Source organism: Streptococcus mitis (assembly GCF_002860865.1).
Classification (GTDB): domain Bacteria; phylum Bacillota; class Bacilli; order Lactobacillales; family Streptococcaceae; genus Streptococcus; species Streptococcus mitis_AT.
In genome coordinates, this window is record NZ_PKIE01000002.1 from 115,344 (window position 1) to 173,014 (window position 57,671).

51 protein-coding genes and 1 riboswitch (2 of these 52 cut by a window edge) are annotated in these 57,671 nt (G+C 40.7%); of the genes, 7 read left to right on the top strand and 44 right to left on the bottom strand.

The annotated features are described in order from the left end of the window. The 5 genes from CYK18_RS04930 to CYK18_RS04955 all read right to left on the bottom strand — a co-directional run. A protein-coding gene (locus CYK18_RS04930; RefSeq protein ID WP_101785435.1) for a DEAD/DEAH box helicase crosses the window boundary here: on the bottom strand, positions 1–47 show its 5' end (the start). The gene continues 4,642 nt to the left of window position 1, outside the view; the window shows 47 of its 4,689 coding nt (coding positions 1–47); the start codon lies at positions 45–47; its stop codon lies beyond the left edge, outside the window. Positions 48–409: 362 nt separating this feature from the next. Further along, positions 410–604 carry a hypothetical protein gene (locus tag CYK18_RS04935; RefSeq protein ID WP_000469565.1) on the bottom strand — a complete coding sequence of 65 codons (195 nt, stop codon included), beginning with the start codon at positions 602–604 and terminating at the stop codon, positions 410–412. Further along, positions 585–917, bottom strand: a complete 333-nt coding sequence (locus CYK18_RS04940; protein WP_001220782.1) for a hypothetical protein — start codon at positions 915–917, stop codon at positions 585–587. The genes CYK18_RS04935 and CYK18_RS04940 overlap by 20 nt, the downstream gene beginning before the upstream one ends. Positions 918–1,276: 359 nt before the next feature. After that, positions 1,277–2,116, bottom strand: coding sequence for a phage replisome organizer N-terminal domain-containing protein (locus CYK18_RS04950; RefSeq protein WP_001014727.1), 840 nt, complete (start codon positions 2,114–2,116; stop codon positions 1,277–1,279). A gap of 8 nt (positions 2,117–2,124) precedes the next feature. After that, positions 2,125–2,406 carry a hypothetical protein gene (locus CYK18_RS04955; protein WP_000005472.1) on the bottom strand — a complete coding sequence of 94 codons (282 nt, stop codon included), beginning with the start codon at positions 2,404–2,406 and terminating at the stop codon, positions 2,125–2,127. Positions 2,407–2,553: 147 nt separating this feature from the next. Here CYK18_RS04955 and CYK18_RS04960 point away from each other — a divergent pair, with 147 nt between their 5' ends. Both CYK18_RS04960 and CYK18_RS04965 read left to right on the top strand, forming a co-directional pair. Next, the gene (locus CYK18_RS04960) at positions 2,554–3,072 is read left to right on the top strand and encodes a helix-turn-helix domain-containing protein (RefSeq protein ID WP_000181350.1); all 519 of its coding nucleotides are present in this window, start codon (positions 2,554–2,556) and stop codon (positions 3,070–3,072) included. Positions 3,073–3,123: 51 nt separating this feature from the next. Next, on the top strand, positions 3,124–4,278 hold the full coding sequence (locus tag CYK18_RS04965; RefSeq protein WP_101785437.1) for a site-specific integrase: 1,155 nt from the start codon (positions 3,124–3,126) through the stop codon (positions 4,276–4,278). Positions 4,279–4,409: 131 nt separating this feature from the next. Here the strand turns inward: CYK18_RS04965 and rpsI are convergent, their stop codons facing one another. The 17 genes from rpsI to CYK18_RS05050 all read right to left on the bottom strand — a co-directional run bounded on the left by rpsI (position 4,410) and on the right by CYK18_RS05050 (position 25,480). Then, positions 4,410–4,802 carry a 30S ribosomal protein S9 gene (gene rpsI, locus CYK18_RS04970; RefSeq protein WP_004257208.1) on the bottom strand — a complete coding sequence of 131 codons (393 nt, stop codon included), beginning with the start codon at positions 4,800–4,802 and terminating at the stop codon, positions 4,410–4,412. An 18-nt stretch (positions 4,803–4,820) separates the two neighbouring features. Next, on the bottom strand, positions 4,821–5,267 hold the full coding sequence (rplM, locus tag CYK18_RS04975) for a 50S ribosomal protein L13 (protein WP_001044624.1): 447 nt from the start codon (positions 5,265–5,267) through the stop codon (positions 4,821–4,823). A 215-nt stretch (positions 5,268–5,482) separates the two neighbouring features. Further along, positions 5,483–6,682: an ABC transporter permease gene (locus tag CYK18_RS04980; protein ID WP_101785439.1), complete on the bottom strand. Its 1,200-nt coding sequence runs from the start codon at positions 6,680–6,682 to the stop codon at positions 5,483–5,485. Next, positions 6,679–7,572: an ABC transporter ATP-binding protein gene (locus tag CYK18_RS04985; protein WP_084925866.1), complete on the bottom strand. Its 894-nt coding sequence runs from the start codon at positions 7,570–7,572 to the stop codon at positions 6,679–6,681. Before CYK18_RS04985 ends, CYK18_RS04980 begins: the two co-directional genes overlap by 4 nt. Before the next feature lie 610 nt (positions 7,573–8,182). Next, complete coding sequence (locus CYK18_RS04990) at positions 8,183–13,444, bottom strand: SasC/FmtB family protein (protein WP_101785441.1); 5,262 nt, start codon at positions 13,442–13,444, stop codon at positions 8,183–8,185. A 420-nt stretch (positions 13,445–13,864) separates the two neighbouring features. Then, positions 13,865–16,270: a phenylalanine--tRNA ligase subunit beta gene (pheT, locus tag CYK18_RS04995; protein ID WP_101785443.1), complete on the bottom strand. Its 2,406-nt coding sequence runs from the start codon at positions 16,268–16,270 to the stop codon at positions 13,865–13,867. Between the two features lie 76 nt (positions 16,271–16,346). Next, the gene (locus CYK18_RS05000) at positions 16,347–16,856 is read right to left on the bottom strand and encodes a GNAT family N-acetyltransferase (protein WP_101785445.1); all 510 of its coding nucleotides are present in this window, start codon (positions 16,854–16,856) and stop codon (positions 16,347–16,349) included. Further along, positions 16,856–17,902 carry a phenylalanine--tRNA ligase subunit alpha gene (gene pheS, locus CYK18_RS05005; protein ID WP_031237702.1) on the bottom strand — a complete coding sequence of 349 codons (1,047 nt, stop codon included), beginning with the start codon at positions 17,900–17,902 and terminating at the stop codon, positions 16,856–16,858. Before pheS ends, CYK18_RS05000 begins: the two co-directional genes overlap by 1 nt. A 270-nt stretch (positions 17,903–18,172) precedes the next feature. Further along, positions 18,173–18,652 (bottom strand): GNAT family N-acetyltransferase, encoded by a 480-nt coding sequence (locus CYK18_RS05010; RefSeq protein WP_101785447.1) that lies wholly within the window; start codon positions 18,650–18,652, stop codon positions 18,173–18,175. After that, positions 18,627–19,046: a chromosome partitioning protein ParB gene (locus CYK18_RS05015; protein WP_101785449.1), complete on the bottom strand. Its 420-nt coding sequence runs from the start codon at positions 19,044–19,046 to the stop codon at positions 18,627–18,629. The genes CYK18_RS05010 and CYK18_RS05015 overlap by 26 nt, the downstream gene beginning before the upstream one ends. Positions 19,047–19,073: 27 nt before the next feature. Next, on the bottom strand, positions 19,074–19,724 hold the full coding sequence (locus CYK18_RS05020; protein WP_101785451.1) for a phosphatase PAP2 family protein: 651 nt from the start codon (positions 19,722–19,724) through the stop codon (positions 19,074–19,076). Further along, positions 19,714–20,277 carry an ECF transporter S component gene (locus CYK18_RS05025; protein WP_000185834.1) on the bottom strand — a complete coding sequence of 188 codons (564 nt, stop codon included), beginning with the start codon at positions 20,275–20,277 and terminating at the stop codon, positions 19,714–19,716. The genes CYK18_RS05020 and CYK18_RS05025 overlap by 11 nt, the downstream gene beginning before the upstream one ends. A gap of 153 nt (positions 20,278–20,430) precedes the next feature. Continuing rightward, a riboswitch (FMN riboswitch) is annotated at positions 20,431–20,649 on the bottom strand. Positions 20,650–20,702: 53 nt separating this feature from the next. Continuing rightward, a complete protein-coding gene (locus CYK18_RS05030) occupies positions 20,703–21,206 on the bottom strand; it encodes a tRNA (cytidine(34)-2'-O)-methyltransferase (protein WP_000181389.1) in 504 nt (167 codons plus the stop codon). A 192-nt stretch (positions 21,207–21,398) separates the two neighbouring features. Then, positions 21,399–22,229, bottom strand: a complete 831-nt coding sequence (locus CYK18_RS05035) for an energy-coupling factor transporter transmembrane component T family protein (protein ID WP_084953523.1) — start codon at positions 22,227–22,229, stop codon at positions 21,399–21,401. Next, on the bottom strand, positions 22,214–23,896 hold the full coding sequence (locus CYK18_RS05040; RefSeq protein WP_101785453.1) for an ABC transporter ATP-binding protein: 1,683 nt from the start codon (positions 23,894–23,896) through the stop codon (positions 22,214–22,216). Before CYK18_RS05040 ends, CYK18_RS05035 begins: the two co-directional genes overlap by 16 nt. A 168-nt stretch (positions 23,897–24,064) precedes the next feature. Continuing rightward, a complete protein-coding gene (locus CYK18_RS05045) occupies positions 24,065–24,613 on the bottom strand; it encodes an ECF-type riboflavin transporter substrate-binding protein (RefSeq protein WP_101785455.1) in 549 nt (182 codons plus the stop codon). A gap of 18 nt (positions 24,614–24,631) precedes the next feature. Further along, positions 24,632–25,480, bottom strand: a complete 849-nt coding sequence (locus CYK18_RS05050; protein ID WP_101785457.1) for an SAM hydrolase/SAM-dependent halogenase family protein — start codon at positions 25,478–25,480, stop codon at positions 24,632–24,634. 188 nt (positions 25,481–25,668) lie between these two features. On the opposite strand from CYK18_RS05050, the gene trkA reads away from it, so the two are divergent. Then, a complete protein-coding gene (gene trkA / locus CYK18_RS05055; RefSeq protein WP_101785459.1) occupies positions 25,669–27,018 on the top strand; it encodes a Trk system potassium transporter TrkA in 1,350 nt (449 codons plus the stop codon). A gap of 3 nt (positions 27,019–27,021) precedes the next feature. Beyond that, entirely contained in the window at positions 27,022–28,461 is a 1,440-nt protein-coding gene (locus CYK18_RS05060) for a TrkH family potassium uptake protein (protein ID WP_101785461.1), read from the top strand. A gap of 274 nt (positions 28,462–28,735) precedes the next feature. On the opposite strand, the gene pflB is transcribed toward CYK18_RS05060, so the two are convergent. Beyond that, a complete protein-coding gene (gene pflB / locus CYK18_RS05065) occupies positions 28,736–31,060 on the bottom strand; it encodes a formate C-acetyltransferase (protein WP_000260630.1) in 2,325 nt (774 codons plus the stop codon). A gap of 237 nt (positions 31,061–31,297) precedes the next feature. On the opposite strand from pflB, the gene dinB reads away from it, so the two are divergent. Continuing rightward, positions 31,298–32,359: a DNA polymerase IV gene (dinB, locus tag CYK18_RS05070; RefSeq protein ID WP_101785463.1), complete on the top strand. Its 1,062-nt coding sequence runs from the start codon at positions 31,298–31,300 to the stop codon at positions 32,357–32,359. A gap of 32 nt (positions 32,360–32,391) precedes the next feature. On the opposite strand, the gene CYK18_RS05075 is transcribed toward dinB, so the two are convergent. Together CYK18_RS05075 and CYK18_RS05080 are read right to left on the bottom strand one after the other, a co-directional pair. Then, positions 32,392–33,237, bottom strand: a complete 846-nt coding sequence (locus tag CYK18_RS05075; RefSeq protein WP_024057838.1) for an undecaprenyl-diphosphate phosphatase — start codon at positions 33,235–33,237, stop codon at positions 32,392–32,394. 60 nt (positions 33,238–33,297) lie between these two features. After that, the gene (locus CYK18_RS05080; RefSeq protein WP_101785465.1) at positions 33,298–35,187 is read right to left on the bottom strand and encodes a DUF2207 domain-containing protein; all 1,890 of its coding nucleotides are present in this window, start codon (positions 35,185–35,187) and stop codon (positions 33,298–33,300) included. Between the two features lie 138 nt (positions 35,188–35,325). Between CYK18_RS05080 and CYK18_RS05085 the strand changes: the two genes are divergently transcribed. Beyond that, positions 35,326–36,891 (top strand): ABC transporter substrate-binding protein/permease, encoded by a 1,566-nt coding sequence (locus CYK18_RS05085; protein ID WP_101785466.1) that lies wholly within the window; start codon positions 35,326–35,328, stop codon positions 36,889–36,891. After that, positions 36,891–37,631: an amino acid ABC transporter ATP-binding protein gene (locus CYK18_RS05090; protein WP_000189477.1), complete on the top strand. Its 741-nt coding sequence runs from the start codon at positions 36,891–36,893 to the stop codon at positions 37,629–37,631. The genes CYK18_RS05085 and CYK18_RS05090 overlap by 1 nt, the downstream gene beginning before the upstream one ends. A 204-nt stretch (positions 37,632–37,835) precedes the next feature. Here CYK18_RS05090 and CYK18_RS05095 read toward each other — a convergent pair whose 3' ends face one another. From CYK18_RS05095 to lytR, 19 genes are all read right to left on the bottom strand, one after another. Continuing rightward, on the bottom strand, positions 37,836–38,051 hold the full coding sequence (locus CYK18_RS05095; RefSeq protein WP_001130036.1) for a capsule biosynthesis transcriptional regulator: 216 nt from the start codon (positions 38,049–38,051) through the stop codon (positions 37,836–37,838). 836 nt (positions 38,052–38,887) lie between these two features. Then, the gene (gene ilvA / locus CYK18_RS05100; protein WP_101785467.1) at positions 38,888–40,138 is read right to left on the bottom strand and encodes a threonine ammonia-lyase IlvA; all 1,251 of its coding nucleotides are present in this window, start codon (positions 40,136–40,138) and stop codon (positions 38,888–38,890) included. A 113-nt stretch (positions 40,139–40,251) separates the two neighbouring features. Continuing rightward, the gene (gene ilvC / locus CYK18_RS05105) at positions 40,252–41,274 is read right to left on the bottom strand and encodes a ketol-acid reductoisomerase (RefSeq protein WP_000290683.1); all 1,023 of its coding nucleotides are present in this window, start codon (positions 41,272–41,274) and stop codon (positions 40,252–40,254) included. Positions 41,275–41,340: 66 nt separating this feature from the next. Further along, positions 41,341–41,817, bottom strand: coding sequence for an acetolactate synthase small subunit (gene ilvN, locus CYK18_RS05110; RefSeq protein WP_061088445.1), 477 nt, complete (start codon positions 41,815–41,817; stop codon positions 41,341–41,343). After that, the gene (locus CYK18_RS05115; protein ID WP_101785469.1) at positions 41,810–43,510 is read right to left on the bottom strand and encodes an acetolactate synthase large subunit; all 1,701 of its coding nucleotides are present in this window, start codon (positions 43,508–43,510) and stop codon (positions 41,810–41,812) included. Before CYK18_RS05115 ends, ilvN begins: the two co-directional genes overlap by 8 nt. 200 nt (positions 43,511–43,710) lie before the next feature. Further along, positions 43,711–45,378, bottom strand: a complete 1,668-nt coding sequence (locus CYK18_RS05120) for a DAK2 domain-containing protein (protein WP_101785471.1) — start codon at positions 45,376–45,378, stop codon at positions 43,711–43,713. Positions 45,379–45,380: 2 nt separating this feature from the next. Beyond that, complete coding sequence (locus CYK18_RS05125) at positions 45,381–45,746, bottom strand: Asp23/Gls24 family envelope stress response protein (RefSeq protein WP_000216442.1); 366 nt, start codon at positions 45,744–45,746, stop codon at positions 45,381–45,383. A gap of 157 nt (positions 45,747–45,903) precedes the next feature. After that, entirely contained in the window at positions 45,904–46,092 is a 189-nt protein-coding gene (rpmB, locus tag CYK18_RS05130; protein WP_001140948.1) for a 50S ribosomal protein L28, read from the bottom strand. A 105-nt stretch (positions 46,093–46,197) separates the two neighbouring features. Further along, on the bottom strand, positions 46,198–46,872 hold the full coding sequence (locus CYK18_RS05135) for a LiaF transmembrane domain-containing protein (RefSeq protein WP_060805184.1): 675 nt from the start codon (positions 46,870–46,872) through the stop codon (positions 46,198–46,200). 4 nt (positions 46,873–46,876) lie between these two features. Beyond that, positions 46,877–47,323 (bottom strand): LytTR family DNA-binding domain-containing protein, encoded by a 447-nt coding sequence (locus CYK18_RS05140; RefSeq protein WP_060805185.1) that lies wholly within the window; start codon positions 47,321–47,323, stop codon positions 46,877–46,879. A 113-nt stretch (positions 47,324–47,436) separates the two neighbouring features. Then, complete coding sequence (locus CYK18_RS05145) at positions 47,437–47,940, bottom strand: phosphatase PAP2 family protein (RefSeq protein WP_060805186.1); 504 nt, start codon at positions 47,938–47,940, stop codon at positions 47,437–47,439. Positions 47,941–48,035: 95 nt separating this feature from the next. Continuing rightward, on the bottom strand, positions 48,036–49,796 hold the full coding sequence (locus tag CYK18_RS05150; protein WP_101785473.1) for an ABC transporter ATP-binding protein: 1,761 nt from the start codon (positions 49,794–49,796) through the stop codon (positions 48,036–48,038). After that, positions 49,786–51,555: an ABC transporter ATP-binding protein gene (locus tag CYK18_RS05155; protein WP_101785475.1), complete on the bottom strand. Its 1,770-nt coding sequence runs from the start codon at positions 51,553–51,555 to the stop codon at positions 49,786–49,788. The genes CYK18_RS05150 and CYK18_RS05155 overlap by 11 nt, the downstream gene beginning before the upstream one ends. After that, positions 51,530–52,000, bottom strand: a complete 471-nt coding sequence (locus tag CYK18_RS05160; RefSeq protein ID WP_101785477.1) for a MarR family winged helix-turn-helix transcriptional regulator — start codon at positions 51,998–52,000, stop codon at positions 51,530–51,532. Before CYK18_RS05160 ends, CYK18_RS05155 begins: the two co-directional genes overlap by 26 nt. Before the next feature lie 176 nt (positions 52,001–52,176). Then, a complete protein-coding gene (locus CYK18_RS05165) occupies positions 52,177–52,893 on the bottom strand; it encodes a YebC/PmpR family DNA-binding transcriptional regulator (protein WP_049524687.1) in 717 nt (238 codons plus the stop codon). A gap of 96 nt (positions 52,894–52,989) precedes the next feature. Then, positions 52,990–54,360 carry an MATE family efflux transporter gene (locus CYK18_RS05170; RefSeq protein ID WP_101785479.1) on the bottom strand — a complete coding sequence of 457 codons (1,371 nt, stop codon included), beginning with the start codon at positions 54,358–54,360 and terminating at the stop codon, positions 52,990–52,992. A 114-nt stretch (positions 54,361–54,474) separates the two neighbouring features. After that, the gene (gene recA, locus CYK18_RS05175) at positions 54,475–55,629 is read right to left on the bottom strand and encodes a recombinase RecA (protein ID WP_101781714.1); all 1,155 of its coding nucleotides are present in this window, start codon (positions 55,627–55,629) and stop codon (positions 54,475–54,477) included. A 54-nt stretch (positions 55,630–55,683) separates the two neighbouring features. Continuing rightward, positions 55,684–56,940: a competence/damage-inducible protein A gene (locus CYK18_RS05180; protein ID WP_101785481.1), complete on the bottom strand. Its 1,257-nt coding sequence runs from the start codon at positions 56,938–56,940 to the stop codon at positions 55,684–55,686. 86 nt (positions 56,941–57,026) lie between these two features. After that, positions 57,027–57,671: the 3' portion of a glycopolymer--peptidoglycan transferase LytR gene (gene lytR / locus CYK18_RS05185; protein WP_101785483.1), read on the bottom strand. It continues 372 nt past the right edge of the window; only the last 645 of its 1,017 coding nucleotides appear in the window; its start codon lies beyond the right edge, outside the window; the stop codon is at positions 57,027–57,029.

Here is a 57,671-nt window from a genome sequence, read left to right on the forward strand (position 1 = left end):
GTTTCAGCAAGTTCATTAATCTTATGTACTAAATTATCAAAAGTCATTTTATTCCCTTCTTTTCAAAATTAAAATTTAGATATAATTCATTTATTTGAACAGAACATATTACAGTTACTATCGTATGTTTATTATACCACTTTCTTTCCCTATCTCGTATAATTCCATCAGGGGTTTGGGGATTCCCCAAAATTCAAATCATCCCAAAAAGTACATACACTTTGTGTATACAAATTTTGGGATGATTTTGGGAGTGTGTGTATACAGACTCTGAGCTCGCAAAGTCATAATATGAGAAATCTCTCCCCTTCGATAAAATGATCAAAAAAATCACTTTAGCTGTACTTTGTGTGTACAATTTTTTTAAGAAGATATATAAGAAAACGCTGTTAAATTTAACAGCGCTTTCTTATTTTAAAATTCTCATATGGCTTTCTTTTTTATGGTTAGCATCGTAGTATTCCAGCATCGCATGATACAAACGAGCCTTCGTTTTATCTTGTTGTTTAATCCCATGAAGAAATAATTCTGCTCGCTTTAATTTCAATATGTATTCGCATATCTGATCAAAATCCTTATCCATATTACTTTTGAAAATAAACATCTTTTTCCTCCATCACATCAACTATTTTTTGCATCAAAATAGACATATCCATTTTGTTTTCATAGCTTATTCTCCCAACTACAGTTGCAAGACGGGCTATAGAATTGATATTCTTTCCGACTTGTTCCAACTCTTCTGTTAAAGGAACTAAACCTTCAAAAGAGACTTTTTGGATGTTCAAATCTGTTCGTATTAATTTTTGTCTAGCAAACTCAGAAAAATTACGAATATTTTCCTTCCTCATACAATCATTTAATTTTTTATTTTCTTCTTCCGTCAAAAACACCTGTTTCAACACAGATTTTATTCTCATGGTCCTATCACCTCGTTTTCTTATTTAGTCGTTTTACAAGTTCTTTCACTTGTTTACTTGTCTTCTTTTCATATTCTATCATCAGCTCAACGCAGTAGTGAAATATCCTTACATTATCCAAATCCTCACTTTGTTCTGCTATTCTTTCTAACTGACGTAAGTTATTGATAATTCTTCTAACTTGAAATATAAAGTCATGATAAGATTCAAAATCAAATTGAAGATAAATAGGCGAGCTCTTAAATAACATTTTTCTGGCATAAGAGGAAAAACTTAGATGATTTGTCATTTCAATCAAGTTATTCACTATTTCATTTTGCTCCTCAGTGATGTAACATTTCTTTAGAACAGTCCTATATCTACTCATTTATCATATACTTCTTTCGGGCATTTTCATGGGCAATAGCTTTGCACTCCAGCATACGTTCCTGCTTTAAATTCTCCATAGACTTAAATAAATACGCCAAAGGAGACGTCGCATCCTCAGGAATCCGTTCAATCATGCTAATGACTTCATCACTAGTTACATACCCACTAGCCAAATACTCGCCTATCTTCATCTTCTGAGCATGTGTTAAAGTGTAATTGTTAGGATACAAAAATCTATCATTGTACTTATAAGAAATGGATTCTAACAAAGAATAATATTTGGGTGGAATATAAGTTTCAGGCTTTCTAGAACTATTATCCAGTATATTCTCAATCTCTTTCTTATTCTTACTCTTGTTCTTAATCTCTTGCGTTACATTATCATTTTCATCCGTTACTGTAACGTTACAGTCTAAAACGAGTTGTGGCTCGCCTGTAATTAGTGCTTTTTGTTTTTGTCTATGACGAGCAACACGTTCCCTAGTTTGTTTCCTAATCTTTTCTAGTCCATCTATATTCTGATGTTTCTCCCATTTTGGAATGGTAATAGCGCCATCTATTATTTCTATCATGCCAAATTCTTCAAACATGCTGAGAGCTAATTTTACAGATGTAGCCTTTCGCCTAAACACTGTTGAAAGCATCTCTTCTGTGTAATAAACCTTGTTCCCTAGACTTAATATGCCACTATTATTTTGCTTTCCTGCAAGCACCAGAATTTTAAACCATATTACAATAAGAGTATCTCCTTCTGGCATTGATTCTATTAGCTGAATTTTTTCATCATCAAATATATCTGTTGTTATCTTGATCCACTGAACACCATTCATACGAGTACCTATCTTTCATATTGCTTCAACCATCGTGTTACTGCTCTTTTATCGTATAAAGTCACTCCATCAATCACCATGGTTGGCATTCCTTCTTTCGTCCATTTTTGGATTGTTGTCGTAGATACATCTAACCACCTAGACAAACCTGACATACGAACCATAGGTTTATAAAGTTCTTTATCTTCAAATACTCTTGCTACAGCATTTGAAATCATCTCATCATAGTGAGCACGTAATTGCTTCTCTAATTCTTTAGGAAGCTGGACAACTAAAGTAGTTTCCGACATAAATTCACACCTCATTTCTAAATTAAATAAGCTCCGAAACCATTTAATTTGTTATTCATTTTGAATTATATATCCTTTTTGAATTTTTGTCAAGCTTTTTTATTCAAAAAGAATAAAATGTGTTATAATGATAAAAAGGAGGTTCTTATGACGAATCATATTACTAAACTGATAGAAAATAGCGGAAAAAAATTGACAGAAATTAGCGAAGCTACAAATATAGCCTATCCTACACTTTCTGGATACAATCAAGGAATCCGCAAACCTAAAAAAGATAATGCTGAAAAATTGGCAAAATACTTTAATGTTTCCGTCGCTTACATTATGGGACTTGATAGCAACCCACACGCTCCATCAAATCTTAAAATTGTTACAGATAGTTTCAAAACATCTAAAATTGGTTCTGTGACACCTTTTAAAAGCGATATGGAGAAGTTAAAGAAGAGCATCGAATTTGGCGAAAGGGCATTAACACTACCACTTGATGATAGTTTTTCAGATGAATTTCGTCATATATTCTCAGAATATCTAGCTGAGAAAAACAAACGTTTTATGTCTGAGTTTATAGATTATATGAATCACCAAAATAAAGATTCTAAAGTTTGGCAGAGCTGGATTAAAACAGACGAATACGCTATCCGCCAAGAAGATAGAAAAAATAGATAGACACTCATTTCTCAATTACATAAGCTCCGAAAACTTAGATACGGAGAAAAAATGTCTATACACAAATACAAAACAAAAAAAGGAATCCTATACTATGTCAGCTTTTACATTGGCTTAGATGCTTATGGAAAGAAAAAAAGGCACTTAAAGAGAGGGTTCAAAACCAAAAAAGAGGCAAAATTGTACGAAGCTCGTTTAGAAGCTGGTGTCGTTGCCCCCACAGTAAGTACCGACAAACCTAACCCCAAAGTCACTTATAAAGAACTTTATCAAGAATGGTTTAATGCCTATGTTGGTACCGTTGAAGAAACAACTTCTTCCCAAACTAAGAATATCTATCGAATACATATTCTACCAATATTTGGCGATAAATTTATTGACCAAATCAGTCCTTTAGACTGTCAAAACTTTATTACACAAAAATCTCAGACTTTCAAAAATATCAAACAGATAAAATCCTATACCTCAAAAATTTTTGATTTTGCAATCAACATGAACTACATTGATCGAAATCCAATGAAGAATGTTATCATGCCTAAAATCAAAAAAACTAGATCAGATAATTTTTGGTCACTGGAGGAATTACATCATTTCCTTGATATAGTGAAAGAAACCGAGCCATTTAAACATTTTGCTTTATTTAGACTGCTTGCATTTAGTGGACTACGAAAAGGGGAGTTATACGCTTTAAAATGGGCTGATATTAACTTTGACAGCAATCTATTGAACATAGATAAAAGTCTAAGAAGAATTGACGGTAAAGCGATTGAAAAGAGCACAAAGAATGAATCTTCAGTTCGTACAATCTATCTTGATGATGAGACAATCGATATTATTAAGCAATGGAGAAATTTCTATCTGAAAGAACAATCTCAGCTTCCTCTTACAAAGCTGAATATTAGTGATGAATATATGTTCTCTTACATATCAAGTAATGACAAAATTGAACCTTTGCATGCTGATTACATTAATAACGTACTGAATCGAATTATTAAAAAGCATAAATTAAAACCAATTAGCCCACATGGGTTTAGACATACACATGCAACACTTATGTCTGAAATTGGAATCGATCCTTCTAATACATCAAAACGTCTCGGTCATGCAAGCAGTCAGGTGACATTAGATGTCTATACTCACACCACAAAAACTGGTGAGAAAAACTCTATTGACAAATTTGCAGACTATCTCAATAAAGCAAAATAAATCATGATTTTAAAAATTTAGAAGAGGTTATCAGAAGGTTATCACAAAGCTATTTGAGCTCAAAAATCGACAAAAAAGCACTTTGCAAAATTTTTGCAAAGTGCTTTGAAACGTTGATATAATCGTATTGATTAACGTTTTGAGAATTGTGATGCTTTACGAGCTTTCTTAAGACCTGGTTTCTTACGTTCAACTTTACGTGAGTCACGTGTAAGAAGTCCTGCGCGTTTCAATGAATCGCGGAAGTCTGGGTCTACTTGAAGAAGGGCACGAGCGATACCGTGACGGATAGCTCCTGATTGACCAGCGTATCCACCACCTACAACGTTAACGAAAACGTCGTATGAACCTGTAGTTGAAGTAACTGCGAATGGTTGGTTGATTACAAGACGAAGGTCAGCGTGTGGGATGTACTCTTCAACATCTTTTTTGTTAACAGTGATTTTACCAGTTCCTGGAACAAGGCGAACGCGTGCAACAGCGTTTTTACGACGTCCAGTACCTGCATATTGTGCTTGTGACATACTTTATTGTTCCTTTCCTTAGATAAGTCCTGAAATGTCAAGAACTTCTGGTTGTTGTGCAGCGTGAGTGTGCTCAGCTCCAACAAATACTTTCAACTTCATACCTTGAGCGCGTCCAAGAGTATTGTGTGGAAGCATACCTTTAACTGATTTCTCGATCAAACGTACTGCATTTTTAGAACGAAGTTCACCTGCAGAGATTTGTTTCAATCCACCTGGGTGGTTTGAGTGAGTGTAGTAGATTTTATCAGTTGCTTTTTTACCAGTTAATTTAACTTTTTCAGCATTGATAACAATCACAAAGTCACCTGTATCAGTGTGTGGTGTAAATGTTGGTTTGTTTTTTCCGCGAAGTACGCTAGCAACTACTGCAGAAAGACGTCCAAGTGGTACATCAGTTGCGTCAACTACGTACCATTTACGTTCAACTTGGCCTGGTTTAGCCATAAATGTTGTTTTGTTCATGATTTCTCCTATATATAGTTCGATTTTTGTTTACGGTGATGGGTGTTCCTTCCCATCGAAAAGTATTTGGAAGGTTCCGGGGCCTTTCAAATGGGGTAAACAATACCGCCTACTATAATACCAAATTTCACCCCTAAAAGTCAATAGATATGAAAAATATTTTTCTAAATTCCACTCTTTTTGTCTCTAAAAAACCTCGCTTTCGCGAGGCTCTTCTATTTATAAGATAAGGCACGTCTAAAGGTTTTCCAAATCCCTAAATCATCCGTTTGAAGGACTAGGCTGGCATACATGCGTCCGATAAATCCTGTTGCTGTTACTGCAAAAGCAATCGTAATCGCAAGTGAAATCCATGCTTCTACTCCCCCTGCATAGCCATTAATGGTTCTAAATGGCATAAAGAAGGTCGAAATAAAGGGAATATAAGAACCAATCTTCAAGATGAGATTGTCACCAGCTGCACCTAGAGCTGTCACTCCAAAAAAACCACCCATAATCAAAATCATCAAAGGCGACAGGGCTTTCCCTGAGTCCTCAGGACGAGAAACCATAGAACCTAGGAAGGCTGCCAAAACGACGTACATAAAGAGACTGACTAAAATAAAGAACAAGGTATTCAGTGAGAAAGCATCTCCCAAGTGATCCAAAATACCAGACTGAGCCAAGAATGGCAAATCTTTAAAGAGCAGAATGGCTGCCAGACCACCTACAACATAAATCCCGATATGCGTTAAAATCACCAGAAACAGAGCCATCATCCGCGCATAGAAATAGTGACTAGCCCTTATGCTAGAAAAGACGACTTCCATAATTTTGGTGCCTTTCTCACTGGCAACTTCCTGAGCAGTTACACCCGCATAGGTAATCAGAATCATATAAAGAAAGAATCCTAAGGCGCCTGCTGCCATTGTTTGAACAAACTTTTTATTTTCCTTGGCTTCATCAATCTTTTCTGTGAATTGAACTGTCTGTGCTAAGCGTTTTTCCTGCTCTTGAGACAAGGAGGCCGTTGAACGATTAAGCTGATTTTGCAGTTCATTGAGTGTACCTGTAACTGCAAATTTAATTCCATTTTCAAGCGATGTTTCGCCATGATAAACTGCCTTTAGAACACTATCTTCTTGATCAATAGTCAGATAGCCTTTTAATTTTTCATCTTTAATCGCTTCTTTGGCACTTGCTTCGTCTTTATAGTCAAAGTTAACACCATTTACATTCTTCAGTCCTTCTGCTACAGACGGCACTGTTGTCACTACTGCCACTTTATCATTTTTAGCCATTGAAGAGCCTTGGAGATAGCCAATTCCTCCAGAGAGACCGATAAACAAGAATGGTGAAATCACCATAAAGAAGAAACTCCACGATTTGACATGTCGAAGATATGTTTCCTTGATTACAACCCACATATTTCTCATACTTCCACCCCTGATTCTAGTTTAAAGATTTCATCAATTGTTGGCGCTTGCTGGTCAAAGGTTGCGATATATTGCCCTTGAGTCAAGATTGGGAAAAGTTCCCTTCCAGCGCTCTCATCCTCCAAGATCAATTTCCAACTGCCTTGTTTGGTCAAGCTCACCTGTTTAACATGAGGAAGGTTTTCCAATTCTTCCTTGCTTCGTTCACTTGAAACAAAGAGACGCGTTTTCCCGTATTGATTGCGGACATCCTGAACTGGTCCATGCAAGACCACACGGCCATCTCGAATCATGAGAATATCGTCACAAAGCTCCTCGACGTTGGTCATGACATGGTCAGAAAAGATAATGGTTGCCCCACGTTCTTTTTCTTGAAAAATGACTTGCTTAAGCAATTCTGTATTGACTGGGTCCAATCCACTGAAAGGCTCATCCAAGATAATCAAGTCTGGCTCATGAATCAGAGTAATAATGAGCTGAATCTTCTGCTGATTTCCTTTTGACAGACTCTTAATTTTATCTGTCAGCTTCCCTTTCACTTCCAACCTCTTCATCCATTGAGGGAGTTTTTCTTTGATCTCCTTGGCATCCATACCTTTTAGAGTCGCCAAGTAACGAACTTGTTCAAGGACTGTCAATTTAGGCATGAGACTGCGTTCTTCAGGCAGATAGCCAATCCGAGCGTAGGTCTCTTGACGAATATCCTGACCATCTAGACTGATTTCTCCTTGATATTCTAAAAACTTCAAAATACTATGGAAAATCGTTGTCTTCCCAGCACCGTTTTTTCCGACTAGTCCTAAAATACGACCTGGTCGCGCTTGAAAGTCAATACCAAACAAAACTTGCTTGGATCCAAAACTTTTCTCTAGACTTCTTACTTCTAGCATCTTTCACCTCCGAAATGTCTTGCACTCATTATACTCCTTTTTGATAGCCTTTACAATGCTTTCCGTCCATTTTTATAAGACTAATGCTATGTAAAATATGGCCTGGAGCGTTTTTAGTGATAAATCCATTATACAGTAGTAAACTTCGATTTATCACCTCCGCTCCTCAACTGTCCATTTTTGATCCTGAATTGTTATTTGAGCAAGTCCTTTATTCCAAATAGCTTTTCCCTAAAAATCATTACATCATATGTTCTCGTTTGTCAAAAATAAAAATCTTATCTATTTAATTTGACATAAAACATCATCAAATAGCAACTACTATCCATTAAAACATTACTTAACAACTATCGTCCTCTATATGACTACCATCTTTGAAGAATTACCTATCTCTATATGAATAGTCATTCCTAGACCTAAAAATTTTGAAATCAAGTTGACCAAAACTCTCATTACCTCATGAAATTTAGGATTTAGATTCACTACTCAATTTACCTGTATCAAAAATCTCCTAGCAGGTTTTCCTGCTAGGAGATTTTCTTGTGAGAGGTACTTGTTTAAACTTTGAAAATCGGACTTATCATCTGATAATTATCAAATAATCTACCAATTAAGCTTCTTCGTCTTCTTTACGACGACGGCCTGCAAGACCGAGACCAAGTAATGCACTTGCAGCTGCTGCTACCATAGCTACAGTAGAATCTGCTGTACCTGTATTTGGCAATTCTTTAGCCGCTTTACGCGCATTTGATTGTGCTGATGTTGCTTGGCTAGCATTAGATGCTGCCTTAGCTTTGTCAGCGTCTGCCAAGTTGCTTGGATCTTTAACTGCTGTTGTTGATGGATCTTGAACGCCTTCTGAATCTTTAGCTTTCACTACTGCTTTATCAGCTGGAATTACTGCTGTTGAGCCATCTGGGAAGCTTACAGTTGTTGTTCCATCTTTACCTACTTTAACATCTGTTGCTGTTGGGTTAGATTGCTTAACTTCTTCTGCTACTTTAGCTTTTTCAGCGTCTGTCAAGTCGCTTGGATCCTTAACTGATGTCGCTGATGGAGCCTTAACGCCTTCTGAATCTTTAGACTTGTTGGCTGGTTTAACTGTTTGATCCTGCGCTACCGGTGTTACAATATTCGCACCTGTATTCCGTTTAACAACTTCTGGATTTACAGCTTTAACATCTGCTACACCTTTATCTTTAGCACCATCTACTGCTGTTTGAACTTCTGCTGCCTTCTCTGGTGTTGTTCCTGCATCTGGTTGAGAATCAATTGCAGCTGTTGCTTCCTTAGCTTTCGCTTGAGCAGCTTCCTTGGCTTTGGCTTTCTCTCCATCTGTGAGATCATTACGGCCATCAATTTCTGCTTCTTTGGCTTTCAATGCATCATCGATTGCTTGCTTAGCTGCTGCTTTTGCTACTGGTGTCACAGCTTCTACAGCTCCTTTACCAGCTTCTTTAGCTTTATCTACTTCTGCATCGTCTGTTGCTGCATCAATTGCTGCTTTAGCTTTATCTGCTGCATCTTTAGCTGCTTCTTTAGCTGCTTTCTTCTCGTCATCTGTCAAGTCTGTACGAGCGTCAATTGCTGATTTCTTAGCTTTAAGAGCGTCATCGATTGCTTTCTTAGCTTCTGGTTTAGCTTTGGCTTCTGGACTCACAGCTTTAACATCTGCTACACCTTTATCTTTAGCACCATCTACTGCTGTTTGAGCTTCTGCTGCTTTCTCTGGTGTTTCTGCGTTGCTTGGTTGAGCATCGATTGCATCTGTTGATTCCTTAGCTTTCGCTTGAGCTTCTTCTTTGGCTTTAGCTTTCTCTTCGTCTGTGAGGTCGTTACGGCCAGCGATTTCTGCTGCTTTCTTAGCTAATTCATCCGCTACTGCTTTCTTAGCTGCTTCTTTAGCTACTGGGTTAACTTTGGCGATTTCACCAGTTCCTGCTTCTTTAGCTTTATCCAATGCTGCATCGTCTGTTGCCGCATCAATTGCTGCTTTAGCTTTATCTGCTGCATCTTTAGCTGCTTCTTTAGCTGCTTTCTTCTCGTCATCTGTCAAGTCTGTACGAGCGTCAATTGCTGATTCCTTAGCTTTAAGAACGTCGTCGATTGCTTCCTTAGCTTCTGGTTTAGCTTTGGCTTCTGGATTGATTGCTTCAACTGCGCCAGTACCAGCTTCTTTAGCTTTATCTACTTCTGCATCGTCTGTTGCTGCATCAATTGCTGCTTTAGCTTTATCTGCTGCATCTTTAGCTGCTTCTTTAGCTGCTTTCTTCTCGTCATCTGTCAAGTCTGTACGAGCATCAATTGCTGATTCCTTAGCTTTAAGAACGTCGTCGATTGCTTTCTTAGCTTCTGGTTTAGCTTTGGCTTCTGGATTGATTGCTTCAACTGCGCCAGTACCAGCTTCTTTAGCTTTATCTACTTCTGCATCGTCTGTTGCTGCATCAATTGCTGCTTTAGCTTTATCTGCTGCATCTTTAGCTGCTTCTTTAGCTGCTTTCTTCTCGTCATCTGTCAAGTCTGTACGAGCGTCAATTGCTGATTCCTTAGCTTTAAGAGCGTCATCGATTGCTTTCTTAGCTTCTGGTTTAGCTTTGGCTTCTGGACTCACAGCTTTAACATCTGCTACACCTTTATCTTTAGCACCATCTACTGCTGTTTGAGCTTCTGCTGCTTTCTCTGGTGTTTCTGCGTTGCTTGGTTGAGCATCGATTGCATCTGTCGATTCCTTAGCTTTCGCTTGAGCTTCTTCTTTGGCTTTAGCTTTCTCTTCGTCTGTGAGGTCGTTACGGCCAGCGATTTCTGCTGCTTTCTTAGCTAATTCATCCGCTACTGCTTTCTTAGCTGCTTCTTTAGCTACTGGGTTAACTTTGGCGATTTCACCAGTTCCTGCTTCTTTAGCTTTATCCAATGCTGCATCGTCTGTTGCCGCATCAATTGCTGCTTTAGCTTTATCTGCTGCATCTTTAGCTGCTTCTTTAGCTGCTTTCTTCTCGTCATCTGTCAAGTCTGTACGAGCGTCAATTGCTGATTCCTTAGCTTTAAGAACGTCGTCGATTGCTTCCTTAGCTTCTGGTTTAGCTTTGGCTTCTGGATTGATTGCTTCAACTGCGCCAGTACCAGCTTCTTTAGCTTTATCTACTTCTGCATCCTCTGTTGCTGCATCAATTGCTGCTTTAGCTTTATCTGCTGCATCTTTAGCTGCTTCTTTAGCTGCTTTCTTCTCGTCATCTGTCAAGTCTGTACGAGCGTCAATTGCTGCTAATTTTTCTTCTAATTTTTTCGCTACTTCTGCTTTAGCCGCATCTTTAACTGCTACTGTTGGGTTGACAGCTTCTACTGCTGCTGTTCCTTCTGTTTGAGCTTTAGTTACTCCTGCATTGTCAGTTGCTGCATCAATTGCTTGATCTGCTTTTGTTGCTGCGTCTTGTGCTGCTTGTTTAGCCGCATCTTTTTCTTCTTTCGTTGCGTTTGGAGTTCCTTCAATTGCTGCTAATTTTTCTTCTAATTTTTTCGCTACTTCTGCTTTAGCCGCATCTTTAACTGCTACTGTTGGGTTGACAGCTTCTACTGCTGCTGTTCCTTCTGTTTGAGCTTTAGTTACTCCTGCATTGTCAGTTGCTGCATCAATTGCTTGATCTGCTTTTGTTGCTGCGTCTTGTGCTGCTTGTTTAGCCGCATCTTTTTCTTCTTTCGTTGCGTTTGGAGTTCCTTCAATTGCTGCTAATTTAATTTTCTTAGCCTTATCAATTTCTAATTTAGCTTGAGCTTTTTGAAGCAACAAAGTCTGTGCATTGATATCCGCTTGATTTTTGCGATTTGCTATTTCTACATTGTTTGTTTCTTCATTCAAAATCGCTTGAGCCTTAACCACTTCTGCTTGATAGGCAGCCCATGCTTCAGGTGTATAATCACTTTGATTTAAAGTTGCCGCTTTTGCTGCTTCCTCTTGTAGGTCAGCTTTATACATATTAATTTTAACTGTTTGTTGTGCAACTGTATCACTACCTGTTTTTTTAGTCCCGTTATCAATCAGATTTCCTGAAGTTTGATAAGAAACTGTCCCCTCTAATTGTTTTTCAATTGGTTTGGTAGTTGGCAAACTAAAAGTATACGTTAAAGTCTGTTCTCGTTTAGGGTCCAAATTGTTAAAATCAAGAGTCAAACTAGTTCCATTTAGTTGAGCAGAACTTGTACCTGTTGTTCCAACTAATTTTGCCCCCTCTGGCAACTCAACTCTATATTGATTATTTGTAGAAGTTGAGAATCCTTTATTAATAACTTTTACAGTCACAGTGGTATCCACAGTAGCAGAAGTAGCAGAAGTAGCTGTAGATTCATAAGTAGTGTTTACAACTTCGGATACAAGATATGAACCACTAGCAACACGAACATTACTTACAACTCCTCCTGCATTCTCATCAGATGATATAGCTGGTCTATTGTAACTATTATCACCAGTATGATTTTCTGTACTTCTATTAAGAGCTGTTTCAAATTGAAGTCTTAATTTTGTTAATCCTTTAGGAACGTTTACAAGCACAGACATTTCTCCCATCGGAGTACCAGAATAACCTCTTGCATACTGACCTAGTACTTCTCCTGTTTCTGGGTTTTTAACAACTAGTTTTGCTCCATTATTACCACCATTTATATTTACTGTTGATCCTCTCCAAGTTACCTTCACTTCTTGGCCACCAACTACATCAATATCTTGATAAATAGGACCAAACTCAGGTTTTGGATTACCACTACCCGATCCTCTCCCTGGATATACTGCTAAAACAGCTCCTATTCTAGAACCTTTATCACCCGGAAATCCATCAGCATATTGAGATGCTTTCGGAGTCCAAATAAGAGGAACTGTTGTTGTTGTTGAATTAACAGGTTTCCATCCTGTTAATTTACTGATATCGTTCTTAACAGTAATAGGATCTGATGTTGCAGTTGGAAGTACTGCTCCTTGGCTAGTATCATTAAAATTACCATTCACAATAGCTACATTTGTCGCATTCGTAGCTAAGGGATCTGTACTTGCTGACGTGCTAGGGGGTGCATCTGTTCGGAATGGATTGTTTGCATCTAGAGCTTGTCCATTACGTGAATCATGTTGTCCTGAATTTGCAATAGAGTTGCTTTCCGTAGCTTTCTCAGTATTGTTGGCTTTCTTACCGACAGTCGCTTTCCCTTCTGTGGTATCTAGTTTAGGACTTTCCACTTGCACTTTAGGCTTACTACGTAAACCGCTGTTCACTGTCATAAAGAGTCGTCTATAAGCTTTTGTCAACTCGTCTTGACTTTTGGCTGTTGTTAGGGCAAGTTTTGCTAATCCTAGATGTTCTTTAAGGGTTGCTACACTTTCATCTGTCTTAGTAGCATAGCTACCTGAGGCTAATTTAGCATCAATTTCTGCTACGTAATCTTCCAGCTGTTTTTTATCCAAGGCAGGCGTAGCTTTTTCTTCTACTTCTTCTGTTGTTGAAGCAGGAGCTGGAGTTACGGATGCTGCTTCAGCAACAGGAGTTGGAGCAGGTTTTTCGTCTTGAACTTTTGAAGCAGGAGCTGACTCCACTGATGTTGAGCTTGCATCAGCAGGTGTTGGAGTAGTTGTGTCTGCTTGAGGTTTAGGAGCAGTCGAGTCACTGGCACCCGAATTTTCATCCACCTGATTATTAGTTGGAGTAGCTGCTAGGGCAGAATCTGTTGCTGTTACGTTTGGTTCTGCTGCATACACTGCGCCATTTCCCAAAAACATGAAAAATGCTGCAACCGCTACACTAGCCGCACCAAAACTGACTTTTCGAACAGAGTAGCGAGTTACCTTCTCACGACGTGAGCGTTCTACTCGACTCATAGAATGATTATTTCCCATCTATAAAGACTCCTTTATATTATTAATTTTATGACATTAGTCTAAATGATAATCTTAACATGTAAAGACGCTGTACTATAAGTAAGTAAATACTCTACACCCAATCTTATCACTAAAAATGATATCATTATTATATAAATAAAGCAAACATTTCGACGTTAAACTTAATCATTTTCAAAAAACAAACCAGGAAACTAGCCACAGGTTGCTCAAAACACTGTTTTGAGGTTGTAGATAAGACTGACGAAGTCAGTCACATATATACGGAAAGGCGATGTTGACGCGGTTTGAAGAGATTTTCGAAGAGTATAGGATTCAAAAACAAAAAAAACGAACAAAATAGAATCCTGACTCTCCAGAAAACTAGTTTTATTCGTTTTTTATGTTTAAGTCTAAATTTTCATTTCAAATTCTAATAACTTAACGCACTTCTGCATTGACTTTTTCTTCGAGAGAGGCTTGGATTTTTTCCATGTAGCGTGCTACTTCTTCGTCCGTTAAGCTGTCTTCTGGATTTTGGAAGGTCAAGCTATAAGCCATTGACTTCATACCTAGTCCCAATTTCTCGCCTGAGAAGACGTCAAAGAGTTTGATATCTGTCAAACGTTTCACGCCGGCAGCTTGGATAGCGTCCACAACTTCTTGGTGGGTCACTTCTGCCTTGAGAAGAAGGGCAACGTCACGGCTGACTGCTGGGAATTTCGTGATTTCCACAAATGGAGCAGCTGGTTGAAGGGCGGCTTCGATGGCTGAAAGGTTGAGCTCAGCCACATAAGTTTCTGGAATATCGTAGTTCTTAGCAGTGACTGGATGCACTTGGCCAAGGAAACCAAGAACCTGATCACCAAGTGAAATCACAGCTGTACGTCCTGGGTGGAGGCTAGCGATTTCAGATGTTGCCGTATAGGTTACTTGGAGTCCCAAACGAGCAAAGAGGGCCTCAAGGATTCCCTTAGCATAGAAGAAATCAACTGGAACTGCTGCTGTTTGGAAATCTTTTTCAGCAACCAAGCCTGTCAAGGCAAAAGCAAAGCTGTTGATCTCATTTGGAAGTTCTTCTTTTGGATTGCCAGTTTGTTCAAAGACTTTTCCAATCTCGTAAAGGGCCAAGTTTTTGTTCTTACGAGCCACATTGTAAGCAACTGTATCTAGGATACCAGAAATCATATTTTGACGGAGGACAGAACGGTCCACTGTCATTGGCCACATGAGTTCAGTAAGGTTGCTTGGTTGAGCCGTAAACTCAACTGCTTTTTCAGGAGTTGTTAGAGCATAGGTGATGATTTCTGTCAAACCTGCTCCTTCAACAATCGTACGAACTTGACGGCGGAGTTTTTGTGTCGCAGTCAATTCACCAGCTGTCCCATCGTCTTTTGGTAGACTAGTTGGCAAGCGGTCATATCCATAGATACGAGCGATTTCTTCAAAGAGGTCTGCTTCGATGGTGATATCCCAACGACGACGTGGTACGCTGACTGTAAAGCTGTCTGCATTTCCAGAAAGACCAAAGCCAAGACGACGGAAGACGTCTTCTACATCAGCATAAGAAAGATCAGTTCCGAGGACACGGTTAACATCAGCAAGAGTTGAAGAAACTTCCACATCAGAGGTATCAAGCTCACCTGCTGAAACGATACCTTTACGTACCGTCGCACCTGCAAGCTCTGCAATCATGCTAGCTGCCGCATCAAGGGCTTCATTGACTGTTGCCACATTGATGCCTTTTTCAAAGCGAGAAGATGACTCAGAACGAAGGTTAAGACGACCGCTGGTCTTACGAATTGATTTGCCATTGAAAACAGCAGCTTCAAGAACAACACGAGTAGACTTTTCAGAGATTTCTGTTGCTTGACCACCCATAACACCTGCAAGGGCTACTGGCTTGTCTGCGACAGTGATGACTAGGTCATTTGTTTCCAAGTCACGTTCTTCACCATCCAAGGTCACTAATTTTTCACCAGCACGCGCTTCACGTACACGGATGTCACTCCCTTCAAAGGTATCCAAGTCAAAAGCATGCATTGGTTGACCAAAGTAGAGCAGGATGTAGTTTGTCACGTCCACTACGTTGTTGATTGGACGGATTCCTTCGTTCATGAGAAGGTTTTGCAACCATTGTGGACTTGGTGCGATAGTCACATTGTCCAAGATACGAGCGGCATAGTAAGGCGCCTTGTCTGTCTCAATGCCCACAGAAAGAGCATCTGCTGCAGCTTGGTCAGTTTCTGAAAGAGTAAATTCTTTAAAGTTGACTGCCTTATCGTAGATAGCTGCTACTTCGTGAGCTACCCCACGCATAGAAAGGGCATCTGCACGGTTGGGTGTGATAGAAAGTTCGATGATTTCATCATCCAAGTCTAGGTATGAGAAGACATCCTCACCTGGAACGGCATTTTCTGGCAAGATTTGGATGCCATCTGCGAATTCCTTAGGTACAACTGAGTCAGAAATTCCCAATTCACCAAGTGAACAGATCATCCCAAGTGACTCAAGACCGCGGATTTTCCCTTTTTTGATCTTGTAATTGTCAGCGATGCGAGCTCCCGGAAGTGCCACCATGACCTTGATGCCTGCACGCACATTCGGTGCACCACAGACGATTTGACGGGCTTCTTCTTCTCCAACGTTAACCTGACAAACATGGAGGTGAGTTTCTGACACATCTTCGCAAGACAAGACCTCACCGACGACAATTTTTGAGAGACCAGCAGCAGGTGATTCGACACCTTCTACCTCGATCCCTGTAGTTGACATTTTTTCAGCCAACTCTTGTGATGGCACATCAATGTCCACCAATTCTTTTAACCATTTATAAGATACAAGCATAATTTAGTTCTCCAGAATGACAGTTGCCACTCTGGTTCTTTTCCTTTCCTATCATTTCAATAGAAGAATCATCTTCTTACCTTAATTTCTTTCTCAGTAACCAATCCGTATCTACTTTTTGACCAACCATAAAATGATGTTGGCTAAATTTTTCAAAACCATATCGATTATAAAATGCTTGAGCTTTTGTATTATGCTCCCAAACACCTAACCAAGCCCAGGAAAAACTATTTTTTGTAGCAAGTTCAAGAGCAAATTCAAACAGTTGCTTACCGAATCCAAATCCTTGGAATTTTTGTAGCACATAGAGGCGTTGAATTTCAAAAGCATCCTCTAATTCTCTCTCAGTTTGAGCACTTCCCCAGTTGACTTTGAGAAAACCAGCTATCTCCTCTTCATGCATAATGAAATAGGTTTCGGATTCTGGATTTTCCAACTCAGTAGACAAAACTCTCAGACTATAAGCATCTTCAAAGTATTCCTGTAACTGCTCTTCCGTATTATCATGAACAAATGTTTCACGAAAGGTTTGTTTGGCAATTTTCGCCAACACCTCAACATCTGCCATTTCTACTTTTCTAATCATTATTTAAACTGTTCTGAGAAGCGGACATCTCCTTGGTAGAATCCACGGATATCGTTGATTCCGTAACGGAGCATAGCTACACGCTCTTGACCAAGACCAAAGGCAAATCCAGAGTAAACAGTCGCATCGATACCACTCATTTCAAGGACACGTGGGTGAACCATACCGGCACCCATAATTTCGATCCAACCTGTTTTCTTACATACGTTACAGCCTTCTCCACCACACTTGAAGCAAGAAACATCCACCTCAACAGATGGCTCTGTGAATGGGAAGTAGGATGGACGCAGACGGATTTGACGCTCTTCACCGAACATTTTTTGCACAATCAACTGAAGGGTTCCTTGAAGGTCTGCCATAGAGATATTTTTCCCAACAACCAAGCCTTCAATTTGGTGGAACTGGTGACTGTGGGTCGCATCGTCCGTATCACGACGGAACACACGCCCTGGTGAGATCATTTTCAAAGGACCTTTAGAGAAATCATGGGCATCCATAGCACGCGCCTGCACTGGAGACGTGTGGGTACGGAGCAAGATTTCTTCAGTGATATAGAAAGTATCCTGCATATCACGAGCTGGGTGGTCTTTGGGAAGGTTCATACGTTCAAAGTTATAGTAGTCTTGCTCCACTTCAAAACCATCCACGACTTGGTAACCCATCCCAATGAAAATATCTTCGATTTCTTCACTGGTTTGTGTCAAAACGTGACGGTGACCAGTCGCAACTGGACGACCTGGAAGCGTCACATCGATACTCTCGCTAGCAAGTTGAGCCGCGACTTTCTTTTCTTCCAAGAGCTTAGCTGTTTCTTCAAAGGCTGCTGTCAAGACATCACGAGCTTCATTGACGTGTTTCCCAATGATTGGACGCATCTCAGCAGAAACATCTTTCATCCCTTTGAGGATTTCAGTAAGCGAACCCTTTTTACCAAGGACAGAGACACGCAAATCTTGCATCTCTTTTTTATTTTCAGCAGTAATCTGCTTCAAGCTAGCCAGCGTTTCTTCACGAAGCGCTTTTAATTGTTCTTCAATAGTTGACATAATTCCTCCATCAGTCTCTCGTAGATAAAAAGAAAACCACATGCCAAAAACTCCACTCGGAGCGTTGACACGCGGTACCATCCGTTTTCATCTGACAAGTCAGACCTTCATTTCTAAATCCATGCACAAGTGAATTCACCCAGCTTTCATATAGAGAGCTTACAGTCACGGCTCTCCTCCCTGATATACTTCCCTTGAGTTACTAGTCTTGCAGATTTCTATTCAATTACTACTTAGTTTATCAGATTTTTAGTTAAAAAACAAGTTAGATTAGACTAATTTCAGTATAAAACTCGTTCCTTTTTCTGTTGCTCCATTTTCCACAAATCCAAGCGACTTGAAACAGCGCCTAGATACATGATTGTAAGTGTAGATTTCCTTGACTCTCAATTCTTTCCATCCTTTTACTCGAGCCAATTCAATCAAAGTACTTAGAATCTTTTTTCCAAGTCCTCGATGTTGGTAAGCGGAATTCCCAATCACAATGGGGAGATTATCCTGAGATAGTGTAACATCCCCAATTGGAAACCATTCTCCCTTCTCCTTGACTTCAATCCAAAAAAGTTCACCGTGCTGATCCAAATAGGAATACATGGCTTCCAAAGTTTCTTGACTGTAAGGAAGCTTTACCCCATCTACGAGGTAAACCAAGTTCACATCCTGATACCAAGCAAAAGCTTCCTCACAATGATTGACCTTACAATAAGGAACGAGACGTAGTGCATTATCTATTTGTAAAATCTGTTTCATCAGCTTTCCTTTTCAATAAGAGAGTTGTTGCTTGATTAAAACCATCACACCAGTTATACCATTTTGCTTCATACTCATCTTGAGCTAAGATATGATTTTTTAAATCCAGAACAGAGTAAATCTTTCTTTCCTCACAAGCTTGCGCATAGAGGTGATATAGTTCATCACCACCATCTCTATCCCACTCAGCAGAAATCGTATCCCGACCTGCCAATAAAGCCTGATAAGCCCTGTGATGCCCATCTGTAATCAACAAGCAATCTCCAAAGGCAAGAATACTGATTGGAACAACATTGATTGTTTCTGCCGACTTGTAAAGCCTCTGAATACCTTGTAACTTCTTCTCTGATAGGTAGAGTTGAGTTGGATGAAGATCTTTTATGTTGACTTTCATTTCTTTCTCCTCAAGGGAATTTGATACTCACTTCTGCTTGCCTTTAAATCGCCATTGGAAGCGGAGCTTATCATAAAAGGGAAACTCGATAAACAAGACTCCCAAGCCGACACAGAGACTGGCAAGTACATCTGATGGGTAATGAACTCCCAGATAGACCCTTGATACCAGCACACTGACTAGGTAGAGACCTAGCACAATTTGCACGATTTTTCTCCAGACTGGATTTTTAATCCGTTGACTGAGAATGACAATCAGAGAGCCGACCATCAAGGTTACAGCCAGAGAATGGCCACTTGGAAAAGAAAATCCCTTCTCCTCAACCAAGTGTAAAATAGCTGGCCGTGGGCGCTGGTAGATATTTTTAAAGGTCACGATTAAAAGACCTGCCAAAGCCAGATTTCCCAGCATGAAGAAACTTTCTATCTTCCATCGCTTACGATAAAAGATAAAGGCTACGATGACAACCCAAGTGATAATCACCGGAATATCAATCAAGCGTGTGATGGCCCTAAAAAGAATAGTCAAATAATCTGGTAAGTCTCCTCGAACGGCAGTCTGAATCGGTTGGTCAAAACCGACCAGCGTTTCAGGGTAAAATTTGACAATATAGCCAAGAATAACGAAAAGTAAAAGGGCAAAACTGCCCTTCATTAAAAATGTTTGTTTATCTTTCATAATGTTTTAAGGTTGGTTTCAAGAGAACATACAACAACCAGAATGAAACGGAAAAGATTACACCCTCAATCAAGTTAAAAGGCAATACCATAGTCATTAGGTAGTTGGACAGTCCCAAAATTTTTCCAATATCAAAGTTAGCAAACTTAGCGTACAAAGGAACAGCGTAAACATAGTTGAGAACCAACATAGCTACGGTCAAACCAATAGTTCCAGCTAGAGAGCCTAGTAGGAAACGAAGGGTTGTCCGTTCCTTTTTCCAAATCAAAGCAAATACGATGACAAAAACTCCCAAAGCCACGATATTCATCGGCAAACCAATGTAAGTATTCACTCCCTGACTGTTAAGAAGCAGTTTCAAGAGTGAGCGAAGCAAGAGAACTCCTAAAGCAGCAGGCAAATCCATGACCACCAAACCCACAAGGACTGGCAAGATACTAAATTCGATCTTGAGGAAGGATGCCGCTGGCAAGAGCGGAAAGTCAAAGTACATCAGCACAAATGAGATGGCTGATAGAATTGCAATGGTCGAAAGTCGACGTGTGTTTGTCATAACAGGTTCCTCCAATTTTCTATAAAATCAGAAGAAGTTGGAAAGGATTCCTCTATCTATTCTCACTTTTTATATCCCAAAAGTTCCCTCTAACTCCGTTGAGCAAGCGGTTACAGTTTGGCTATAAATCTATCAGAACAGACAAAGCTATTCTTTCGTCTTCTCCCATCCAGACTATACTGTCGGTTGTGGAATCTCACCACATCAGCTTGCGCTCGCGGACTTATTTGGCTAAGATATTTTAGATTTATCTAGGCGTCGCAGTCGAAGATAATACTTAAAGTATATCGAGACAAGACAACGACGAGAAAGCTAAAATAGCTAGTCAAATTTACCGCCGGTCGGGAATCACACCCTGCCCTGAAGACTCTTTTATCATAACAAAAAACGCTTGCAAGCGCAAGCATTTTGTTCATTTTCATTTTTTATTTCAATTTATCCACTTCATAGGTATGAACAAGCTCAAGACCTGCAAAGTTCTGCTGTCGAAGGGCTTCGTAGACAATCATACAGACGGTATTAGAGACATTGAGACTGCGGACGTGTTCATCATTCATAGGAATACGGAGAGCCTTCTCAGGATGTTCGCGCATAAAGTCCTCAGGTAAACCCTTGTCTTCACGTCCAAAAAGAAAATAATGGTCTTCGTTAGTCGATAAATCCACCTCAGAATAGACTTTCTCAGCGAATTTCGAAATCAGATAGAGTTTGCCCTTCATCTGAGACATGAAATCCTCCAAACTCTCGTAAAAATAAATCTCTAGTTTATCCCAATAATCCAATCCAGCTCGCTTCATCTTGCGGTCGTCAATAGGAAAGCCCATTGGCTTGATGATGTGGAGGGGAGAATTAGTCGCAGCGCAAGTACGCGCAATATTGCCTGTATTTTGTGGAATTTGTGGTTCAAATAATACAATGTGATTTGTCATGACTTGCTTCCTTTCACCATTGCAAAAAAATAGCCACACTGCCCGGAGTCAAGCTCAGCAAACAGCGTGGTTAAGGCATCGTTAACTTACCTCACAACAGGTTTGAAGTAAATCAGCGAAACTACTTTCTTAGTATAACACTTTCAGAATCATTGTCAATAGAAACGACTTGACTTTTTCAATTTTTTCAAGCTATTTCCAAGGGTTGTAAAATCGTCCCTGATTCTGCAAGATAAGTAGTAAACTAGCTACTAAAAACAAGGCTGCCAAGAGCAAGGTAAGATAGTCTCCTTTTTTCAAGGCCTGATAACTATACCAAGTGCGTTTTTTCTCTTTCCCAAAGCGTCGAAGCTCCATGGCGGTCGCGATGGTATCAATCCGTTCTAACGAGCTAAAAATCAAGGGAGTGATAATGCGCAGATTGCCTTTGATTCGTTGCATAAGAGAAGCTTTCTTGGATAATTCCATCCCACGCGCTTCCTGAGACATCTTGATAGTAAAGAATTCTTCCTGCAAATCTGGAATATAGCGCAAGGTTAGACTGACAGAATAGGCAATCTTATAGGACACACCAATTTGATTTAAACTGGAAGCAAACTGACTAGGGTGGGTTGTCATCAAAAAGATAATAGCTAGAGGAATGGTGCAAAGGTACTTAATAGCCAGATTTAGCAGATAAAAAAGCTCTTGACTAGTCAGAGTGTAGTCACCGATTCCCTGCCAAATCACACTTCTCTCTCCGTAAAGTCCAACCCCATACTCGGGAGAAAAGAGATAGACCATCAAAACGTTTAAAATGGCAAATACCGTCGCAAAAACGGCCACAAAGGAAACATCTTTAAAACGAATTTCTGACAAATAGAGAAGAAAGACCGAAAAAATAGCAATCAGAACAAGCAATCTGGTATCATAGCTAATCATGGCCGCCAATGACACGAGAATGAAAAAGAGGAGTTTCCCAGCTCCTGACAAGCGATGAATCACAGTATCTCTATGCTGGTAACCGATTAATTTAGCTTGCATCCTTCTCTCCTTTCTTTGTAAAATGCCGTTAAAGCAAGTGGATCCACGTCGAGTTTCTTGGCCAAGTTAAAGATTGAAGTTTCTTTTAGGTTGGCTTTTACTAACAACTCAGGATTACTCAAAAGACTAGCTGGATCAGTATCGGCAATCAATTCCCCATCCACCATGACAAGAGCTCGGTCTGAATAATCCAGCATCAATTGCATATCATGCGTAATCATGACAATGGTATGACCTTTTTGATGCAACTCTTCGAGAAATTCCATAATCTCAGTATAATTCTTCTGGTCTTGACCTGCTGTCGGTTCATCTAAGAGGATAATTTCAGCCCCTAAGACCAAAATCGATGCAATAGTGACACGTTTTTTCTGTCCAAATGACAGGGCAGAAATGGGCCAATTACGGAATTCATAGAGACCACAGATTTTCAAAGTTTCATAGACTCTTGTTTTAATTTCCTGCTCGTCCACACCTCGCAAACGTAGTCCCAGAGCCACCTCATCAAAAATCATATTGGTTGAAATCATTTGATTAGGATTTTGTAGCACATAGCCTACTCGTTCCGCCCGCTCTGCAACAGAATCTCCTTTTATATCCTGTCCTTCCCAAAGATAGCGACCTTCCGTCTGGATAAAGCTACTTAAGGCCTTGGCTAGAGTTGACTTCCCTGCTCCATTTTTTCCGACAATGGCAATTTTTTCACCCTTTTTAATATCTAAATGTAGGGATTTTAAAATCAGTCTATCATCATAAGAAAAGGACACGTCCTCTAATTTAAAGAGTGACTGCAATTCTACGGTTTCTTTTACCAATTCAGTCTGCAACTGAACCTGGCCTTTTGAGATAGACAAGTTGTCCAAATTTGCTAACTGTTCTTCCTTGTCTAAATCCACACCTAATTGACGGAGAGTGGTTAGATAAAGGGGTTCCCGAATTCCATTTTGTGTCAATAAATCAGTCGCCAGTAGTTGGTCAGGGATACCATTAAAGAGAATACGACCATCATTGATCAAGACAATACGATCGACAGGGCGATGCAGAACATCCTCCAAACGGTGCTCGATAATAAGAGTCGTCGTTCCTTCTTCCTTATGAATCTGGTCAATCAATTCGATAATGTCCTGACCTGACTTGGGATCCAGATTGGCGAGTGGCTCATCAAACAAGAGAATCGGACTCTCATCAATCAAGACACCAGCCAGACTGACCCGCTGCTTTTGTCCACCAGACAAATCATGGGGACGCTGAGACAGTAAAGAAAGAAGGTCCAGCTTTTCAGCCCATTTATGAACACGGCTTTTCATCTCTTCTAGACTTGTTACATCATTTTCTAGAGCAAAAGCCAAGTCCTCTGCCACGGACAAGCCGATAAACTGCCCATCAGTATCCTGCAAAACTGTACTGACCAGATGAGATTTATCGTAGATGCTCATATCAAAGGCTGCTTGCCCCTTGATCAAAAATTCTCCAGACATCTGACCCTTGTAAATATTGGGAATAATCCCATTCAAACATTGACCCAAGGTAGACTTACCTGACCCAGATGGCCCAACAATTAAGACTTTCTCTCCCTTATAAATAGTCAAATCCACCCCTTGCAAGGTCGGTTCTTGTTGTGTTTCATACCGGAAAGAGAAATCCTTCCACTCAATTATAGCTTCTTTCATCTTACTCTCTTCATTCGCTTCTTAGACTTCTATTTTATCATAAATCTACCCCTTCTTGCAGTCTCTTCTCTTAAAATCTTAGCGCCCAAAAGATTCCTATCCTAGCTTACTTGCCTAACTAATATATAAACATCGAAAAAGACTGGTTGCCCAGCCTTCCCCATCATTTTAGTCCTTTTTCAAACTTCCTGCACGAGTTTGAGTTCCTGCATAGGCAAGCAAGAGAAGAGTTCCTGCAATAGCTACAGATACACCATTAGCAATTCCCGCAACAATTCCTTGGGCAAATACTTTTTCTGCAGCTTCTTGATAAATCACAACATCTCCAAGTGGTGCCAAGACACCCCAAACAAGGGCATTTGCAAGTAGTTGAATGAGGTTAAAAATAAGAATATCTTTCCAGTCAAAGACACCATTGATCACGCGAACGTACTTTCTAAATAGCCCCACAGCTAGACCAAAGAGCCCACTAGCGATAATCCAAGTCCACCACAGACCGTAACCAGCAAGAGAGTCCTTGATTGCATGACCAATCACCCCGACAAGCAAACCGATAATCGGTCCAAAAATGATAGAAAGTAGCGCTTGTACCGCATACTGAAGTTGAATGCTTGTATTTGGAACAGGGGTCGGAATATTGATCATCCCGATGACGACAAAGAGGGCAGCGCCAATTCCGACAGCAACAACTTGTTTAATTGTAAATTTGATTTCCATACTATTTATTCTCCTATTTTATCCTTCTATTTTCTTTATTTCAATGGTCCAAGATGAACCGACACCTACATTATAAGCCTTGGCAAAGGAACCTTGGTTGATAGCCAGACCTAAACGATAGAGAGAGTTGATGTAAAGGATGGGTTGCCCAATTCTCACATCTGCAAATGATTTGCCATAGACAACCTGATTTTGATAGACCAGCATATCTGCATGATAGATAGTCACTTCAAAACGATCACCAAATTCTGGTCCCAGCTTGTAAAATTCTTCTCGCGTGATAGAGGTCCAAAGCGAACCAAAACGCACATCCAGAATATCAATAGCTCCCTTCACCAGATGATCTTCTATGATGGTCTCTACGACTGGAAGTTCCACAATCTGATCCACACTGAGCTCTGGTCCCACTTCCTCAAAAGTAATGTGACCGCTGGCTAGTTTAGCACCAGTATAAGCATAAACATCACGACCGTGGAAGGTATAAGAATGCTCTGTGTTTTGACGCCTATTAGCTACCTCAGAAATCTCACGAATAGCTACAATGCCAACGTGTTTCTTGATAAAAGAAAGCGTCCCATTGTCTGGCGTGACAATGTATTGATTTTTTGCAGTCTTGGCAACCACACTCTTACGTTTCGAGCCGACACCTGGATCGACCACCGATACAAATGTCGTTCCCTCAGGCCAGTAATCCACCGTCTGAAAGAGACGGTAACTCCCCTCAAAAATATTATAAGGCGTGATATCGTGCGTCAAATGATGAATTTTTAAGGTTGGAGACTCTTCTAAAGCCACTCCAATCATAGCCGATACCGCACCATCAACCAGACCAAAGTCTGATTGTAATACCAGTAAATTATTATTCATTTTATCTCCTTGTATATCCTTTATCATACCATATTTCAGAGAAAGGTGCTAATAGCTATTTCAATTGATTAGGGTATAGTTTTACCTTATAGCAAATTTCCTGCTAAAAACTCTGGTGATTAGCTAGTAGGTGCATTTTTTCTTGAAAAAAGGTATGATAGTTACATAATGAAGAAGTAGGTTTTATTATGAAAATTATCCTTGTCGGAGGGGGAAAAGTTGGTTTTGCCCTCTGTCGCTCCTTGGTTGCAGAAAAGCATGATGTTTTACTGATTGAACAAAACGAAGCTGTCCTCAATCATATTGTCAATCGCTTTGATATCATGGGTATCCTTGGTAACGGGGCCGATTTTACCATCCTTGAGCAAGCCAGTGTCCAGGATTGTGATATCTTTATCGCCCTGACTGAATACGATGAAGTGAACATGATTGCAGCCGTTCTAGCAAAAAAAATGGGAGCTAAAGAGACCATCGTTCGGGTGCGGAACCCTGAATATTCTAACTCTTATTTCAAGGAAAAGAATATCCTCGGTTTTTCTCTTATCGTTAATCCTGAGCTCCTGGCTGCCCGTGCTATTGCCAATATCATTGACTTCCCCAACGCCCTGTCTGTCGAACGCTTTGCTGGTGGACGGGTCAGCTTGATGGAATTCACTGTTAAATCCTCCAGTGGTCTTTGCCAAATGCCCATTTCTGATTTTCGGAAAAAATTCGGCAATGTCATTGTCTGTGCGATAGAGAGGGATCATCAAATTATCATTCCAAGTGGCGACATGACTGTACAGGATAAAGATAGAATCTTTGTCACTGGTAACCGTGTTGACATGATGCTCTTCCATAATTATTTCAAGTCTCGTGCCGTGAAAAGTCTTCTTATTGTTGGAGCTGGTAGAATTGCCTATTATCTACTAGGTATCCTCCAAGACAGTCGTATCGATACCAAGGTTATTGAAATCAATCCTGAAATCGCCAGCTTCTTTAGCGAGAAATTCCCAAATCTCTATATCGTTCAAGGAGATGGTACCGCAAAAGATATCCTGCTGGAAGAAAGTGCTCAAAACTATGATGCCGTTGCGACTCTAACAGGAGTCGATGAGGAAAATCTGATTACCTCTATGTTCCTTGACAGGGTAGGTGTACAAAAAAATATCACCAAGGTCAATCGTACCAGTCTCCTCGAGATTATCAATGCGCCTGATTTTTCAAGTATCATCACACCTAAAAGCATCGCTGTAGATACAATCATGCACTTTATTCGTGGTCGGGTTAATGCCCAGTATTCAGACCTTCAAGCCATGCACCATCTAGCCAATGGCCAAATCGAAACCCTGCAATTCCATATCAAGGAAGCTAATAAGATGACTGCCAAACCTCTTTCTCAACTCAAACTGAAAAAAGGGGTTCTTATTGCGGCCATCATTCGAAAGGGCAAGACTATTTTCCCAACTGGAGAGGATATGTTGGAAGTTGGAGACAAGCTCCTAGTAACAACTTTGTTGCCAAACATCACCAAGATTTATGACTTGATCGCGAGGTAAGAGATGAATAAAAGTATGATTCGTTACCTCCTTTCAAAGTTACTTTTGATTGAAGCTGTTCTCCTCTTGGTTCCTGTGGCTATCGCTGTCTATTACCACGAATCGAGCCAAGTCTTTACAGCTCTCTTTACAACAATTGGAATTCTCGTATTACTAGGCGGTTCAGGAATTTTACAAAAACCAAAAAATCAACGGATTTATGCCAAGGAGGGAGTCTTGATTGTTGCCCTCTGTTGGATCCTTTGGTCTTTCTTTGGCGGTCTCCCCTTTGTCTTTGCTAGACAAATTCCCAGCGTTATCGATGCCTTTTTTGAAATCAGTTCTGGCTTTACAACTACTGGAGCAACTATTCTGAACGACGTTTCGGTTCTCAGTCGTTCCCTCCTCTTCTGGCGCAGTTTTACCCACTTGATTGGAGGGATGGGGGTGCTTGTTTTTGCACTTGCTATTATGGACAATGCCAAGAATAGTCACCTAGAAGTGATGAAGGCTGAGGTTCCTGGCCCTGTTTTTGGTAAAGTAGTATCCAAACTAAAAAACACTGCCCAGATTCTCTATCTCCTTTATCTAGCTCTCTTCTCCCTCTTTGTCATCATCTATTATCTAGCTGGCATGCCCCTATTTGATAGTTTTGTCATTGCCATGGGGACAGCAGGTACAGGAGGCTTTACCGTCTATAACGATGGAATCGCCCACTATGGTAGCTCACTGATTACCTATCTGGTTAGTATAGGAGTTTTGGTTTTTGGGGTAAATTTCAATCTCTACTACTACCTTATGCTCCGTCGCGTCAAGGCCTTCTTTGGAGATGAAGAACTTCGGGCTTACTTGGTCATCGTGATGGTTTCTACAGGCTTGATTAGCCTCAATACCCTCTATCTCTACCCAGGATTTTCCAAGAGCTTTGAAATGGCCTTCTTCCAGGTTTCCAATATCATTACAACGACTGGTTTTGGTTACGGAGACATTACCAACTGGCCCCTCTTCTCCCAGTTTATCCTCCTCTTCCTCATGGGAATCGGTGGTTCTGCTGGTTCAACCGCAGGTGGACTCAAGGTTATTCGAGGCCTCATCCTTTCAAAAATTGCTAAAAATCAGATTTTGTCAATCCTATCTCCCCACCGTGTTTTGACCCTCCATGTTAATAAAACGGTGATTGACAAAGATACCCAGCATAAGATTCTCAAGTACTTTGTCATCTATTCTATGATTTTGCTAGCGCTTATCTTTATTGTCAGCCTAGATAGCAATGATTTTCTGGTTGTAACCAGTGCTGTCTTTAGCTGTTTCAATAATATAGGACCTATTCTAGGAACCACTTCTAGCTTTGCAATCTTTAGTCCTATCTCAAAAATTCTCCTCTCCTTTGCAATGATTGCAGGGCGCTTGGAGATTTATCCAATCCTACTTCTCTTTATGAAGAGAACTTGGTCTAAGAGATAAAATACAACCACACCTTGTATCTAACAAAGTGTGGTGTTTTTATTTTCATACTCTTCGAAAATCTCTTCAAACCACGTCAGCTTCGCCTTGCCGTAGAAATATGTAACTGACTTCGTCAGTCTTATCTACAACCTCAAAGCAGTGCTTTGAGGTTGCAGATAAAGCTGACGTGGTTTGAAGAGATTTTCGAAGAGTATTAAGGAATTTAAGATCCCAAAAAACAACCCTCAGTCGACTGACCGAGGGTTCCTTATTTCATTATTCAAGAACTTGATTAGCTCAACGCATCCAAGGCATCATCCATTGAAAGAACTTCGTGGAAGACACGTTGTGTCAATTCAGTTTTTTGTTCTGGAGTGAGGTATTTAGTGTTTACACAGTATCCAGAGATACGTACGATAACGTCTTCACCTGACATGATCTTTTCGTAAACATCGTTCAAGTCCATAACGTTCAAGTTAACGTGTTGTCCACCGTTTTCAAAGTAACCATCAAGGATTGTTACCAAGTTATCAACTTGTTCGTCACGAGTCTTACCAAGAGCGCGAGGTGAAACTTGAGTAGTCAATGAGATACCATCAGCTGCATAGCTAAAGTCAAGGCTAGAAAGTGAGTTTAAGTTTTGCAACCATCCACCTTTAGCTTTATTTGATGGGTTAGCACCTGGTGAGAAGAATTCAAGTTTAGACAAGTTCACAGAACCATCTTCGTTGAGGTATACACCTTTGTGGACTGGTGAGTTACCAGTTTGTTTAGAGTAAGCAACGTTAGATGTGATTGTCAATAGTGATACAGTAGCTTCTGCGTCTTTGTAAAGTTTGTGGCTACGTAGACGAGTTGTGTAAGCTTCGATCAACCATTCTGCCAATTCATTTGAACGTGGGTCATCTTCACCCCAACGTGGGTATTCTCCGATTGTTTCGTAATCGTAGATGTAGCCATTTTCATCACGGATTGGTTTAACTGTAGCGTATTTGATAGCTGCCAATGTATCAACAGTGTTGGCAAATCCACAGATACCAAATCCCATGTTAGCACGTTGTTTAGTTGGCAAGAAGGCCATTTGAACAGCTTCGTAGTTGTACTTATCAGTCATGTAGTGGATGATGTTCAAAGCATCTACGTAAGTGTCAGTCAACCAGTCAAGAGATTTTTCAAAGTTAGCTTTAACTGATTCAAATTCAAGAACTTCGTCACGGATTGGTTCGATGTCAAATACTTTGTAGTCTTTGTGAACATCGTCGTAACCACCGTTAAGTCCAGTAAGAAGGGCTTTCAATACGTTTACACGCGCACCGAAGTACTGGATGTTGTGGCGTTGTTCTTCATTTTCTGGGTCAAGTGGAGACACACAGCATGAGATACAGCTCATTTCACCATATCCGTCTTTAGCCATTGTTGTTACACCTTCGTATTGGATAGAAGAGTGTTTGTGGCTCATGTGCATACAGTAGCGACGGAAGTTGTATGGCAATTTATCAGTCCAAAGAACTGTCAAGTTTGGTTCTGGAGAGTTACCGATGTTGTCAAGAGTGTTCAAGAAACGGTAGTCCATCTTAGTAACACGGTGACGACCGTCGTTACCCATACCAGCCATAGAAGTTGTGATGAAAGTTGGGTCACCTGAGTACAATTGGTCGTAAGCTTTTGTACGAGCAAATTTAACTGTACGAAGTTTCATAACGAAATCATCAACGAATTCTTGGATTTCTGATTCAGTAAATGTACCACGAGCAAGGTCACGTTCTGCAAAGATGTCCAAAACGATTGGCACACGACCTAGAGATGTAGCAGCACCGTTGATAACACGGCAGACAGACATGAAGGCGATGTTAACCCATTGGATAGCTTCTTTAACGTTCATCGCTGGTTTGCGAACGTCAACTCCGTAAAGGTCACCCAAACGAACAACTTGTTGCAATGCTTGGTATTGAAGGTTGATTTCTTCACGAAGACGGATTGTTTCTTCATCGATTTCTTCGATTGCGTTCCAGTCGTTTACTTTTTCTTGCATCAAGTAGTCTGCACCGTAAAGAGCAAGACGTGCGTAAACACCGATGATACGTCCGCGTGAGTATGCATCTGGAAGACCAGTTACAGTGTGTGCGTGACGTGCGCGACGAATGTTTGAAGTGTAGGCACGGAAGATACCGTCGTTAACTGTTGTTACGTATTTAGTGAAGATTTCGTGAACAGCTGGGTCTGGTTCGTATCCATTTTCTTTCAAAGTAGTTTCAGCCATACGGATACCACCTTTTGGCATGAAGTTCAATTTGAAAAGTTCATCGTTTTGGATACCGAAGATAACTTCGTTTTCTTTGTCGATAAATCCAGCAGGGATATCAGCGATAGATGTTGGACGAGTGTCCATTGGGAAACGAGTTTCTTCGTAGTGAGCCTTAGTTTCTTCTACAATTTTTTTGATGTGAAGTGAACGTTCTGTTGGTCCTGCAAGGAAGCTTTCGTCTCCATCGTAAGGTGTGTAGTTAGCTTGTACAAAGCGTGATACACTTGCTTTTTCTTTCCAATCTACTCCTTTGAAGCCTTCCCAAGCTTTATCAAAAATATCTTGTGCTTCAACAACTGTCTTAACAACCATGTTAATGTCCTCTTTTTTCTTTCTAGTAACAACCATCTGTTACATTCATGAGACAAGTATACCATACAGTAATCGTTTTCAACAAGCGGAATATCCCTATTTTTACACTTTCTTTTCTAAAACAGTCTGTATTTCGTTCCAAACTGTATTATATTTTTGAAAAAAATAAAGCCTTTTTTCCTTTTTTCAGAAAAAAGGGTATAATAAAAGAAAATAAGCAGTAAAAAGGTGCTAGGCATGTTGATTTTTCCTTTGTTAAATGATCTGTCAAGAAAAATCATCCACATTGACATGGATGCCTTTTTTGCTGCGGTGGAAATCAGAGATAATCCTAAACTCAGAGGAAAACCTGTCATTATCGGAAGCGACCCTCGGCAAACAGGTGGACGGGGAGTCGTTTCTACCTGTAGCTATGAGGCACGAGCTTTTGGTGTCCATTCTGCCATGAGTTCCAAGGAAGCCTATGAACGCTGTCCCCAGGCCGTCTTCATCTCAGGAAATTATGAAAAATACAAAGCTGTGGGACTACAGATTCGAGCTATTTTTAAGCGCTATACAGATTTAATAGAACCTATGAGCATTGACGAAGCCTATTTGGATGTAACAGAAAATAAACTCGGTATCAAATCAGCGGTCAAAATCGCTCGCCTCATTCAAGAGGATATCTGGCAAGAACTCCATCTAACTGCTTCTGCTGGCGTTTCCTACAACAAATTCTTAGCTAAAATGGCTAGTGATTATCAAAAACCACATGGTCTGACAGTGATTCTACCTGACCAGGCTGAGGACTTTCTAAAACAAATGGATATTTCCAAGTTTCATGGAGTAGGAAAAAAGACAGTGGAAAGACTTCATCAAATGGGTGTTTTTACCGGCGCTGATCTACTTAAAGTTCCTGAAATGACCCTAATAGACCGTTTTGGAAGACTGGGCTATGACCTTTATCGAAAGGCTCGTGGCATTCACAACTCTCCAGTCAAATCCAATCGTATTCGTAAATCAATCGGCAAGGAAAAAACCTATGGAAAGATTCTCCGTGCCGAAGAAGACATCAAAAAAGAGCTGACTCTCCTATCAGAAAGAGTCGCTCTCAATCTCAGTCAACAAGAAAAAGCTGGAAAAATTGTCATTTTGAAAATTCGCTACGAGGACTTTTCAACTCTCACTAAACGAAAAAGTCTAGCTCAAAAAACACAGGATGCTAGTCAGATAAGCCAAATAGCCCTACAACTCTATGAAGAATTAAGCGAGAAAGAAAGAGGTGTCCGCCTGCTAGGGATTACCGTGACTGGATTTTAAAACCTTGAAGAGCTGTCCCTTCAAGGTTTTTCTTATACAAATAAACGGACAAAACTGTAAAGTAGCAAAACACTACCAAGCACGATGCGGTATTTACCAAAAAGGGTAAAATCGTGTTTTTTCACATAGCTGGTCAAAAAGCGAATAGCCACCATACTAACTGCAAAAGCTACTCCCATCGCAACCAAGAGCAAGAACAATTGCCCAAAACTCAAGAGCTGTCCTGCTTTCACAAATTTGAAAATCTTTAAGGCACTAGCTCCAAACATAACAGGAATTCCAAGATAGAAGGTAAATTCTGTCACAACTGAACGACTGGTTCCATTCAACAAACCACCGACAATCGTTGCACCAGAACGACTGGTTCCTGGTAAAAGGGCAAGAACTTGGAAGAGTCCGATATAGAAAGCTGTCGTATAAGGAAGCTTGTCCAACTCTGTTACACTTGGTTCAATAGCACGAGCTTTATTGCGCTTTTCCAAATAGATAAAGGCAATCCCATAAATAATCAACATGAGAGCAACTGAAACCATGTTATGGAAGTGGGTATCAAACCAATCATCAAATTTAAAGACGGCAAGCAAAGGTAAAGTGGCAACCAAGACCTTCAACCACAGTCTCCAAGTCTTACGAACTTCCTGCTTGTCCTTTGTCGATTTAAAAGGATTGAGCTTATTAAAGTAAATGACCATGACTGCTAAAATAGCACCAAGCTGAATCACAACATTAAACATAGACATAAAGGCTTCATTCTGATTTTGGTATTGGATAAACTCCTCTGCTAAAATCAAGTGACCTGTACTGGAAATCGGCAACCATTCCGTAATTCCTTCAACAATACCGAAGAAGATAGATTTTAAAATTTCAATAAGATACATAGATTACTCCTTTTTCTATCTTCCATTATAGCATATTTTTTCAGCCAGTGATAGCTCTCTTTAAAAGGCGCCGATACTGCCGCCACCTCCGCCTCCAGAGAAGCCACCGCCAGAACTTCCACTTCCAGAAGATACGGAGTAGGTACTTGCTGTATTTGCGACACTGGCATAATGGCTCATTTGCGCGCTTGAATGATAAAACATACTGTGCCAGCCATAAGCTACATATAGATTGATATCTGGATTTTCCACTTGAATCTGATGAACCTTCATCAAATGGCTGACCTTGTCCGCATAGCCAAATAAGGTCGCATAGACCAAGAGGCGATTCCAGACCACAATACTTTCCAACTCTGCCTGATCCAATCGCGCAATCTCCCGCAACATATTTTCAAAACTGGTCCAGAGGTAGTATACTTCTGCTCCTGCTTCATTTAGGACACCATCACGATTATCTAGTCGAAGCTTCCAATAATAGAAAACAGCCAAAACCAAACCTAGAAAACCAAGTATTGGCAAGGGGATGTAAAGATAGCCATAAACATCCAAACTGTACAAGAACAAACCAAATCCGATAAATAGGGACAAGATAGTCAAGACACCCATACCTACTTGCAAGGCCTTTTCCCCACCGGTTAAAGGACGATAATAATCTGGAAGTTCCCAGAAGGAAACTCGATTTCTCACTCCTTCTTGCATCTGGTTCAATACTTCTTCAAAAGAAGATTTGAGCTGACGCCCCTTTGCTTGAATCCGTTTTTCATCAGAGACTTTTGCTCTACGATAAAGACTATCAGATACCTTGTAATCCGCAAACAAATTGGAAAGAGTTGCTTCTTTTTTGCCTGAAAAAGCTAGATTTAGGCAGTCTTTCTCAAAACTGGACAAACCATCTTCTTTTACCAGCCTCAAACCAACTGCATCTCCTTCTGAAATGATAGAGACATTCCCACGATCTATCACATCTAGCAAGGTAGCTTGAATAAGTTGGTCAAAGGTAAATTTACCTGCTCCTTTGGCTAGAGGACTCACTTCCTCCAAGGAGGTCGAGTATACTGCTTCTGATAAAACCATAGGCTCTAATTCCATTGGTGGCTCATAGAGACGATGATTTTTGGCATATTTGACTGAAGGAGTGGTCTTTCTTCTATAAATAAAATAGAAGCAGACACTCAATAACAAGGAGATAGAAAGTATCGAAGGGAAGACCCAAGTAAGGAGTTGTTTACTCTGATTCTTTTCTCTGACAATCGAGTCTTCTATCTTATTAAACTCTTCTAAACGATTCCCTTTCAATCCCTGATTCGTAGCATTAGCAAAATCGGTCCGAGGCCAGTAGGCATGCAATTCAACTCCACGCTTAGCTGGAAGATTGTCCAAACGAATAGTATAATCAAGGCTACTCTTTTCAATCGTTCCCTCTCTAAAAAGTTTGCCTGTATGGAAAAAGAGTTTTTCAGCCCCCTTGTCTCCCCTTACATGAAATTCAAACTTTCCAATAGCCCCTGAACTATCTGTTAAAGGTTGCCAATTTAATTCAGCAATGTCATCATATAGAAAAAGCAAATTCTTTAAGTTCCAGACAAGGTCAACTTCAACTGTGTCGCCTTCTTGACCTGGATTATAAACTTTAACAGTATAACCATCTGCTCCTTCTATCACTTCGCTAGTAACGTCTGCTAGTTCAGCACCGTTTTTCGCAGCCTGAACCTTTGGATGAGGATCAATGTCAAATCCACTAGGCATCTTGCCAGCACGTCCAAGTCCCACGATTTGGCCCTTAAAGTCCTCCTCAAACTGGTAAACTATCTTCTGTCTAAATTCTGCCGTATTGTCTGCATGAATATACAAATCCCCTTGGTAAGAGTTTATCTTGAAATCAATGGCAAAAACAGAGAGTGGCAGAAGGCAAAACAAGCCTAACACCAGTAAGAAAAAAGTTTTTTTCATCAACTAAGCCCCCTTTTTATCTTTGCTATCATTATATCATTTTTTCTCAAGTAAGGGCTTACCTATATTGAAAAATAGAGTTTTTTTCGATAAAATAGGAGACAGTTATTTTTTAATAGATTAGAAATAGGAGAAATCATGAGAAAAATATACTTATCTATTTTCACAAGTCTCTTGCTGATGCTGGGACTTGTCAATGTTGCCCAAGCCGATGAATATTTACGCATCGGGATGGAAGCAGCATATGCTCCCTTTAACTGGACTCAGGACGATGATAGCAATGGAGCTGTCAAAATCGATGGAACTAACCAGTATGCTAACGGATACGATGTTCAAATCGCCAAGAAAATCGCTAAGGACTTAGGTAAAGAACCTTTGGTTGTTAAAACCAAGTGGGAAGGTCTAGTCCCTGCCCTTACTTCTGGTAAGATTGACATGATTATCGCAGGTATGAGTCCTACTGCCGAACGCAAACAAGAAATTGCCTTTTCAAGCAGCTACTACACTAGCGAACCTGTCCTACTAGTCAAAAAAGATTCTGCCTACGCAAATGCTAAATCTTTGGATGACTTTAACGGTGCAAAAATCACTTCTCAACAAGGTGTCTACCTTTATGACTTGATTGCACAAATCCCAGGCGCTAAAAAAGAAACTGCCATGGGAGACTTCGCTCAAATGCGCCAAGCTCTTGAAGCTGGTGTCATCGATGCTTATGTTTCTGAACGCCCAGAAGCACTGACTGCTGAAGCTGCGAACTCTAAGTTTAAGATGGTCCAAGTAGAACCAGGTTTCAAAACTGGGGAAGAAGATACAGCTATCGCCATCGGACTTCGTAAAGATGACAATCGTATTAGCCAAATCAATGCCAGCATTGAAACCATTTCAAAAGACGACCAAGTTGCCTTGATGGATCGTATGATCAAGGAACAACCTGCCGAAGCTACAACAACTGAAGAGACTAGCAGTAGTTTCTTTAGCCAAGTCACTAAAATTCTTTCTGAAAACTGGCAACAACTCTTGCGTGGTGCTGGTATCACTCTTTTAATCTCTATAGTCGGAACCATCACAGGTCTCATTATTGGACTTGCCATTGGTGTTTTCCGTACTGCTCCCCTCTCTGAAAATAAAGCTATCTACGGCCTACAAAAACTAGTCGGCTGGATCCTCAATGTCTATATTGAAATTTTCCGTGGTACACCAATGATTGTTCAATCGATGGTTATCTACTATGGAACTGCCCAAGCTTTCGGTATCAACCTTGACCGTACACTGGCTGCTATCTTCATCGTTTCAATCAACACTGGTGCCTACATGACCGAAATCGTCCGTGGTGGTATCCTAGCAGTTGACAAGGGACAATTTGAAGCTGCGACTGCTCTTGGTATGACTCATAACCAAACCATGCGTAAGATTGTCCTACCTCAAGTAGTCCGTAACATCCTACCAGCAACTGGTAATGAATTTGTCATCAATATCAAAGATACATCTGTATTGAACGTTATCTCAGTTGTCGAACTTTATTTCTCAGGAAACACCGTGGCAACTCAAACCTATCAATACTTCCAGACATTTACAATCATCGCCGTGATTTACTTTGTCCTCACCTTCACCGTAACACGTATCCTACGCTTCATCGAGCGCCGAATGGACATGGATACCTATACTACAGGTGCTAACCAAATGCAAACGGAGGATTTGAAATAATGACACAAGCAATCCTTGAAATTAAACACCTCAAAAAATCCTATGGCCAAAACGAAGTGCTAAAAGACATTTCTCTCACCGTCCACAAGGGAGAGGTTATCTCTATCATTGGAAGCTCTGGAAGCGGGAAATCGACCTTCCTACGCTCCATTAACCTACTTGAAACGCCAACTGATGGACAAATCCTTTATCATGGACAAAACGTCCTCGAAAAAGGCTATGACCTCACGCAATACCGTGAAAAGTTGGGAATGGTGTTCCAATCCTTTAACCTCTTTGAAAATCTCAACGTTCTTGAAAATACAATCGTCGCTCAGACAACTGTCCTTAAACGCGAACGTACAGAAGCTGAAAAAATTGCTAAAGAAAACCTGGAAAAGGTCGGCATGGGAGAACGCTACTGGCAAGCGAAACCAAAACAACTCTCAGGTGGTCAAAAACAACGTGTGGCCATCGCTCGTGCCCTTTCCATGAATCCTGACGCCATTCTCTTTGATGAACCAACATCAGCTCTCGATCCAGAAATGGTTGGAGAGGTCCTCAAAATCATGCAGGATCTGGCTCAAGAAGGCTTGACTATGATTGTCGTAACTCATGAAATGGAATTTGCCCGTGATGTCTCTCACCGTGTTATCTTCATGGATAAGGGTGTAATCGCTGAAGAAGGCAAGCCAGAAGACCTCTTCACCAATCCTAAAGAAGACCGTACAAAAGAGTTCCTTCAACGCTATCTCAAATAAAAAGAAAAGGCTGCATCAATCGTGCAGTCTTTTTGTTGTCCTCATACTCTTCGAAAATCTCTTCAAACCACGTCAGCTCTATCTGCAACCTCAAAACAGTGTTTTGAGCAGCCTACGGCTAGCTTCCTAGTTTGCTCTTTGATTTTCATTGAGTATCAAAATGAAAAGGCAGACCTTATTCAAGAATCCGCCATTATCCAAAGATTAATCTTCAAATTTTTCATGATTTTTTTCATAGAAATCAATTAAACCTAGAGCTGTTTCAAATGAAATATTTTTTACTTTTGCACGACCCTGCGCTAGAGCAATGATAGACATTTCACGCGCATTCGTTTCTTTAGAGATACGGTAGCCTGTGATTTTCTTATCACGAACCCAGCCAACAACTGATTCTACTTTTTCAAAGTTTGACTTAGCCATGTTCTTCTCCTATTTTCTTCTTTACGTTATATTATTGTATACGTTTTTATGTCTTTTGTCAATAAAAAAACATATATTCAATAAAATAAATGATCTAGAATCTTCTTACTTCCTTTTTAAAGCCGATAATATATAGGTTTTTGCTTACTATAACCCATTAGTATGCTCCTAAAAAACAATTGCATTATTAAACTTTAAACTTGTAAAAATATTCATGCATACTGAATGCCAGTTTCTCAATAGGATAGACAGGATTTACTATTTCATTCTATATATTCCTTTTAAATCAACAAGTCCACTAAAGATAGTCTTTCACTCCACACTATCTCTAAACCATTCCGTTTTTCTTTCTCCTTCTTTGGTTCCTTTCCTTTCCTGTCCTTATCTATATCTTATTCGTTTTACAACCGGTACTACTTACTTTGTCCAATCTTGCACCTTCTGATTACATACCCGCTTCCCAGCTAGTCATTTGAAAACAGCAGCACTTGCCATTTCATGTCTAGCACTATTGTTTATCTCACGAGTTTTTTCAGCCGACTCACCTAGCAACCATCTCACAAACATTGATTATTTTTTCTAATTCCTATTATATTTAGTGAAAGTTCAAATTAGGGAAATATACATTTGGGGATTTCAAAAAATTTCCTTATATATAGTAAGTAATTCTGTCGCCTCAATATAAACAGAATCAAAAATAATAGGTGCTATAGTGAGTTGTAGTAGAAATAGTACGATAGAGTTCCTAAGTCCATAGGAATCGCCCCCTTTCTTCACCCTCATTATAGCACCTATACATCAGTTGTGCAAATAATATGATATTTTTTTATTAGTCCTCAGACAAGCATATTATAGAGCGTTTCATTACCATTTAAGTTAATATAAGATGGATCAAAACCTTCCATTCGACGAATCAAGCCTGCATAATCATGCTTATCTGCCAAGGCAATCCCAATCAATACTGGGCCTGTCCCCTTGCTAGCTCGTTTGATATACTCAAAACGTGTGATATCATCATTTGGCCCCAAGATATCATTTACAAACTCACGCAAAGCCCCTGGACGCTGTGGAAAATTCACTACAAAGTAATGCTTAATTCCATCATAAATCAAGGCACGCTCTTCCATTTCTGGCATACGGTTGATATCATTATTTCCTCCAGAAATGATACAACAAACGGTTTTCCCCTTGATATACTCAGCTAGAACCTCTAAAGAGGCGATACTAGCCGCCCCAGCAGGTTCTGCGACAATCCCTTGCTTAGAGTAGAGGTCAATCAAGGTTTCAGAAATCAATCCCTCATCAACACCTACCAAAGTTTGAACATGTTGACGAGTTGCCTCATAGGTCAATTGACCTACCTTTTGTACAGCAATCCCATCCGCAAATTTGTCAATTTCTTTGAGTTTGACTGGACCACCAGCTTCAAAGGCAGCCTTCATGGAACGTGCTCCATTAGCCTCTACCCCAATGACTTCAATTTCTGGACTTGTTTCCTTGATATAGGTAGAAACCCCAGCAATGAGACCGCCACCACCAACAGGAACCAAGACAGCATCAAAATCAATCGATTCTTTTCGAGCCTCTTCTAAAATCTCATAAGCAACGGTCCCTTGACCAGCTTGAACATGGGCATCATCAAAGGGATCAATAAAGGTACGATTTTCAGAAACTGTAAATTCTTGAGCTGCTTTAGCTGAGGCATCAAAGGTATCTCCAACTAGTTTAATGGTCACGAAATCCCCACCAAAAAAGCGAACCTGCCCAATTTTTTGTTGCGGTGTAGTAATGGGCATAAAAATAGTAGCAGGAATTTTCATCTCATTACAAGTATAGGCAACTCCCTGCGCATGATTTCCCGCAGAGGCACAGACTACCCCACGCTCACGCTCTTCCTTGCTGAGCTGAGAAATAGCATAATAGGCACCACGAATTTTAAAAGAGCGAACACGTTGGGCATTTTCCTTTTTCAAATAAATCTTAGCATCATACTTCTGCGATAAATAATGGTCATAATCAAGCGGTGTATTAACGACCACACCATTCAAGACCTTGTGAGCCTTGATTATATCTTTTGAACTTAACATCATTTTCTCCTAGACTATTTCATACTTATCGCAATCCATCCTTTTAACAAGAGATGAATTGATTATAAAAGCGAGTTAGTCCCCCAACTCGCCTTCACCTTAATTTCTATCAATTAGTTATAGATTTTGAATGCATCGTCGTCGTTTTTACCAACGAATGGCATTGCTTTACGCAATTCTGCACCAACTTTTTCAATTTCAAGGTTAGCTGCTTGTTCACGGTAAGCAGTCAATTTTGGACGTCCAGCTTTATAGTCGTTTACAAAGTCATTTGCAAATTTACCATTTTGGATATCTGCCAAGACAGCTTTCATGTTTTCTTTAACTTGTTCAGTGATTACACGTGGACCTGATACATAGTCACCGTACTCAGCAGTGTTTGAAATTGATTGACGCATTTTCTTGAATCCACCTTCGTAGATCAAATCAACGATCAATTTCATTTCGTGAAGAACTTCAAAGTAAGCCAATTCTGGAGCGTAACCTGCTTCTGTCAAGACTTCGAAACCTGCTTCGATAAGGGCAGTCAAACCACCACAAAGTACAGCTTGTTCACCAAACAAATCTTCTTCAGTTTCTTCTTTATAAGTTGTTTCAAGAAGACCTACACGAGCTGCCCCAACACCTTTACACCAGTCCATGGCAATGTTTTTCGCATTTCCTGTTGCATCTTGGTATACTGCGTAAAGAGCTGGAACACCAAATCCTTCTTCATAAGTACGACGTACCAAGTGTCCTGGTCCTTTAGGAGCACACATGAAGACATCTACATCTGCAGGAACTTTGATAAATTCAAAGTGAATGTTGAAACCATGAGCAAATCCAACTGCATTTCCAGCTTCCAAGTTTGGAGCGATTTCTGCTTCGTACAATTCTTGTTGGATTTCGTCTGGTGCCAAAATCATGATAACGTCAGCCAATTTAGTAGCTTCTGCTACTGTGTAAGTGTCAAATCCATCTTCTTTTGCTTTATCAAAAGATTTACCTGGACGTACACCGATGATGACATCGCGACCTGAATCACGCAAGTTTTGAGCATGCGCATGTCCTTGTGAACCATAACCGATAACGGCGATTTTTTTACCGTCAAGTGCTGCTACTTTAACATCTTTTTCGTATTCCATTTGAACTGCCATAGTTTTTTCTCTCTTTTCTATTATTTATTGCCTTTTAGGCTGGTTTAACAAATTTAAGTTGGATTTTTAATCGCGGGTAAATCCAGTTGCACCCGTACGAGCGATATTGCGAATACCGTATGGTCGAATGACTCGCAATAGAGCTTCACTCTTTTCAGCATTTCCTGTCATCTGAATGGTAATCGAGTTTGGCGCTACGTCTACCACCGTTGCACGGAAAGGTTGAATAATCGCTAGAATCTCAGCGCGCTTCTCAGCTGGCGCTGCCATCTTAACCAAAATCACCTCGCGCTCCAAGTGTGGTTTATCTGTAATATCTCTAATGCGAATCACATCAATCTGACGATTGAGTTGCTTAATGATTTGCTCCACTTCATCATGTGAAGCTACATCAATAATAATGGTGATACGCGATACATTCGGATCTTCTGTTGCTCCAACAGAGATGCTTTCGATATTAACCTGACGACGAGACAGGACACCGGTAAAGCGATTGAGGACTCCTGAACGATTTTGTAGTTTTGCTGTTAACATTCTACGCATGGAACTTCACCCCCAACATCTCATGATTACTCTTACCAGCTGGTACCATTGGTAACACCTGTTCCTTACGAGAAATATCTACCTCGATTAGCATAGGAACATTCTCAGTGATGACTTCAAGGTCTTGAGCCAAGGTCTCAGGATTGTCAAACTTATAGTTTTTAATACCGTAAGCTTGTGCCATCAATTGGAAATCAGGAAGAGTATCAAAGACTGACTCAGATGTTCTACCTTCATAGAAGGATTCCTGCCATTGGCGAACCATTCCAAGTGAGTGGTTGTTCAGCATAACCACCTTGATTGGCACCTTGTAAATGTTCAAAATAGCCAATTCCTGGTTAGTCATTTGGAAACCGCCATCCCCAACAAACAAGACTACTTCCTTATCTGGGTTAGCAATTTTAGCACCGATTGCTGCTGGGATTCCAAATCCCATGGTTCCTAAACCACCTGAAGTCACTAACTGACGTTCATTTTGATATGGATAATACTGGGCTGTCCACATTTGGTGTTGACCTACGTCTGTGACCACAATGGCATCTCCATTCGTCAATTCACCAATTCGTTCAATAACAGCTTGCGGTTGAACCACACGCTCTTTCTTATCATAAGAACGAACGCGGTTCTTGTCTTTAGTGACTTTTTCAATCCATTTCTCAGTATTGTTATGAACTGTCGGTTCTGCCAGCAACATTTGCAAGGCTTTCTTAGCATCTCCAACTACAGGAATATCTGCACTGATAATCTTGCCAATCTCGGCTGGGTCAATATCAATGTGGGCAACCTTAGCATTCTTAGCAAAGGTCTTAGGATTCCCCGTCAAGCGGTCATCGAAACGGCAACCAATACTAATCATAAAATCAGCTTCCGTCATGGCAATATTTGCTGCGAATGACCCATGCATTCCTCCCATTCCAAGGAAAAGTGGATGACTCGTTGCAATCGTTCCTTGCCCTAAAAGACTAGTTACCACTGGAATTTGGTAGCGCTCTGCAAATTCATTCAACTCCGCAGCAGCCTCAGCATAACTAATCCCACCACCAGCTAGCAAGACTGGCTTTTTAGCCTTGGATAATTGCTTCAAGATTTTCTTAATTTGCATATCATTTGGCTCAAGAGTCGGTTGATAACTTGGTAGGTTCACCTCTGGTGAATAGATGAAGTCTGTTTCTAAAGCAGATACATCTTTAGGTAGATCAATTACAACTGGCCCTGGACGTCCTGTAGTTGCGATATGGACAGCTTCCGTAATAATACGCGGAATATCGGCTGTCTCACGAACTTGATAATTGTACTTAGTGATTGGCATGGTAATTCCCACGATGTCTGCCTCCTGAAAGGCATCCTTACCAATCCCTGCTCGCGCCACCTGACCTGTAAAGACCAAAAGGGGAACACTGTCACTCATGGCATCCGCAATCCCTGTAATGGCATTTGTTGCTCCCGGTCCGCTAGTGACGACGGCAACACCCAACTTTCCAGTTGATTTAGCATAACCTTCAGCTTCATGCAGACAACCTTGCTCATGGCGTCCTAGAATGTGACTAATGCCTTTAAAATTATATATCGCATCATAAAAAGGCAAGACTGCACCACCAGGATAGCCAAAGATGGTATCAATTCCTAAATCACGAAGTGTTTCCAAAACTAGGTCTGACCCCGTCTTAGGAGATTCTAAACTGATTTTCTCCATTGTTCCCCTTTCTTTCCTCTTAAAAATAACTTGTTACTATCATACCACTTTTTCAAAATTTTTCAAGACAAAAGAAGAAATTTTCTGAATTTTCTATTTTAACGTTTATTTATGAATGTTATTTTGGTTTTTATTTAAAAGATACCGATTTCATTATTTAAAAAGAAAAAAAGAACTGATTTCTCAGTCCTTCATTAATCTTATTCCACACTAAATAGGTATGGGTAAACTGGTTGTTGACCTTGGTGAATCTCGACTTCAACGTCTTCGAATTCTTCTGCGATTTCTTGGGCAATTTCATTGGCAAGTTCTTCGCTTCCGTCTTCACCGACATAGAAGGTTACGATTTCACTATCTTCATCCAACATATGTTTCAAGGTTTCTGTCAAGGCTTGGTGCATATCAGGGTTTGACACGAGGATTTTCCCATCCACCATACCAAGATTATCATTTTCATGGATTTCTAAGCCATCAATGGTTGTATCACGCACAGCTGTTGTGACGCTTCCGCTAACGACATCGCTAAGAGCAGCAGTCATACGCTCTTGGTTTTCTTCGATAGACTTGCTTGGATCAAAGGCGAGAAGACTTGTCAAACCTTGTGGCAAAGTACGAGCTTCCACCACTACTGCTGGTTGTTCCAAAACTTCTGCTGCAGATTGAGCTGCCATGAAGATATTTTTGTTGTTTGGTAGGAAGATAATGTTACGAGCATTGACCTGTTCAACAGCCTTGATAAAGTCTTCTGTTGAAGGGTTCATGGTTTGACCGCCTTCGATAACATAATCTACACCTTGAGAACGGAAGATATCTGCTAGACCTTTACCAGCCACTACAGCAATCAAAGCATACTCTTTTTCTTCAGCTGGTTTGCTAACTTGAGCAGCTTCTTTCTCAACCTGTGCTTCGTGTTGGTTACGCATATTGTCAACTTTTACCTTGACCAAGCTACCATATTTGAGACCTTCTTGCATAACAAGTCCTGGATCTTCTGTATGGACGTGGACTTTGACAATTTCATCATCGTTGACAACGAGGAGAGAGTCTCCAAGTTCATTCAAGTAGTTACGGAATTCGTCGTAGTCAAAATCTTTAGCATAGGTTGGACCTTGCTTAAGAGCTACCATGATTTCAGTACAATAACCAAAGGTAATGTCCTCAGTCGCTACATGACCAGCTACAGACTTGTGGTGCTCCGCATTGATCATTTCACTCATATTAGCAGGAGTGGCTACAAAGTCCTCAGATGCAATATATTCGCCAGTAAGGGCTGAAAGGAAACCTTCGTAGATAAAGACCAATCCTTGACCACCTGAGTCCACAACGCCAACTTCTTTCAATACTGGAAGCATGTCTGGCGTTTTAGCTAGAGCTGTTTTAGCACCTTCTAAAGCTGCACGCATTACTTCAACAGCATCATCTGTTTGCTCAGCTTTTTTCTTAGCACCGATAGCTGCCCCACGAGAAACTGTCAAAATCGTTCCTTCAACTGGTTTCATAACGGCCTTATAGGCAACTTCCACACCTGATTGGAAGGCAAGGGCCAAGTCTTGACCTGTTAACTCGTCTTTATCCTTGATAGCTTGTGAGAATCCACGGAAAAGCTGAGACGTAATAACTCCTGAGTTCCCACGCGCACCCATCAAAAGCCCTTTGGCAAGAATGCTCGCTACCTCTCCAACTGTAGAAGCTGGCTTATCTGCAACTTCTTTAGCACCATTTTCAATGGTCATTCCCATGTTTGTTCCAGTATCTCCATCTGGAACTGGAAAGACGTTTAATGAATTGACATATTCAGCTTGCTTATTCAAGCGAGTTGATGCAGCCTGCACCATTTCTTGAAATAAGCTAGTAGTAATTTTTGACACGGTTATTCTCCTACAACTTTGATATTTTGAATGTAGACATTTACAGTCTGAGCGGTAATTCCAAGCTGGTTTTCCAAGCTAAAACGAACACGCTCTTGAATGTTTTTTGACACTTCGCTAATCTTTGTTCCGTAGCTCAACACGGTATATACATCAACTGCAATACTGCCATCTTCGGCCGCTTTTACGACGACACCTTTGGAATAATTTTCCTTACCTAGAAGGGCTTGGAAATTATCTTTGAGGGCATTTTTACTAGCCATACCGACCACACCAAAAATCTCAGTTGTTGCACCGCCTACAACGGTTGCAATCACTTCATCTGTTAGTTCGATTTGACCATCTTTTGTATTAATTTTTACAGTCATCCTTTTTACCTCAACTAGTTGATACTCTATTTTATCATATTTCAGCCCAAGTGTAAAAGCAGAATACTGTATCAGCGGATATTTACTCTATTTTTCAAATGATGTTATACCCGTAATAAAAGAAAAAAAGACCCTAAGGTCTCCTTTACTTTTATTATTAAACGCGTTCAACTTTACCTGATTTCAAAGCACGAGCTGAAGCCCAAACTTTTTTAGGTTTACCATCGATAAGAACAGTAACTTTTTGAAGGTTTGGTTTTACGGCACGTTTTGTTTGGTTCATCGCGTGTGAACGGTTGTTTCCTGATACAGTCTTACGACCTGTAAAGTAACATACTTTAGCCATTGTGTTTTCCTCCTATTAGATCTAATATAGCGGATGTGCTAGCACCACATACCGTACTATGTTATCACACTTTCTTCATTTTTGCAAGGGAATTGGAAGATTTTTTTATTTAACGTAAACAACTCCCAATTTCCCAAAAGCCACATCTCCACGGATAATCAAGGTTTTACTTGTTGGAGCTAGAGGAGCATCTGCCTTAGCTACTCCACAGAATGTCTCTACCTTAAGATCTACTCTCCAGTGTTGGGGCACGTAGACAACCGCATTCCCAAAACCAACTTCGATATCCAGAGTAGCAAAATCACCTAACATCTCTGCGTTGTCGTAATATATCTTTGCATTGCCAAAACCAACTTCAACTTGGTCTTCTACCAATTCTTGGTCTTGCTTGTAGAAAGTCCCTGTCCCAAAAGCAACTTCCTTATCTGTAAGAATGGTCTTTTTACCATCATACCACCATTTTTTCCCGTTCCAAGTTCTGTTAGAATGAGTGAGTGCGCTGACACCCATTACGATTAAAATACTTGCCCAGAACAATGACTGATTGGGAATCGGTAAAATATCATAAAAGTGGTTGGCAATCATTAAGGCCACTAGGGCTGTAAAAGAGGCTGATGTCAGATGACGACGAAGCAAAGCCTCAACTGATTGGTAGGCAAAAAAAACAATACCAAGCAAGGGCCAAATTTGCCCTCCCAGAGAAGGGATTCCAAAATTTCCTTGTAATAATATTAAAGCTGCTAAAACCAGCAACACAATACCAAATGCTTTCTTTTTCATATTCTTACCTCATGTTTCTTAGATTTTCTTTTAGGAGGGATTGGTAATGTCGTGAGACATGAACCTCCTTGTGGGTTTGATAAAAGGAAATGGTGCCCGTTCCTGAAAAGGACTTGTCCACCGAGTAAACTTGCCGGATATTGGCGATTGTTGACTTGGATATCCGACTAAAATAGCGAGGAAGGATAGACTCTAACTCATAGAGTTTAAGCCGAACCTCGTAGGCATCTTTCTGGGTATGGGCATAAATCTTGTTCCCTTCTGTCTCAAAGAAGAGAATTTCCGACAGATCCAGATAATATTCACCTGTTCCCTTGTAAAAAATCAACCGAGGAGACTTGGACTCTTGCAAGAGGCGCTGTAAATCCGCAATCTCATCTGTCAAAGCCGCTGCCTTGATGACAATTTCAGTTTCCTCTAAATTGCTATCAATTTCGATTCGTAACTTCATTCCATCTCCTTTCTGACTCTACTATATCAAAGCCAAAATAAGAAAACAAGAGCAAAAAAGCAAGTGGTTACTTTAGGCACGTAAGTGGTTGTAAGACCATCTTAACTTACAGGTCAAAATAGAAAGAAAATCACACCCCACACAAGTCCGCAAGCATAACCAACTACTACATCCTTTGGAAAATGCACTCCACCTAAGACTCTCACTAGCCCCAAGAAGGCTGATAAGGTCAAACAAATCATCCCCATAGTTAGACTAGCATGCAAGCAAGCCATGGAGATAATGGTTGCTGAAAAGACATGACGACTGGGCATAGACTGACCAGGACTATCTCTGTCTAGTAGCGGGACAATTTCCCAAACTTCATAAGGCCTAGGGGCATTGATTTTCTTACGAAGAAAGGACAAAATCACAAAACCTGACGCAGGGATAAACACATAGATCAAGACCTGTTTCCCAAGTCCTTCTTGGAGATAGGTAGTTGCTAACAAGGTCAGATAAACTATAGGCATAACTACCGTCATGAACCGATTGAAAGCTCTTAACAAGCTCAGAAGAAAGGGCTTATTTTTAGCAATAGCAGCAATGTGGTCATACCATTCTTGATAATTTTTCATATATTTTCTCATCACTTATTCAAATTTTGCTTATAGGGAAGCACTTGTCTTCTAGTATAGTGCAGAAAAAGAAGGCCGTCAAGCCTTCTTTCGATTTATTCTTCTGCTTCGTCTTCTGTAAATTGACTGTTGTAGAGGTCAGCGTAGAAACCAGCTTGCGCCATTAGCTCCTCATGATTGCCTTGCTCGATGATATTGCCATCTTTCATGACGAGGATAAGATCAGCATTTCGGATAGTAGACAAGCGGTGGGCGATGACAAAGGAAGTTCTGCCCTCCATCAAACGATCCATAGCTTTCTGAATCAATTCCTCTGTACGGGTATCAACAGAAGAAGTCGCTTCATCTAGGATTAGGAGTGGCGCATCTTTGAGCAGAGCACGAGCAATAGTCAAGAGTTGTTTTTGTCCGACAGACAAGGTCACTGTATCATCCAAGACGGTATCGTAACCATCTGGTAGGGTCATAATAAAGTGGTGAATCCCTACAGCCTTACTAGCTTCGATCACGCGCTCATCACTAATACCCTCTTGGTTATAGATGAGATTGTAGCGAATGGTCCCTTCAAAGAGCCAAGTATCCTGCAAGACCATTGAAAAGACATCGTGTACTTCCGAACGCTTCATCTCTTTGGTATCTACACCATCGATACGGATACTTCCCTTATCAATCTCATAGAACTTCATCAAAAGATTGACAATAGTTGTCTTACCAGCTCCGGTCGGGCCGACAATGGCAACCTTTTGACCTGCATGAGCAATCGCAGAAAAGTCATGGATGATAGTTCGCTCTGGTGTGTAACCAAAGGAAACTCGATCAAAGACCACTTGACCTTTCATATCGATCAGTTGTCTTTCTTTATGGGATTCGTCTTCCATTTCCTCTTCAGCTAGGAATTCGAAGACACGTCCCATGGCTGCACTAGCCTGCTGAAGACTAGTAATCCCTTGGGCAATTTGTGAAAGAGGCTGAGAAAAGATACGAACGTAGGCCATAAAGGCAACGATAATCCCGATACTGATGTGCCCATTTAAGGCCAAGGCTGCACCAACGATAATCACCAAGGCATAGCTAAAGTTCCCAATAAACATCATAATCGGCATCATAATCCCTGAAATAAACTGAGATTTCCAGATACTATCATACAGACGATTGTTTAATATCGCAAACTCTTCTTTCGTGCTCTCGATAGCATTGTAACTAGTCACCACATTATGACCAGAGTACATTTCCTCCACATAGCCATTAACAGCTGCCAAATCTTGTTGCTGACTCTTAAAAAAGCCCTGTGATTTGCCCATAAAGACGGATACAAATGCAAATCCAATAAGGGTTGAAACAACCGTCACCAAGGCTAAAATCCAGTTCATCCCAAACATGGTTACCAAGACTGCCACGACCAGTAAAGTGGATGAAAGAACTGTTCCCAGACTTTGATTAAGGGACTGGGCTGCAGTGTCAACGTCATTGGTTACACGAGACAAGGTATCTCCTTGAGAATGTCCATCAAAATATCTCAATGGTAGGTGATTAATTTTCTCTGCAATGGCTGTTCTCAAACGCTCTGAAAAACGTTGAATGGCTGTTGTAAACAGAAATGCCTGTAAATAATTTGATAGAAGTCCGATCACATAAATCACGGCCAAAAAACCACCAATAGCTGCAACCGCCGCGATATCCACACTTGTTTCTAGACCACTGGCAATAATATTAGTCATTTCCTTGATGCGGGTTGGACCATATACAGTAATGATATTGGATACGATTGTTGCTAGAAAGGCTATCAGAAGGGCAAACTGGAGACCTGCAAGATAGGGTTTACTCTGTTTCCAAAGAGACATTTTCTTATTTTCCATGTTCCAATTCCTCCTTCGATAGTTGTGAATAGGCAATTTCTTGGTAAACTTCGTTATTAGCTAGAAGTTCCTTGTGGGTGCCTTGCCCCACGACTTTACCTTGATCCAAGACCAAAATCAAATCTGCATCCATAATCGTTGAGATACGCTGTGCGACAATGAGCTTGGTCATAGACTTAGTTTTTTCAGCTAACTCTTGGCGTAGAACTCGGTCTGTCTTATAGTCCAAGGCTGAGAAGGAGTCATCAAAGATGAGGATTTCTGGCTTCCGAGCCAAGGCACGCGCAATGGCCAGACGCTGTCTTTGACCACCTGAGAAGTTGGTTCCTCCTTGGGCCACTTCTGACGCTAAACCCGCTTCCTTGTCTTCGATAAAGTTCTTAGACTGGGCCAATTCCAAAGCTTGCCACATAGCCTGCTCACTAAGCGGTGTTTCTTGACTTTGTCCAAAGTCTAGATTACCCTTGACATCACCTGAAAAGAGAACCGCTTTCTGAGGAATATAGCCAACCTTGTTGCGCAAATCTTCCAAGTCATAGTTTTGAACATTGACACCGTCCACCAGAATTTCTCCTGCTGATACATCGTAGAATCGTGGAATCAGATTGACCAGAGTTGATTTACCAGAACCTGTCGACCCAATAAAGGCCACTGTTTGACCCGCTTCTGCTCTAAAGCTAACATTCTCAATAACCGCCTCCGAATTTGCCGCATAGCGGAAGATTACATCCTTAAATTCGACCTGACCTTTGAGCTTTTCATCAGCCAGCTGCACTTGAGCAGGGTTTTGGATAGAAGAATACAAATCTAAAACTTGATTAATCCGCTTAGCAGAGACCATAGTTCGGGGAAGAACGATGAAGAGTGCTCCCATGAGAAGGAAGCCCATGACAACCTGCATGGCATAAGACATGAAAACAATCATGTCACTAAAGAGAGGCAGACGCGCTATCGGAGCAGCGTCGTTAATCACATAGGCCCCAATCCAGTATATCGCCACACTCAAACCACTTGAAATCCCCATCATGATAGGGTTCAAAATAGCCATAAGACGGTTGACAAATAAATTCAAGCGTGTCAATTCATCATTTGCTGATGCAAATTTTTCATTTTGGTAATCCTCTGCATTGTAGGCGCGAACGACACGAATACCTGTTAAACTCTCACGAGTGATACTGTTCAGTTTATCTGTCAGCCCCTGAATCAAGGACTGTTTTGGAAAGGCTAGCGTCATCAAAACTGTCGTCATCAGGACGTTGACAATCACTGCCACAAGTACGGCCCAGAGCCAGTATTCTGAATGACCTAAAATCTTCCCGATAGCCCAGATAGCCATAATTGGACCACGCGTAACCACTTGCAAACCCATGGTAATCAACATTTGAACTTGAGTAATGTCATTGGTAGTACGCGTCAAGAGACTGGGAATAGAGAATTTCTTAATCTCTGTCTGCGAGTAATCCAAAACTCGGTTAAAAATATCACTTCTCAGCCTACTAGTATATGAAGCAGCCACTCTGGACGAAAAAAATCCAACTGCAACTGCGGACAAGAAGGCAAGAAAGGACATTCCCACCATCATACCTGCTGGCTGCCATAACTCATCCAAGTTGGTTCCCTGAGTTCCTAGCAAATCCGTGATTTTAGAGATATAGGTCGGCACTTCCAACTCTAGATAAACCGAAAAGCAGGTAAAGAGAATGGCTAGTAAAATCATCCCCCATTCTTTTCTACTAATTCGTTTGGCTAATTTCTTCATTCTCTCCTCCTATTCTCTTGATATTTTCCTGTAGTTGAGCAAGGACTTTCTCAAAAATCAGTAATTCATCTTCATCAATGCCTTCCATCAACTGCTTGTCTATTCGTTCAAAAAAGGCCTTAACCTCTTGCATCTGAGAACGTGCTTTGTCCGTCAAACGAACAAATTTTGCCCGCTTATCGCTAGGACTCGCCTCCAATTCCACCAAACCATTTTGCACCATACGCTTGACCAAATTACTAGCAACAGACTTGGTAATATTGAGTTCCTGCTCTATATCTTTAATCAAGACCAAGTCTTGGTTTTTCTCACGATTATCCAAAAAACGAACAACCTGACCTTGAGGCCCACCCATAAATTCAATACCACAACGTTTGGCTTCCTTTTGCACCATCAGGTGAATCTGATGACCAAAACGCTTAAAGACTAACATCGGTTTATCCATACTAACTCCTTTCTAACCATCACATTTAGTTCTCCTAGGAACTAAATAAGTTTCCATGAGAACCATTTTATCACTTTGAAAAGAGATGTCAAGAAAAAGTTTCCTAGAGAACTATTTTCTTGATTCAAAAAATCCCAAGTGAGCTTATCACTTAGGATCATGTTCTCTAGGTTAAATTAGAACCCGTCTACGTTTGTATAGATTTTTTGTACGTCTTCGTCGTCTTCAAGAACGCTGTAAAGTTTTTCAAAGGTTTCAAGGTCATCCCCTGACAATTCTACTTCTGACTGAGGAATCATTTCCAATTCTGTCACTTGGAATTCTTCGACACCTGACTCACGAAGGGCAACAATAGCCTTGTGAAGGTCTGTTGGAGCTGTGTAAACAGTGATTGTTCCTTCTTCTGCTTCTACATCATCCACATCAACATCTGCTTCAAGCAATTGCTCAAAGACTGCATCGGCATCTTCACCTGCAAATACGATAACTCCCTTGTTGTCAAAGAGGTATGAAACTGAACCTGAAGCACCCATGTTTCCGCCGTTTTTACCAAAGGCTGCACGGACATTGGCCGCTGTACGGTTGACATTTGAAGTCAAAGTATCAACGATTAGCATAGAACCATTTGGTCCAAAACCTTCGTAACGTCCTTCTGTAAAGGTTTCATCTGTGTTTCCTTTTGCTTTATCAATCGCTTTATCGATAACGTGTTTTGGCACTTGGGCTTGTTTAGCACGGTCGATAACGAATTTCAAAGCAGTATTTGATTCTGGGTCTGGATCACCTTTCTTAGCTGCTACATAGATTTCTACACCAAATTTTGCATATACTTTAGAGTTAGCTCCATCTTTAGCCGTTTTCTTGGCTACGATATTGGCCCATTTACGTCCCATTAGGAATCTCCTTTTTTCACATTTTAATCTTTCTTATTATAACACAAGTTTTTTCGATTTTCACTAGAGGAAATGGATTTTATTCAGCAAATCCAACTAGGATGACACTTTTGTTGCCAAGATGACCTTGCCTTCTTTTATCAGGGGGTGACGAAACAGTGAGAAATACAGTTGAATGGTCATGGCAACCCAGATTAAGGGTTCGCAAAGGATAACTCCCTTATAACCTGCCCAAGGTATAATCAAAACCACAAAAGCGATTTTCCCGATTAGTTCGATAAAGCTAGAAACCAGAGGAAAGACTTTTTGCCCCAAGCCCTGCAAGCAATTGCGATAAATCAACAAGAGGCTCAAAATGGGATAAAAAGCTGAGCTGATTTGCAGATAGAGACTGCCATTTTCTATCAAGTAACCATCTGTCGAACTAGCCAAGAAGGAAACCAATGCTGGACTGGCAAAAAAGAGGAAGATACAAACAAAAACTGCCCAGGATATACTTAAACCACTGCCGATTCGAAGACCTTGAACAATGCGGTCTGGTCGTTTAGCTCCTAGATTCTGAGAAGCAAAGGTCGTCATCGAGGCAGAAATAGCGGTCATAGGAAGAAGGGCAAAGGCCATAATGCGTCGAGCTGCCGTCTGGGCACTAATAATCACTGCACCAAAGGTATTAACAGAAGACTGTAAAATCACACTGCCGATAGATACAATCGAACTCATCAAGCCCATAGCCAAACCTTGCTCCAAGAGATCCGCGTACAAGACCTTGTCCCATTTGAAATGCTTGAGTTGGGGCAAAAGTTCTGGCACACTCTTACGGATATAATAAAAACAGAGAACCGCTGATAAGCCTTGCGAAATGATGGTAGCAAGTCCCGCGGATTGAACTCCCAGATGCAGTTGCGTAATAAAATAGAGATCCAGAACCACATTGACAAGAGCAGAAAAAATCAAAAAACCAAGGGCTGCTAGACTGTCCCCAATGGACCGCAACAAGCCTGCAAAAAGATTATAGGCAAAGCTGACACCGACACAGGTCACAATCATAGAAATATATTGATAGGACTGGGGAAGGATTTCTGCAGGTGTATCCAAGTACTGTAAAAGAGGATATAAACCAAGAAAACCCAGTAGCATCACTACAGCACTCAAAAGAGCACCTAAAATCCAGGTGGCTGCTACTGCTTCCTTGATTTTAGTGAAATTCCGAGCTCCATAATAGCGGGCAATGACAATTCCCATGCCATTGCCAACACCAAGAGTAAAACCTACAATCAGGTCAAAAATCGCTGTCGTCGCTCCTACTGCAGCCAAGGATTCTTGACCAAGAAATCGTCCAACAATCAAGACATCAGCAGTGTTATAGAGTTGTTGAAAGATATTAGACAGCAAGATTGGGAAGGCGAAGCTTAAGAGCGAGGGAAGAATCGGACCATGTATCAGGTCCACTGTTCGTTTTTTATTCATAAGGCTATTATATCAGCTTTCTAGAGGAGCGACAAGAAACAGCAAACTATGCGTGAGCTGAGAACCAGAGCAAAGCAACGAAAAAGCAGTGGATTTCTCCACTACTTTGACAGCTTATTCTTCAATTTCGATTTCAAGCTCATCGCCTAGGTCAAGAGTTACTTCTTCATTCACAGAGTCTGCTTGGACCGCCTCATCTTTTTTAGTTTCAGCAACTTCTTCTCCATCAATCAAACCAAATTGAACACGGACTTGATGGTCAATCTCATCAAAGACTTCTGGGTTATCTGCCAAGTATTTCTTAGCATTTTCAGAACCTTGCCCGATTTTCTCATCCTTGTAAGAGTACCAAGCTCCTGCTTTTTTGATGATGTCCAAATCGCTTGCGATTTTCAAGAGTTCACCAGTCTTAGAAATCCCTTCTCCGTACATGATTTCAACGAAGGCTTCCTTAAATGGTGGAGCTACCTTGTTTTTCACGACCTTGATCTTGGTTTCTTTACCGACATTGGTATCTTTTTGGTCACCAGTTCCCTTGATCTGTGTGCTTCCACGAACATCCAAACGGACTGATGCGTAGAATTTCAGAGCACGTCCACCAGGAGTTGTTTCTGGATTTCCAAACATGACCCCAACTTTTTCACGTAATTGGTTGATAAAGATGGCAATTGTTTTGGTTTTATTGATAGAAGCACCAAGTTTACGCATGGCCTGGCTCATCATACGAGCCTGCAAACCAACGTGGCTATCTCCGATATCTCCATCAATTTCCGCACGTGGTACAAGGGCCGCAACTGAGTCGACTACGACAAGATCTACAGCACCTGAGTCAATCAATTTTCCTGCAATCTCAAGACCTTGCTCTCCTGAGTCTGGTTGAGACAAGAGCAATTCGTCAATGTTGACACCAAGGGCCGCAGCATAAGCTGGATCAAGGGCATGTTCTGCATCGATAAAGGCAGCAATACCACCTTCTTTTTGTGCTTGCGCAACTGCATGAAGGGCAACCGTTGTCTTACCAGATGACTCTGGTCCGTAGATTTCGATGATACGTCCCTTAGGATAACCACCTGAACCAAGGGCAATGTCAAGAGCCAAGGAACCGGAGCTCATCACTTGAACCTTTTGCTCTGCACGTTCACCTAAACGCATGATTGAACCCTTACCAAAGTCTTTCTCAATCAATTTAAGAGCGTCATTCAAGGCTTTTTCACGTTCAGCCCCGAATTTTTTTGAAATTTCATCTAATTTTTTTGGTTTTTTCGCCATTCTATTCTCCTACATTCTAATGGTCCTTAGACCTATCTACTATTATATCAAAAGTTAGTCACTTAATAAAGCCTTGCGAACTAGGTTAAAGGCATGCATAACCGCAATATGACGTACATCTGCTCGACTTCTACCTCCGATATTGACCTTGATGACCTCAGTTCCTTGCTTTTGAGCCAAGCCTATGAAGACTGTCCCAGCTGGATGCCCTTCTAGGCTGTCTGGTCCTGCAACTCCAGTCAAACTAATGCCAAAATCAGACTGGGTCTTGATTCGTGCCTGCTCAGCCATCTTCTGAGCGGTAAATTCAGACACTACACCATGTTCTTCCAAATCCTTAGCAGGAATATCCAACATCTTTGATTTTTCCTCCAAGCTATAGGTCACAAAACCACCCTTAAATATACTGGAAACACCCGAAAAATCCGCCACGGTAGCTTGGAAAAGACCTGCCGTCAAACTCTCTGCAGCCGTGATGGTTTTTCCTTGCCTTTTCAGTTCTTCTACCACAATGCTGGCTAAACTAGTTTCTTCCCCATAACCATAACAAAGCTCTCGTAAAGAAAGTCCTTCAAAAGTCTGGTGGTCCAAGATTTGATTTTCCAAGATATCCAGCACTTGATTCGCCTCTTCTTGACTGCTAGCCTTTATTGACAGACGTAGAGTTACCTCCCCTGTCTTTGCATAAGGTGCCAAGGTAGGATTGGTTTGATTATCAATCAAATCAGCCAAAATCGTCACCAACTGACTTTCGCCAATTCCAAAGAAACGAAGAATTCGGGAATACAGCTTGCTCCCTGTCATCAACTTGGGTAAAAGTTGGTTTAAAACCATGGGTTTTAATTCACTTGGTGGACCCGGAAGGACGACGTAGGTCACTCCATTGACTTCCAAAATGCCTCCCACAGCCAGTCCTGTTTCGTTGGGCAGCGGAGTCGCTCCTTCTACAAGTTGAGCTTGTCTTTCGTTATTCGGTGTTCGGGCATAGTCCGGTCTCTGTGCAAAAAATACATCCAATTTCGCCTGCGCCTGAGGATCAAAAACTAATTCTTTCCCTAAAAATTTAGCCAGAGTTTGTTTGGTCAAATCGTCCTCAGTTGGCCCCAAACCACCTGTCAAAATCACCAGACTGCTACGTTGACTAGCAATCTCAAGCAGGGATAAGAGACGGGCTTCGTTGTCTCCTACAGCCGTCTGAAAATATACATCTACCCCAATCTCTGCTAATTTTTCCGATAAAAACTGGGCATTAGTGTTGACAATCTGTCCTGTCAAAATCTCTGTTCCAACAGCAATGATTTCTGCTTTCATGTTTCCTCCTACCTATCTATTCGTATTTTTTTGAAAAAATCGCAGGAAATTTCCCACGATTGATTTTTTTATTTATAGTAAGAAAGTTAATTGTCTTCGTCACCAACAGGTGTTCGTCCAAATAAATCTTCAAATAAGACAACATTTGTTTCAAGCTGAGTAACTTCTTCTTGTCCCAAAGAACGTCTCAAAAGATTCTGCATTTCCAACATGTGGTTTCTTGTAACAATTTGATAAGAAACGCCTTGTAGCATCTCCCCTTCACCCTTCAACTGTTGTGTTTCAATGGTGTTAAATGAATCTTTGTAGCCCAATAAGCTTGGAATACTTTTTGCAGATAAATCGATATTAGTCTGCATATTAGTACTTAGGGCTTTTAAGATAGACTGATAGTGACTGACACTATTTAAACTAAGAACTTTTTCAATAACTTTTTGAATGACTTCACGCTGACGCTTCTGACGTCCGTAGTCTCCTTCTGGGTCTTGATAACGCATGCGTGAATAAACAAGTGCTTCTTCTCCATTTATTGTCTGCTCTCCAACACCGATAGAAATGGTGTTAAATTCTTCTTGGTCACTGATAGAGATTGGGAAACCTAGTGTATTATTAACCGTAATACCTCCCACTGCATCGACCAATTGTTGCAAGCCTTGCATGTTGACCATAATGTAGCGATCAATATGAAGGTTCATCATCTTTTGAATTGTTTCTATCGCAAGTTCTGCACC

What these genes read in the sequence shown, in the direction of transcription:
- CYK18_RS05035 (WP_084953523.1), bottom strand. Translation starts at nt 22,229, where the DNA reads ATGCAAGCTAAATTAATCGGTTACCAGCATAGAGATACTGTGATTCAT.
- CYK18_RS05115 (WP_101785469.1), bottom strand. Translation starts at nt 43,510, where the DNA reads ATGGAGAAAATCAGTTTAGAATCTCCTAAGACGGGGTCAGACCTAGTT.
- CYK18_RS05090 (WP_000189477.1), top strand. Translation starts at nt 36,891, where the DNA reads ATGACACAAGCAATCCTTGAAATTAAACACCTCAAAAAATCCTATGGC.
- CYK18_RS05020 (WP_101785451.1), bottom strand. Translation starts at nt 19,724, where the DNA reads ATGAAAGATAAACAAACATTTTTAATGAAGGGCAGTTTTGCCCTTTTA.
- recA (WP_101781714.1), bottom strand. Translation starts at nt 55,629, where the DNA reads ATGGCGAAAAAACCAAAAAAATTAGATGAAATTTCAAAAAAATTCGGG.
- ilvN (WP_061088445.1), bottom strand. Translation starts at nt 41,817, where the DNA reads ATGCGTAGAATGTTAACAGCAAAACTACAAAATCGTTCAGGAGTCCTC.
- CYK18_RS04960 (WP_000181350.1), top strand. Translation starts at nt 2,554, where the DNA reads ATGACGAATCATATTACTAAACTGATAGAAAATAGCGGAAAAAAATTG.
- CYK18_RS05085 (WP_101785466.1), top strand. Translation starts at nt 35,326, where the DNA reads ATGAGAAAAATATACTTATCTATTTTCACAAGTCTCTTGCTGATGCTG.
- pheS (WP_031237702.1), bottom strand. Translation starts at nt 17,902, where the DNA reads ATGTCAACTATTGAAGAACAATTAAAAGCGCTTCGTGAAGAAACGCTG.
- CYK18_RS04935 (WP_000469565.1), bottom strand. Translation starts at nt 604, where the DNA reads ATGTTTATTTTCAAAAGTAATATGGATAAGGATTTTGATCAGATATGC.
- trkA (WP_101785459.1), top strand. Translation starts at nt 25,669, where the DNA reads ATGAAAATTATCCTTGTCGGAGGGGGAAAAGTTGGTTTTGCCCTCTGT.
- rpsI (WP_004257208.1), bottom strand. Translation starts at nt 4,802, where the DNA reads ATGTCACAAGCACAATATGCAGGTACTGGACGTCGTAAAAACGCTGTT.
- CYK18_RS05030 (WP_000181389.1), bottom strand. Translation starts at nt 21,206, where the DNA reads ATGACAAATCACATTGTATTATTTGAACCACAAATTCCACAAAATACA.
- CYK18_RS05050 (WP_101785457.1), bottom strand. Translation starts at nt 25,480, where the DNA reads ATGAATAATAATTTACTGGTATTACAATCAGACTTTGGTCTGGTTGAT.
- ilvC (WP_000290683.1), bottom strand. Translation starts at nt 41,274, where the DNA reads ATGGCAGTTCAAATGGAATACGAAAAAGATGTTAAAGTAGCAGCACTT.
- rplM (WP_001044624.1), bottom strand. Translation starts at nt 5,267, where the DNA reads ATGAACAAAACAACATTTATGGCTAAACCAGGCCAAGTTGAACGTAAA.
- CYK18_RS04950 (WP_001014727.1), bottom strand. Translation starts at nt 2,116, where the DNA reads ATGAATGGTGTTCAGTGGATCAAGATAACAACAGATATATTTGATGAT.
- CYK18_RS05025 (WP_000185834.1), bottom strand. Translation starts at nt 20,277, where the DNA reads ATGACAAACACACGTCGACTTTCGACCATTGCAATTCTATCAGCCATC.
- CYK18_RS05095 (WP_001130036.1), bottom strand. Translation starts at nt 38,051, where the DNA reads ATGGCTAAGTCAAACTTTGAAAAAGTAGAATCAGTTGTTGGCTGGGTT.
- CYK18_RS04990 (WP_101785441.1), bottom strand. Translation starts at nt 13,444, where the DNA reads ATGGGAAATAATCATTCTATGAGTCGAGTAGAACGCTCACGTCGTGAG.
- pflB (WP_000260630.1), bottom strand. Translation starts at nt 31,060, where the DNA reads ATGGTTGTTAAGACAGTTGTTGAAGCACAAGATATTTTTGATAAAGCT.
- CYK18_RS05155 (WP_101785475.1), bottom strand. Translation starts at nt 51,555, where the DNA reads ATGAAGAAATTAGCCAAACGAATTAGTAGAAAAGAATGGGGGATGATT.
- CYK18_RS05125 (WP_000216442.1), bottom strand. Translation starts at nt 45,746, where the DNA reads ATGACTGTAAAAATTAATACAAAAGATGGTCAAATCGAACTAACAGAT.
- CYK18_RS05080 (WP_101785465.1), bottom strand. Translation starts at nt 35,187, where the DNA reads ATGAAAAAAACTTTTTTCTTACTGGTGTTAGGCTTGTTTTGCCTTCTG.
- pheT (WP_101785443.1), bottom strand. Translation starts at nt 16,270, where the DNA reads ATGCTTGTATCTTATAAATGGTTAAAAGAATTGGTGGACATTGATGTG.
- CYK18_RS05170 (WP_101785479.1), bottom strand. Translation starts at nt 54,360, where the DNA reads ATGAATAAAAAACGAACAGTGGACCTGATACATGGTCCGATTCTTCCC.
- CYK18_RS05000 (WP_101785445.1), bottom strand. Translation starts at nt 16,856, where the DNA reads ATGATTAGAAAAGTAGAAATGGCAGATGTTGAGGTGTTGGCGAAAATT.
- CYK18_RS05165 (WP_049524687.1), bottom strand. Translation starts at nt 52,893, where the DNA reads ATGGGACGTAAATGGGCCAATATCGTAGCCAAGAAAACGGCTAAAGAT.
- CYK18_RS05135 (WP_060805184.1), bottom strand. Translation starts at nt 46,872, where the DNA reads ATGAAAAAGAAAGCATTTGGTATTGTGTTGCTGGTTTTAGCAGCTTTA.
- CYK18_RS05180 (WP_101785481.1), bottom strand. Translation starts at nt 56,940, where the DNA reads ATGAAAGCAGAAATCATTGCTGTTGGAACAGAGATTTTGACAGGACAG.
- CYK18_RS04955 (WP_000005472.1), bottom strand. Translation starts at nt 2,406, where the DNA reads ATGTCGGAAACTACTTTAGTTGTCCAGCTTCCTAAAGAATTAGAGAAG.
- CYK18_RS04965 (WP_101785437.1), top strand. Translation starts at nt 3,124, where the DNA reads ATGTCTATACACAAATACAAAACAAAAAAAGGAATCCTATACTATGTC.
- CYK18_RS05010 (WP_101785447.1), bottom strand. Translation starts at nt 18,652, where the DNA reads ATGAAACAGATTTTACAAATAGATAATGCACTACGTCTCGTTCCTTAT.
- CYK18_RS05140 (WP_060805185.1), bottom strand. Translation starts at nt 47,323, where the DNA reads ATGAAGTTACGAATCGAAATTGATAGCAATTTAGAGGAAACTGAAATT.
- CYK18_RS05015 (WP_101785449.1), bottom strand. Translation starts at nt 19,046, where the DNA reads ATGAAAGTCAACATAAAAGATCTTCATCCAACTCAACTCTACCTATCA.
- CYK18_RS05045 (WP_101785455.1), bottom strand. Translation starts at nt 24,613, where the DNA reads ATGGAAATCAAATTTACAATTAAACAAGTTGTTGCTGTCGGAATTGGC.
- CYK18_RS05145 (WP_060805186.1), bottom strand. Translation starts at nt 47,940, where the DNA reads ATGAAAAATTATCAAGAATGGTATGACCACATTGCTGCTATTGCTAAA.
- CYK18_RS05060 (WP_101785461.1), top strand. Translation starts at nt 27,022, where the DNA reads ATGAATAAAAGTATGATTCGTTACCTCCTTTCAAAGTTACTTTTGATT.
- dinB (WP_101785463.1), top strand. Translation starts at nt 31,298, where the DNA reads ATGTTGATTTTTCCTTTGTTAAATGATCTGTCAAGAAAAATCATCCAC.
- CYK18_RS05150 (WP_101785473.1), bottom strand. Translation starts at nt 49,796, where the DNA reads ATGGAAAATAAGAAAATGTCTCTTTGGAAACAGAGTAAACCCTATCTT.
- CYK18_RS04985 (WP_084925866.1), bottom strand. Translation starts at nt 7,572, where the DNA reads ATGCTAGAAGTAAGAAGTCTAGAGAAAAGTTTTGGATCCAAGCAAGTT.
- CYK18_RS04980 (WP_101785439.1), bottom strand. Translation starts at nt 6,682, where the DNA reads ATGAGAAATATGTGGGTTGTAATCAAGGAAACATATCTTCGACATGTC.
- CYK18_RS05075 (WP_024057838.1), bottom strand. Translation starts at nt 33,237, where the DNA reads ATGTATCTTATTGAAATTTTAAAATCTATCTTCTTCGGTATTGTTGAA.
- ilvA (WP_101785467.1), bottom strand. Translation starts at nt 40,138, where the DNA reads ATGTTAAGTTCAAAAGATATAATCAAGGCTCACAAGGTCTTGAATGGT.
- rpmB (WP_001140948.1), bottom strand. Translation starts at nt 46,092, where the DNA reads ATGGCTAAAGTATGTTACTTTACAGGTCGTAAGACTGTATCAGGAAAC.
- CYK18_RS05160 (WP_101785477.1), bottom strand. Translation starts at nt 52,000, where the DNA reads ATGGATAAACCGATGTTAGTCTTTAAGCGTTTTGGTCATCAGATTCAC.
- CYK18_RS04940 (WP_001220782.1), bottom strand. Translation starts at nt 917, where the DNA reads ATGAGAATAAAATCTGTGTTGAAACAGGTGTTTTTGACGGAAGAAGAA.
- CYK18_RS05040 (WP_101785453.1), bottom strand. Translation starts at nt 23,896, where the DNA reads ATGAAAGAAGCTATAATTGAGTGGAAGGATTTCTCTTTCCGGTATGAA.